We start from the raw sequence: 57,671 nt of genomic DNA on the forward strand, positions 1-57,671 counted from the left end.
TTAGTAGTAGCTTAAACTTGTTAACGCTATTTGACCTCGCCTTGATAGAAGGTTTTCACGTGATACCAAGATTGAAAGAGGTCTGAAAAATTTCAAGTTCATCCAATCAAAGGCTTCCCAAATAAGATCTTCCCAGGATCTAAACGCCATACGTAACGCCATACGTAACGCCATACGTAACGCCATACGTATTATTTCCATATGTAAATAATGCCTTTCCGCAAAAGCCGGAGAAGGCAAGCTGAATACCAATAATCATTAAAAAGGTGTTAAGAATGAAGATTCCAAAGAGGTTCAGAACTTACTGCCCGTTCTGTAAGACCCATCAAGAAGTAGTCGTTGAAAGGGTCAAGAAGGGTCAGGCTTCATCAATGGCCCACATTACGAGGCAGAAGAACAGACAGCAAGGCATAGGGAACAGCGGAAAGTTCTCCAAGGTACCTGGTGGCGACAAACCCACAAAACGTATCTGGCTCAGATACCGCTGCACAGTATGTAAGAAAGCTCACCAGAGACCCTGCTTCAGGGCAAAGAAGTTCGAGTTCAAGGAGTAAGATAAAATGGTAGACTATATCCAGAGGCCAAAAAGCAGGTTCCTGCGCGTAAAGTGCAACGACTGCGAAAACGAACAGATCATATTCGGAAGCGCTAGCCGTAAAATCACCTGCGTTGTCTGTGGACGGACCCTTGCCGAACCAACCGGTGGAAAATCGACAATTACTACTCATATTCTGGAAGTGCTTGAATAACCGAACAGGTAAAAGCACTTTACAGCATTAGAGTAACAAGTAACAAAGATATAAAACTAGAGAAGTGGTGCGAATGGGAAACGATAACTGGCCCGAAGTCGGAGAATTCGTTGTCTGTACTGTAAAGAATGTAACGGATTTCGGAGCCTATGTCGAGCTTGAGGAGTTCGGAGGAAGAGAAGGTTTTATTCATATCTCCGAAATTAAAGCAGGCTGGGTCAAGTACGTCAGGGACTACGTAAGGGAAGGGCAGAAGATAGTCTGCAAGGTTCTTAACGTGGACCCTTCCCGCGGCCACATAGACCTTTCATTGAAAGACGTAAACGAGCACCAGCGGCGCGCTAAAATCCAGGAATGGAAAAATGAGCAAAAAGCCGCTAAATGGCTCCAGTTCGTGGCTGAAGAGACGAAAACCGATGAAGGTACCCTGGAATCTTTGCACGAAAAACTCGTAGAAGAGTTCGGAAGTGCATATACAGCCTTTGAAGAAGCTGCCATCGAAGGGGAGAAAGCCTTCAAAGGAGTCAAAATTAATAAAAAATACTTAAAGAGCATAATCAAAATTGCAGGGGAAAACATCAAACTGCCTTTTGTAGACATTGCAGGCTATGTTGATCTGACTTGTGACCTTCCAAATGGCATAGAAATCATAAAGCAAGCCCTGAGTGCTGCAAATTCTATCAATGATGTTGATGGAAAAGACATAAGGCTTGAAATAAGTTACACAGGGGCTCCAAGATACCGAATCAAGGTAATTGCCCCGGATTACAAGAAAGCCGAATCAGTCCTTAAAAAGTCTGCCCAGACAGCAGTCGATACTATTGCCAAACTTGGCGGACATGGGACTTTCAAGCGGCACATCGAATCGGCAAAGGCGTGATATCCTTTGGGACAAAAGATCCGCAAATGCAAAAATTGCGGTAGGTACACTTTAAGGGAAATTTGTCCGGTTTGTGGGGGAAAAGTTTTTCCTGCACATCCGGCCCGCTTTTCTCCTCATGACCCTTATGGCAAGTACCGCAGAATGGCAAAGAAAGGATAAGGAATTGTTATGCAACAAAGTACACTTGTCCGCCTGAAAGAAAATCTTGAACTTAATAAACCAATCCTTGTAGTAGGACTTCCAGGAGTAGGACTCGTAGGTAAGCTAGTGGCAGAGCATTTGGTAGACGAACTAGGGGCTGAAAAAATTATTGAGGTTTATTCCCCACATTTTCCACCTCAGGTTCTGGTCAATAAAGACTGTACGGTCCGTCCTGTAAGCAATATTATATATTACGCAAAAGCGAAAGAGAATGATATCCTTTTCCTTGTAGGAGATCATCAGAGCACGACCTCGCAAGGGCATTACGAGCTCTGTTCGCTTTATCTTGACATTGCACAGGAATTTGGAGTGCCGAGAATTTACACACTCGGAGGGTATCCCACAGGCAAACTGACCTATGAGGAAACTGTCCTTGGGGTCGCCAATAACACGAAATTGATTGAAGAAATCAAAGAGTATGGGGTAGAGTTCAGGGAATCTGAACCCAGCGGAGGTATAGTTGGAGCATCGGGCCTGCTTGTAGCTTTCAGCAAGATGCGAGGTATTGATGCTGCCTGTCTTATGGGCATGACCCCAGGATATCTAATGGATCCTAAAAGCGCCCAGTCCCTTCTAAAGGTGCTCTGTAGGATATTCGGGATCGAGGTAAACACAGAGTCTCTTGAGAAAAAGGCAGAGGAAATGGAAAGCATCCTTGAAAAGCTAAAGGAAAAAGAAGAGCAACAGACCTTCCAGGAAGTCAAACCGACTGAAGAAGACCTGCGCTATATAGGGTGACAGGACCTTAGAAATAAAATAATCAGGAAATTAAAAATAATATCTAACTAAGGTTATTATTAAGGCAAGAGCTGAAAATTAGAGTTTTCCGGTAAAGGGAAAGGAATGAAAGTCAACACAGATCTCCATCTCCACTCAAAATACTCCATGGCATCTTCCAAAAAAATGGAACTGCCGACAATTGCAAGGGAGGCTTCAAAAAAAGGGATGGAGTTAATCGGTACTGCTGACTGCACTCATCCGAAGTGGCTTGAAGAGATCAAAAGAGTAGCCGTTTCGGATGAAGAAATCCGCATAGATGAGATTTATTTTATCCCTACTACCGAGGTAGAAGATAGCAAACGCGTGCACCATCTCCTTATTTTGCCTTCGATTTCAAAAGCTGAAGAGTTGGCCGAGCGCATTGCTCCTTTTGGCAACCTTGAATCCGATGGCCGCCCGAGTATCAGGCTGGATGGCAGTGAAATTGCCGAAATTGCAAAAGATATCGGAGCTCTTATTGGCCCCTGCCATGCCTTTACGCCCTGGACCGCTCTTTACGGCTACCATGACAGTCTGAGAAGCTGCTACGGGGACATGACAGATTATATTTCTTTTCTGGAGCTTGGCCTGAGTGCGGACAGCGATTATGCCGACCGAATAGAAGAGCTTCACCGCCTGACTTTTCTTTCGAATTCAGACGCTCATTCCCCTTCGACTAACAAACTGGCAAGGGAGTTTACACAGTTTGATATGCCTGAGCTTACCTTTGACGGCTTGAAAAAAGCTATTCTCAGAGAGCAGGGATATAAAGCTACTTTGAATGTAGGGTTCTTTCCCGAAGAGGGAAAATACAACCGATCAGCCTGCATTAAGTGTTTTACCCAGTATCCTCTGCCTGAAGCCGTAGAGAATAAGTGGCGCTGCCCGATCTGCGGAGGCGTCATAAAGAAAGGGGTTTTCGACCGAGTTAATGAACTTGCAGACTTTAAAGAGCCAAAACACCCTGATTACCGTCCTCCTTACCTACACCTAATTCCTCTTGCCGAGATTATCCAAATGGCTCTCGGCCATGCAAGCGTTCAGACAAAAGGCGTGCAAACAGCCTGGAATAAACTTATAGAGCGCTTTGGGAACGAAGTCAAAGCTCTTATTTACTCCGAGCCTGAAGACCTGAAAATCGTTGGTGACGACCGGATAGTAAATGCAATTCTGGCTTTTAGGAAAGGAAATGTAATAATCCATCCCGGTGGAGGTGGCCAGTACGGCTGGCTTGAGCTGCCTGAAAACCTGAAAAATGAGGAAATTCGGCACACAGGACAGCTTTCATTTGCAGACCTCGAAAAGGTAAATCCAGGGAAAATAACTAAGTCTAAGGAGAAGAAGGACAAGAAGACTCGGAAAGAGACTGAAGAAAGCGAAAAAGAAGGATCACGAGATAAAGAGTCGGATGAAAATGCAGGCCAGAGTTCACTTTTCGATTTTTGAGGTGTTAATTTCAGATTTTGAGGTATAGATCCTGCTTATGACAAAATATATAAGAAAGAAGGTATATTCACTAACCCTGCATCTGAAACATGTTAAATCAAAAACGTTGGGCAATGCCCGAGAATTTTCCTAATTTAAAAACAAAATGCCCAGGTAGTCTAGTGGTAAGGCGACGGTCTCGAAAACCGTTTCTTCTTTGGGAGAGCGCAGGTTCAAATCCTGCCCTGGGCGTGGATCTTTAAATTAAAAATTTAAATAAAAACTACTTGCTCTTAAATAGTAATTTTGCTCTTTTCCTTATATTCCTTTGTAAGTTCTACGTATTCCTCAGCATTTTTTGATATGGCCTCGATTTTTACTTCTTCGAGTTCTCTTTTGCTTGAAACCAGTAAGATTTTCAGAATTATTTTTCATTCTCAGAAACTTAGTTGACTATTTGAAATCTGAGATCTCGAAGAGAAATTTTGAATTTTAAGATCAGCATTATATGTAAAAGAAAAAATGCCAAATTGATTTTTTTCTCTTTTATTTTTTCAAAGAGCTGTTTTAAGGTATCTTCATTACTCTGAGTGAATTTAAATGGAGAATCAAGGAACGGTTCAAAGTAAATAGGCAAATCGTCAAATCTGTAGAACGTCCCGTCACATTCCATGGCGTCCATGACTCCTGGAAGCACAATGTCTGAGATCGACATAGTTGGACAAGGAACTGTATCCAGGCAGATCAAAGGAATTTCTGCAAGGTAAGCTGCACAGTCAGGTGGGATCTGACTCAAAAGATCAGCACATATTACAAAAGCTGCATCTACGTCCTTTTCTCTAAGTAAATCCACGGTTGTGAATTCTCCAGGGTTGTAACGTGGGTATCCACGCGTGAAGTCAAGCCCGAAGGGGTAACCGTACATGTAGGAAGCAACCTGGTTAAAGCCTGCCACGTTGCAGTGACTACGGATAACTCCAATGGTAAATTTGGAATAATTGTTCAGCTCTTTCACAAGGTTCATGGCAATTTCAATATTCCTGTACTTCCCAAGGGATGAAGAGAGTCCAACTCCTACTGAGATCGTCCCAAAGTTGCAGTTCTTCATCATATCGAGCATATCTTCCATAACAGGAATGGAAACTCCTGTAATCTCCTCTATGGAATGATGAGGAGTTTTTCTATGTAAAAGCGTCAAGAGTGCGCTTATTAGCTCATAGTCGGAGTCCGGGTTAAGCTGCACGTGCAGGTCAGAAGCTTTAGCAGTTAGAGTTTTTCTTGGGTCTACAGTAATGATTGTCCTGTCAAAACGCCCACGTTTTGTCCAGTAACCTCTGGGGAAAACCCCATATCTGGACATCTGCCTGGGCATGGATTCAAGTGGATTTGTTCCCCAGTAGACCATGAGATCTCCCCTGTTTTTCTTTTGTCCTTCAGTTGCACCTATTTTTCCGGCTTCCTGAGTTCCCATCACTGTGGCCCCATTGACGATTGTATCAACAGTTGCACCCAAATATTCTCCTATCATAAGCCCCACTTCATGTGCTTCACATGAAGTTTCACTGCCTATGAAAATCAGGGGGCGCTTCGCCGAAGCCAGGATGTCCGCAGCTATTTCAAGGGCTCCATCCCAAGAAACTGGTCTTGATTTCCCTCCGAACTTTAGAAGGGGCTGTTTAAGTCTTTGGGGACTTGTAATCTCCTTAAATCTGGAAATCCCCATCTTGCATACATTTTTAGCTTCAATCTTTTCATCCTTGATTTCAACCTGGATATCGTCGCAGGCAGCCCCACAGACAGGACAGACTATGTTTTTGAAAAACATAATCAATGCCCTCCAGCATAAAATTTTGGTATTGTATATTCGGTGCACATTTCAGAAAAAATCGATAGTAGCGTCTCATCTTGCATTTTACTTGCCTCTCAACATTGTTCTGTGCACTGCACAGCAGTTCATTTCCATGCTAATGAATAATGCACAGTAATTTCACAGCACTGTACCATTTTTATGAACTAGTACTTCAATGTCAACAGGTTTTCAGGAATACGCCTTTTTCCCTGCATCCTGGAAGACGGGTGGGGGAATTAAGGAGAGACCATAAACTTTCCAGATCCCAATAGAAAAAATCCGCGTTCAAATCTTTTGCTGTCGTTTACCAGTTAGTAGATTCCCAGACCTACGTTTGTTACCAGTAAACTAATTTCTCTTTCAAATTCATATAACTTATATAAAGAATTTGCATTAGGAAATAAATTTACAACTAAAATATAAACATACCGGTTCCTAGATTTCAAGTGGAAATTTTATGTTCCTTTTAAAAACCTGACTATACATAGGAAACTAACCACATAGGAAACTAACTTTATTAATTCTTAAGATTCACATGGAGATATATTTATATAGTGGTTGACGGAAGTTTAATTTCCGTGTTGAATGGAGGATCAAATATAAAATTAAGCGCAAGCAACGTTTTAAAAGGTAAGGTTAAAAGCATTGTCACCGGGATGGGAAGCTCTGAAATCATAACAGAATTGCCAGAAGCAACAGAAATCACTTCCATCATCACAAAAACATCAGCTGAAAATCTGAACTTAAAAATAGGAAACGAGATTTATGCATCATTCAAGGCCTTAAGTGTGATGATAGCCACGGATTAATTACTTATTTTTTTCATCAGTTGATGATGAAAAAGTATAATCAACATAAAAACATTAGTTCGTGCCGTAAACTATTTAATAGAGAACGGATATTTCAGTTCCTTGCGAAATATTCTATAAAGGGGCTGTGGCCTAGCCCGGCATGGCGATGGGCTCCAGCGGATAAATGATGAACAACGGGTCTACCGAGTCTTTCCCGACGGGGCAGGACAATGAGGAACCGTTGGAGCACTGATAGATGCTCACCAGAAAACTGTATAAGCAGTTGTTCGGAGATACCCGTCGATCGTGAGTTCGAATCTCACCAGCCCCACATTTTTCTTTAATTTTACTTTTCTACATCATTCTTTTAACATTTTCTCCCATATTTTCGGATCTCGTATCAATTTTGGTGAATTTAGAGGTTTAATTCTTTAATACTTAGGTATGTAGAGAATGATAAAAAGTAATACTTTCACGTAACTTCCCCAACGGTTAATAATCTGCAGATCCAATCTTCTTCTACCTGCTCAAACCTGCTCAACAGCAAGCGAGGTTCTATCTTGAGGCACGAAAAAGAAGAAGTAGCTGTCCTTGTCAGAGCCGTTCCCGAGAAAAGCAAAAAGGATGGGAATGGGCATGCCGTCGGGATAATCGGTATTAATAAGCATGGAGAACTGCTGAGGCTCTATCCTCTGGGATTCAGATACGGGGAAGGACTGGTTGATTTCAGGAAGAATGACCTGCTAGAATTTACGGTTACCAGACCTGAGCATGATGTCAGGTGGGAGAGCAGGAAAGTCCTCAGTCACGTGAACCTGGAAAAGCCCCTTAAAGAGAGGGAAATAAAAGAGCTTGTCCTGCCGCTCGTAACATCTATTGAAAAGCTAAATCTCAAGGGAGCGACCCTTGGAGTGGTAAAACCGAAAATCTTAGACCTCGAAATAAAGGTGAACAGCACTGAGGCTTATGACCGGCAGCAGTATTTTAATCTCATAGGAGATTTTCTGGAAAAAGGGGAAAAAGCTGCCCGAATGCCTGTCGAGATCAGGTATTTTTTCAAGTGTGAGGGAGAAAATGCCTGCAGGGGGCATAAAATAACCCTGCTCGACTGGGAATTTAACGAAGATGTGCGGAATATCATAAGGGACGAGCAGGAGCCGGCAGCCATAGAGAGTAAAATAAAAAAGCATTTCTCGGACCTCATGAAAGAAAGAGAACTTTATTTTATCATGGGGACGCATTTCACGTATGGAACCTGGATTATAACAGGACTTTTCTGGCTGGAAAAAAACGGAAAGCTTCAGAGCAGTCTTTCCGAATTTTAAAATAATAGAAAGAAAAAAATTGGTTAGAAAGTTAGAAATGATAAAGAAAAGAGTGGCCTAACTCAAGAATTAACCTAACTCAAGAATTAACCTAACTCAAGAATTAACCTAACTACATTATAGAATTTCTAATCCTTCAAGTTCCTTTTCCAAAAAGGCTTCCAGCCTATCCATACCTTCTTTTATATTTTCGATGCTATTGGCGTATGAAAAACGTAGATAACCTTCAGCCCCGTTACCGAAATCGATTCCAGGCGTGACTGCAACGCCAGCTTCGTTAAGGATACGGCGACTCAATTCCAAGGAGTCGCTGCCGTACTTGCGAGCATCGGCAAGGACATAAAAAGCTCCCGTTGGCTCCTTGCGGACATCAAGGCCCATTCCAATAAGTCTTTTTAACATATATTGGCGGCGTGTATTATAAGTCTGGATCATCTTGTCAACGTGTTCCTGCGGACCTTTGAGAGCCGCGATTCCTGCCTCCTGGACAAAGGAATTGGCGCAGATAAAAAAATTCTGGTGGATTTTCTGAATTGCACGGACGCACTCAGGAGGACAAATAATATAGCCGAGCCTCCAGCCGGTCATTGAATATAATTTGGAAAAGCCATTCAGGACAAAGGCGTTTTTCGTATACTCCAGAATAGTGTGCTCTTCTCCGCTATAGATCAGACCCTGGTAGATTTCGTCTGAGACAATAGGAATTCCTTTTTCATCTGCGATCTCGGCAAGGCCCTGCAAGCTTTCCGGAGACATGACATGACCTCCAGGATTTGAAGGACTGTTAATCAGGATGGCTTTAGTATTCGAGCTCAAGCACTGCCTTACTGTTTCGGGTTCCAGAGCAAACCCATTTGTCTCGCTCGTGTAAACAAAAACAGGAGTTCCACCCAGATATTTCACGAAATTTGGATAGCAAGCATAATGAGGGTTCGACATTATGACTTCATCCATTTTCTCAAGCAGGGCCATAAAAACAATCAAGAGAGCCGGACTTGTGCCGGATGTTACAATAACCTGATCCGGGCTAAGCTCGACTCCGAACTTCTGCTGGTAAGATTCGACTATTGCCTCTCTGAGCGAAAGAAGTCCTTGGCTGTGAGTGTATTTTGTGGATCCCTGGTAAATAGCAGCACAGGCGGCTTCACAGATATGGGGAGCCGTAGGAAAATCAGGTTCTCCTATCTCGAGATGAATTATTTGTTTTCCCTCAGCTTCCAGAGCCTGAGCACTTTCCAGCACTTCCATCACATAGAAAGGAGGGATATCTTCAGATTTTTTTGATAGGATGCATTCGGAGTTTATTGAAAACATAAAAGACCTTCTGAAAATCAATTGTTGTGAAAGGAGCTGAGGTAAAAGCAAGTAACACCGCTGAAGTTATACCTATATTTGAAACTGCGTATGCTTTCAAGATTTAAATATCCTGTGGGAAAAACAGAATCAGAAATAATAGGATAGGAAGAAAAAGGCCGAATCCTAAGAGGCCCGAAAGGAAAAAGGGTAATTCCTGAGAAAATTGGGAGAAAAAACTAGTTCCTTGTATGAAACCAGTATTTAAGAGCTTAATTTCTTGGCATGGTTTTTTCGAGAATTTTTACATCTGAACTGCTCCAGCCCTGGTCTTCAAGTATTTTCACAAAATCAAGCTGGAAAGCTTGGAATTTTTCAAGATTCTCAGGGATAATACTAAGGAAGTCATAGTCCCCATATGCTCCTGCAAAGAAGGAAGATACTGTTTCCTCAAACTTTTCTTCGATTCTCTGCGGGTACCAGAATCCGTTCTGTGAGAGTAAAACAATGTTAGGATCAGGAACAGGAATATCATCCGAGTAAATGTAAAGCCCTATGGAAACCTCTTCCCCGTACTTTGCAAGAACCAGTTTTTTCTCAAATCCTGATTTCTGGAGCTTAAGAAACCATTCGCCCTTTAAAAGATCAGCAGTTTCATTGAGAACTCCATGGGCTTTGAGTATCTTTTCTGCTACCTTTTGTATTTCCAAGATAGAATTTTTGCGCTGCTCCTCGGACATTTCAAGACAGGGCATACAGCTTTCACCGGCTGGAACCCCAGCATACTGAGCCTCCCCCTCACCGGGTTTTTTCGTTTCTTCGCCTTTTCCTTCAGATTCTTTTCCCGCCCCCCACTGAACATCAGGAACAGTCTGCCGCATATTATATTCTGGATATTTTACCATAACTTTGCACCCCTATATTATAATAGGAATACTCATAAATATTAGGTGTTCTGCAAGTCTTCTCGCAAACCTTTTCAAAAAGGTTTGATCGAAAACGTCGTGACGGTATGATAAAACGGCGCAACGGTTTGGTTGAAATTTCATGATCCGGGCTTTTTTCAGGCGCCAAATTTGTTTCTGCCTTAACCGAGTTGGTATTCCGGTTTTTCCCGGAGTCAGAACCCTTATTCTCATTTTCGGAAGCAAGCCACCTGACTCCAAGATATACAAATGGGGTATCAAGAAGAGCGAAAATCACTTTAAGAGTCCAGAGCGGCAAAACCATAGAGAATATCGCAACTGCATCCATCTCAGGAGCTGCATGATAGAAAGCAATAAACATAAAAACGATAGAATCAAACAGCTGGGAAACAATTGTTGAAAGGTTATTTCTAAGCCACAGGTATTTGCCCTTCGTTTTCTGCTTCCAGAAATTAAAAGCCCAGAGATCGTGGTACTGGCTTATAATAAAAGCGATCATACTTGCCAGAATAACTCGCAAGGAGTTTGAAAAAACGCAGTTATAAGCCTCATCGTGCGGATATAGAGGGGAAGGAGGGAGACCTGTACTTGCAAATACAAAAAGTACAGCAATGCAGAGTGAAAGAAAACCTGCGTGTACAAAAATCTTTGATACTTCTTTTCCCTTGACCTCTTCTACTATATCTGTAATAAGAAAGGTAATCGGATATCCGAAAATCCCTACTGAGGTTACGATTCCAAAGATCTCAATTAGCTTGCTGCCTAGAAGATTTCCAAGGAGCAGAGAGCTGACAAAAGCTGTCAGCAAAAGTTGGATTTTATAATCTATAGATTGTTTCATGAATTCTCAGGGTTTAAGTTGGGTTTGGCGGGTTGGAATGGAATTGGGGATTGAATATGGATTTAGGGATAAATTATAAGCGGAATATTATAATTTATAAAATACCGGTTCACCGGATTCAGGAAAGACGAGCTGTAAAGTAAGGGCTGCAGAAGCAAAAAGTTACTTGAAACGCTCTGCTCTTCTGAAAAGGTTTTGAGGTGACCGGTCTACCTCATCACATATGACCTTGTGAGGAATAGAAGAGGGCAGAATAGAACAGGCCTGGCTGTCCGTGCCTCGCAGCCCCCAGGTCTCGTCTGTGAGCAGGAAATAAGAGTTTTCAAGCCTGATACCTTTTGATTTCAGGGAAGAAAGAATCTCTGGATTTGAGAGGTCTTTTTGAATTTCTTCCGCAGCTTTTACCTGAGTGCCTGGTCCTCCTTTTTTTACAGGATAAAGTAGATCATCAGAAAGGATTTTTTCCATCGTTCGGACTACCAATCTGTAACAAGTTTTTTTATTGGTTGACATTTCCGGCACTTTCTCAAGATAAAAAACATTGCTCTTATTGCGGGCAATATCCAGGAGAATATCTTCACGTCTTGAAAAAGATTCTACATTACATGTAGATATACTTGATAAAAAAATAGGAAATTTTTTGGATAGGCTGTCTGCAGCTGCCTGATTCATCTTCTCACGGGGAATATACTCAAAGCTGATCCTGGACCCTGAAAACTCCTTATCTAATTCCTGCACCTTTCCCTGAAAAACTTTTACGGCTTCAGTAGAATCATTATAAATAATTATTTCCGTATCACCTTTGAAAAAAATCCTGACAAGGGATATGGCAAAATTAAGGGCTGCAAGCTCGCAATCAAGATTATTGTGAGGTTGATCCTGGACTTTAGTCGTTGACTGGTGAATCTGCCTGCTGTCCCGGAGTAGCACGCAGCCGATATAGGCGTCTTCGTTTTCATTGTAGGATGAGTCACAATAGACTTCAAGCATCTTTACTTTCACCTTTCTGGTAGAGAGAATCTACAGTAAAACAAAACTGGATGATTATAACAGAGAAACTATAGATTAACTGTTATTGATATTGATAATTATGCTCTTACAAAAGTATTACGCTAATTCTAGAAAAAGGCTTTCAGTCTTTACTGCTGAAAAGAAAAATAGGAAAAGAGAAAGAAGAGAAAAGCTGTAATCAGATAATTATCGTAGCTCCCCTTTCGTCCTTTTCTTCATTAAAGTCCGTGACAAGGGCTTCGGTTGTAAGTACCATTCCTGCAATCGAGGCCGCGTTCTGGAGGCCGCTTCTGACCACTTTCGTAGGGTCAATGACGCCTGCTTCGAAAAGATCTTCAAAGACATCTTTCTTTGCGTTGTACCCAAAGAGCTCGCTGGATTCAGCCCTGATGGTTGCAACGACCTCAGCACCTTCCTTGCCTGCATTTTCAGCGATCTGGCGTACCGGTTCCTCAATAGCTCTCTGGACTATCTTTACGCCTACCTCCCTGTCGCCTTCAAGTTTCAGGGAGTCCAGAATAGCAGTTGCACGGAAAAGACTTATTCCACCACCTATAACCACACCTTCTTCAATTGCGGCTTTTGTTGCATTGAGAGCATCATCAATTCTCATCTTTTTCTCTTTCAGCTCGGTTTCGGTTGCAGCTCCTACTTTGATTACTGCGACCCCGCCTCCTAACTTTGCCTGGCGCTTTTTGAGTTCAGTCTTCCTGTAGTCCGTATCTGCAATGTTAACCTGAGCTTCGATGAGGCTGACCCTTTCCTTAATCTTTGCTTTATCGCCCCTGCCTTCCACAATGATGGTCTTGTGGTTGTCAACTGTGATTTTCCTGGCACTTCCGAGCATATAGTCATCGAATTCCTCAAGCTTCATACCTTTGTCTTCGGTGATTACCTGCCCGCCTGTCAGTACGGCAATATCTTCAAGCATCTCCTTTCTCTCATTTCCAAATCCAGGAGCCTTGACAGCACAGACTCTCAGTGCCCCGCGAATAATATTCAGGATCAGAGCAGCCTGGGCATCCCCATCGACATCGTCGGCAATAATAAGGAGAGAACGACCTTCAGAAGCGACTTTTTCAAGTACGGGAACTATCTGCTTCATGCTGTTGATTTTCTTGTCCGTGATCAGGACATAAGGATCATCAAACTCACAGACCATCTTCTCGGTATCGGTTGCCATATAAGGAGATACAAAGCCCCTGTCGAACTGCATTCCTTCTACAACGTCCAGGCTGGTTTCCATTGTTTTGGAGTCCTCAACTGTGATTACTCCGTTGTAGCCGACTCTTTCCATGGCATCTGAGATTAAATTGCCTATTTCTTCATCGTTATTTGCAGAAACTGTAGCTACCTGTACGATTTTCTCCTTACCCTTTACCTCAACGCTCTTGCTCTTGAGATAGCCTACAACATTTTCTGTTGCAATCTCGATACCTTTCTTGACATCTATCGGGTTTGCTCCGGCACTGATATTTTTCAGGCCTTCTCGAATCATACTTTGGGCAAGAAGAGTTGCAGTAGTTGTTCCATCTCCGGTATTGTCCTGAGTTTTGGAAGCAACTTCTTTGACAAGCTTGGCCCCCATATTTTCAAACTTGTCATGAAGCTCGATTTCCTTTGCAATGGTTACCCCATCATTTGTGACCACAGGTTTTGTACTTTTATCCAGCACAACATAGCGTCCTTTCGGCCCGAGAGTTATCTTGACAGTATTTGCAACTTTGTCCACACCGTTTAAGAGTGCCTTTCTTGCATTCTCATCAAACATTATTTGCTTTGAAGCCATCTGTATTCACCTAGATTAAAACCAAGTCATTTCCAAATCAAGTTTGAATTATACTCTTGAATTTCGTGAATTTACTTTGAATATTATTCTTACCTATGTTCTTCAGAATCGGCCTCGTTCAACGTTATTCTTCAGCAATTGTTGCCAGAATGTCTTTGAAGTCGACAAACAGGTACTTTTCGTCGTCAATTTCAATTTCATCTGACTGATACCCCCCATAGATCACATGGTCACCTTTCTTCAGGGGAAGCTCCTTTCCATCTTCAAAAGTCCCTACAGCAATAACAATACCTTCCTTTTTCTCCTGCCGTGCAGACTCAGGAATATAGATCCCGCCTTTTGTCACTTCTTCTTTCTTCTGGTGCTTAAGCAAGACTCGTTCGCCAATAGGTCTGATAATCACTCTATTGTTCCTCCTTATACGTAAGTGACCCCATGTTAGCTGAACATTAACTTGTAGCTATGAGTTAATATGGGATTTGTCAATATATTGAACGCTCGTGCGCTCAACTATCTGCATATAATGCGGAACTCATATTTAAAAATTGCTGGAAAAATAAATAAGATTCTGAAAAAATCGAAATGATATCGACAAAATGAAAAGAAATTATATATATGAAATATTCTAAAATATACATAGATGGTTCAACAGATAATCCTCAGATACCTTGAAAAACCTCACGTCAAAAGCCTTGAAGACGATCTTCTGTGGTTATGTGATAGTTTTGGCTTTTCTTCGGGCAGGGATACAGAAAATACAGCGACCAGAATAGTTTTTAGTCTACTTGACAGACTCTCGAATGATGAAATAACTTCCTCAGAAGCCCTTGCTGAAGATCTTGAGATAAAAATATCCAGGGTAAACCATCATCTCAGGAATCTTAACGATTCAGGTCTCCTTTACAGAAAAAAACGCATGGTATATCTTCGCGGAGGAAGCCTGAAGGCTGCAGTAAAAGAAATGCGAAAAGACTCGGAAAGGATTTTTGATGAGCTCGAAAGCATAGCTGAAGAGATAGATTTAAGAGTAGGGATAAAAAACCGATAAGAAAAGGAAAATAAAACCGGTGAAAAATGAGGTAAAAATCGATAAAGGATAAGATAAGAGTTCAAGAGCAAATCAATTAATTATAACCGGAAAGAAATTCAATAATAAACCCATTTATTTTTCCAGCCGTGAACCGAGTATCCATAGTCCGCTGCCCTGATTATTCTTACACAAAAAGAGCTATAGCTGAAGCTCTGGAACTTCTCGGAGGCCTTGAGAATATAGTCCATCCCGGTGACCGCGTACTTCTTAAACCGAATATCCTTGCGGCTGCCTCTCCAGAAAGTGCAGTAACTACTCATCCATCAGTTGTAGCTTCAATGTGCGAGCTCGTAATTCAGGCCGGAGGGAAACCCATAGTTGGGGACGGAGCTGGAATTTCAAGGCCAGGAGCCACTTCAAAAGCCCTGAAAATTTCAGGTATAGAAGAAGCTGCCCGAAAGGCCGGAGCAAAGGTAGTAAATTTCGAAACCGCAGGCTTTACCCTGGTAGACGTCCCTGACCCTTTGCAGTTCCACAAACTATACATCGCAAACCCTGTCCTCGAAGCCGATGTAGTAATATCACTCCCAAAATTAAAAACTCATGAACTTACCTATTACACAGGTGCAGTCAAGAACTTTTTCGGAACTCTCCCTTTAAGATGCCGAAAAGAGGCGCATCTTCTTGGAAAAAGGGACCTTTTTGGCGAAGCTGTTGCTGATATATACTCAGTTGTCAGGCCAGGCTTTGCAGTTATGGACGGGGTTATCGGCATGGAAGGAAACGGACCTTCTCATGGGAAACCCGTAAACTCCGGGGTAATTCTGGCAAGTAAGGATTGTGTTTCCCTGGATATTGTTGCTGCAGAAATGATAGGTTTTGACCCCCTCAAAATTCCCACGACTGCAGGGACCATGAAAAAAGGTTTTGGAAACCAGTGTCCTGTTGTGGTCGGAATTCCATTAAAAGAAGTCAAAATGAAATTCAAACCGTCTAGCGGAGGAGTCAGTACAGCTCCTTCCTTTCTTACCCGCAATCTTGGCAAATATTATAAGATTTATCCCAGGATCAACCGGAGAAAATGCACTCACTGTGGAGCCTGTTATTTAAATTGCTCTCCACATGCTGTTGAGCGACTCGAAGATGGAAGTTACAGGATCAATGAGGAGAAGTGCATCCTGTGTTATTGCTGTCGCGAACTGTGCCCCAGTGATGCGGTAGAAATCAAAAAATCGCTGCTTGCAAGGCTTTTGACAGAAAAGATAATCTGAGAAAAGATAATCTGATATGTAAAACGTGACAATATATCAAAAACGTAAACAGAAAGGTAACAGAAAATTAACAGAAAGGTAACAGAAAGGTAACAGAAAGGTAACAGAAAATTAATAGGAAATTAATAGGAAATTAATCCTCTTAATTGATTTGAAGTCGTAAAATAAAGTTCAGACTTTTGCAATAAGCCGAACATAATCTAGCTAACATTTTTACTTTTGATATAATTTAGTTGAGGGAGACATGCTAATATGCCTCTCTCAGACGTTTATTTGTATTTCCACCTCTCTGCTATCACCCTTTCTCTTTCAGTGATATTTGCGTTCTCGCCTTTCTGCTACCGCTTTTTCTCTTTCCAGCCGCTCAAGCCTCTCTTCATCTGTTTCTGTCTTTTCCAGCTGTTCTATCCGCTCTTTTTCCTGCCGCGCTATTACTTCTTCTGCCGTTTCCAGGGGTCCCGCCCTCTCAGTGCGAGCTGTCCTCTGTGGTTGAGTGGTCTCCCTAGGCATTCCTGCAGCCACGCCTGTCTGCCAGTAAGGCTGGTATCCATAATAGATGTAGGTTCTGGAGAGCTCCTCACGAGTTAATGGCCAGTTGTCCTTGTCAAAGCCTTCTGCCCTTTCCAGGACATCCTTTGGAATATCAAGTAAGAAGGCATGCTCATGCGGCCTCAGTGTAAAAGCCTGCCAGGGAATTGCAAAGAATTTATCGGCCATGCCCAGGAATCCGCCAAAGGAAAGCACTGCATATGCTATTTTACCATTTTCGAGGTCAATCATTAGTTCTTCGATCCTTCCAAGGTCTTCTCCAGCAGCATTGACGACTCTATCTGTTTTTATCGTACTTGCTGACAAAAAGTCCGGCATTTCTCTACCTGCCATAACTTTCGTCTGGATCAGAGTCTCGGCTTCTGCCCGCTCTCTCTCCAGCTGTGCCAACCTTTCTCTCTCTTTCTCGGCCTGACTTTCTACTTCAACACGTTCTCTTTCCAGCTGTGCCAGTCTCTGCCTCTCGGTCTCAGCCTGTCTCTGGGCTTCTGTACACTCCCTTTCCAGTTGAGCCAGTCTATCTCGGCGGGTTCCCTCCTGTACCTGTACTGACCTCAACTCTTCTTCAAGACGGGTTACGGATTCCATTTTTTCCTGTCTTCTTGCTTCTTGTAACTCTTTCTCCAGCTGTGCTAACCTTTGTTTTTCAGCCTGTGCCTGCCTTTCAGTCTCAATCCGCTCTCTTTCCAGACGCGCCAGCCTTTCCCTTTCAGTCTCTACCTGTTTCTCAGATTCCATCCGCTGTTTTTCTAGCTGTGAGATTTTTTCTTCCTGCGTTCTCCTTAGCTCTTCAAGCCTTTCTCTTTCTTGCTGCGTCTTTCTCTCTTCTTCTGTTCCTACAAGTGGAGCCTGTCTTTCTCTTTCCATTCTGGCCATCCGTTCAGATTCGCTTTCAACTGGCATTGCTGCCGAAACTCCTGCCTGCGCTGCCATCCCTGTCTGCCAGTAAGGTTGATACCCATAGTAGCTGTAGGTTCTGGAGAGCTCTTCACGAGTTAAAGGCCAGTTGTCCTTGTCAAAGCCCTCTGCATTATCAAAAGTCTCTTTCGAAACATTAAGAACAAAAGCGTGCTCATGTATTTTTAGTGTAAAAGCCTGCCAAGGAATAGCAAACAATTTGTCGCCCAAACCGAGAATTCCACCATGGGAGACAACAACATACCCTACTTTTCCATCCTGGAGATCGATCATAAATTCTTCGATCTTCCCAATATCCTCTCCAGCTGTATTAACGACCTTATCCCCTTTTAGCGTGCCTGCGGACAAGAAATCTGGATTTTCCCTATCTGTAGACGTGCTTCCCATCCTAGCCATCCTTTCAGATTCTGTCTCTCCAGGCATTCCTATCTGCCAGTAAGGCTGGTATCCATAGTAGCCGTACACAGTGGAAAGCCACTCACGAGAAGTAATAGGCCAGTTATCTTTGTCAAAACCTTCTGCCTTTTCAAGATTTTCTTTAGGAATGTCAAAGACGAAGGCATGGTCATGAAGCCTTAGGGTAAGAGCCTGCCAGGGAATAGCAAATAATTTGTCGCCCAGACCTAGAAATCCACCGAAAGAAAGTACTGCAAATGCCAATCTTCCGTCACGGAGGTCAATCATTAATTCTTCAATCTTTCCAAGGTCCTCTCCGGCTGCATTGATGACCTTGTCCCCTTTTAACGTGCTTGCTGACAAAAAGTCTGGATTATTTCGATCTGCCATAGTTCCAACTCCCTATATTTTAGAAAATATGCGTTTAAACGCCTGTAACTGGAGCACAGTTTCGAATTTCTCCCCCGATTAAGTTTATTCTAGCATCTTTACTTGCCAGAAAATTAATGCCTATATCTCTATCCAATTAAGATTCAGAGATTACCTGGCCTATTTTCTATTCTCTGTGCCTGCCAGTATGGCTGGTATCCGTAGTAGCTGTACATTGTAGAAAGCCATTCACGGGTAGTTACAGGCCAGTGCTCCTTATCAAAACCTTCGGCTTTTTCCAGAACATCCTTGGGAATATCAAGCAGGATGGCATGATCGTGCAATTTCATTTGAAGAGCCTGCCAGGGAATAGCAAACAACTTACTGCCCAGGCCCAAAAATCCGCCAAAAGAGAGTGCGGCATATGCTACTCTTCCTTCCTCAAGATCGATCATTAATTCTTCAATCTTCCCAAGATTTTCTCCGGCTCTATTGACAACCTTATCTCCTTTTATCGTGCTTGCTGACAAAAAATCCGGATTGTCCCTGCTTGCCATAGTTTCCATCCGGGCCATCCTTTCAGATTCGACCTCTCCAGGCATTCCTGTTTGTCCAGCTACTGCTGCCTGCCAGAAAGGCTGGTATCCATAGTAAGCATAAGTTCCGGCGAGTTCTTCACGAGTTAGAGGCCAGTTGTCTTTTTCAAAGCCTTCTGCTTTTTCCAGGACATCCTTGGGAATGTCAAGTAAGAAGGAATGCTCGTGCGGCCTCAGAGTGAGAGCCTGCCAGGGAATAGCAAATAATTTGTCGCCCAGACCCATAAATCCCCCAAAAGACAATACGGCGTATGCTATCCTTCCACTTTGAAGGTCAACCATTAATTCTTCAATTTTCCCAAGGTCCTCTCCTGCCCTATTGACGACCTTATCCCCTTTTATCGTGCCTGCTGATAAAAAATCCGGATTATCCCTATCTGCCATAGTCCAACTCCCTACACTTTAGGAGATTCCCATTTCAAAGACTGCGCCCCCAGACACAGTTACAGAGCATCTCCTCTAATAAATATTATTTTTTTAATGTTACTTAAAACTACCGGAAACATTAGAAGTATTATTTAATGTTATTAAGTAGAAATATATGAATAAATATTAAGAAGAAAAAGTAATAAGATAGTATATTTTTAAAATATGTCTTGTTTTATATTAGGGAAAAATTATCTAGTAAATCGATTAAAATACCTGAAAGATAATCTCCTATGGAAAGCTGTAGTGTTGAAACTGGGAACTAAAAAATGTAAATTTAGGGAGAAAAATTTTCAGAGCATTTAGAGAATCGAGTTTTTGCAGCTTTTCAAAGCTCTTTTTAAGATATTTTATAGATAAGAGTTGTAAAGTCTATGGGTGCTGAAAGAAACGAAAAGCCGGTAATTAAGTTATAACCTTTTCCTTTTTATCTTTTTGAAAGATCTTTTAACCCAGAAAGCCGAAAATAGATATAAAAAAGATTTTTGAGATAATATTTCTGCAATCATACCTTTAAAGGTGATAAAATGCTTCATAACTATATAGATACCGAATACGCTCCGGAAAAATGCTCTCTTTGCAATGGAACCGGACATGCAAATGGCGGAATTTGTGAAGCTTGCGGGGGACAGGGGGATGTACTGGTTGCTCAGCCTGCAATAGTATGCCCTCTCTGTGGCGGGTCAGGAGGTCTTGATAATGGGACTTGCAGGGCATGCGGAGGAAGCGGCTGGGCTCTTTTGTAAAAATACTTTCAAAAAAATAATTGAATAGAAGAGGCTATTTAGAGGGAATCTCTGTGTATTCAGGAAGCCTATCGCTTTTGCCTTTCCCGAAACTCTTCTTTTCTTTCTTCAGGCAAGCAGTCAAAGCAGGTTTCATAGTTTACGGGTTTATACTTATTCCTGCATTTAGGGCAAAGATTCATACCCCTGAGACTTGAAAAATGACAACGTTTGCAGAGCACAATCGCATTTATCAGAGACTCGCATTCTTCTCTTACTTTTTTAGTTTCTTCTTCAATTAACTCTTTAATCCCGGTTTCTTCAAGCCATTCATGATAAAGCTTTTTGAAGTTGCCTTCTTCTGAATCCTCAAGGAGAACTTCAGTAAACTGTTCCTCAAGGTCAGTATGATCAGGTTCGAATTTATGTACAGTTGAGGCTTTATGCCACGTCGGATGGCTTTTATGACGGTGTTTCCCGGTGGGAATATAATCGAATTTCTGGTACCTCTGCCTGTAAATCTCCCTGAACCTGGTATACGCAGCACTGTAAATCTCAGAGCTAACCTTCGCCGGAGAAAAAGCCCTTGGAATGTGAACACACAGGGAATCGGAAGACCCGCACCACTCACAGATCTTGCCTTTGAGAAATTCAGCCCTTTTTCTTTCCATTCTTTTGTGTTGCGTTTCATAGAGTGACCTCAAGAAGATTAACTTAAAAATGGACTTTTTTACATAGCTAAGGCAAGAGAAAAAAGTTTCCCAAAAAGAAGAATATGGAATAAAGATATTTCGAAATTAGAAGTTTTTATTTTCCTTTATTGCTGAAGCAGATAATATATTTTGTTCCATGGTCTCTTTTAAGCTCTATACAACCATTGATTTGTTCGACAAGAATATTTACAAGCTGGAGCCCCAGGGAGTCGGTATTTTTAAAATCGATATCTTCAGGAATTCCTTTTCCATTATCGGCTACTGTAAGTATGTAATGGGAATTATCATTTATACAGTCCCCACAATCCTTATTCGGATCTGAAAGCCCATACTGTGCAGTAAAAGTTTCAGCTCTACAAAAATTTATGCTGATTTCGCCTTCTTTTCCCGCGGAAAAAGCATGCTTCAGGGAATTTGAAACAAGCTCATTTATAATAATTCCAAGAGGAATTGCAATATTCATGCCCAGACAAACCTGTTCAAGGTTCAATTTGAGGCTTATATTTTTGTTTCCTACATTATAGGAACTGAAAAGATCTGCTGTTAGCTTTCTCAAGTAGTCTGAAAAATCGAAGGAATCCGTACTTTCACTCTCATGGAGTTCTTCATGGATCATTGCGATGGATTCAACACGGTTCTGGCTCTCTCTGAATGCTTCGAGTACCTCTTTGTCTTCGAATTTCTCTGCCTGCAGGCTGAGGAGAGACGAAATTACCTGAAGATTGTTCTTTATCCGGTGATGAACCTCTTTTATTCGAATTTTGTCTATTTTTTCCAGAGCTTCTTCAGCCATTTTGCGTTCAGTGATATCATAAATCAGACCCTGAAGCTTTCCTGAACTTTCAGATTCACCCGAGATTCTCTGGATAATTTCCCTGAACCATTTTATCTCCCCGTCTTTCTTCTTTATTCGATACTCGCTTTCAACAATAAAACTCGTGTTTAACTTTAACTTTAATTTCTCCCTTCCATTAAAAACAATAGGACGATCTTCAGGTATGATTAATTCCTGCCAATCAACTTTGCCAGAAAGAAAATCCTTCTTTGGGTAACCTGTCATTTCCTCAACAGGACCATGTAGAAATATCAATCTAAAATCTTTGTTAAGCTGAAATCCAATTCCCTGGAGATTTTTCATGAAGGAATTATAATTTTCGGGATCATTTTCGGGATTGTCTTTTACCTCAACACTTCGATGCTCAGTCAAATACTTCTTGCCTATCATTCTGCAAATATGACTGTATTCGTCTCCAAGGAAAACGGCTTTCTGCCTGAAATCTTCTTCCCGGTATTTAAGCTCCCTGAAGAGCAAACTGCAAGGCTCTTCAAATCCGATATCTACAATTGCTTTATAAATCAGGTAAAAAGACAATAATTTAAGGAAGAGACCTATAACACCCAGAGATTCATCTATTTGACTGTAGAATGTAAAGCATAACTCCGCAAAGATTGTCAAGACTATAGATATTGTAAGTAAACTGAAAACTTTTTCTTCGAATCTATCCCTGACCATATAAAGAAGAAAAAGTGAGCAAAGAAGCATGAAAGAAATTAAGTATCCACTTGTAACTTTGAACTGAGTAAATTCTGAACTCTGTAGATAAAAATCCGGGAAATTTTGGAAGAAGAAAATTGAAACCAGACAGGTAACAGTAATTACTGTATATACAAGAAATACTTTCCAGGCAAAAATATCGCTTCCACGGGTTTTGACATCTCTCTCATGGTTCTCTCCAGTACGTGTTAAAAATAACGGGGCTACGAGAAAAGAAGTGCTTTCCAGGAAACTTGCAACTATCCTGAGCTGAACAGTAAGGTTTGTATCAAACCCTGGAAATACCCCCATGCCGTGGAATGCAAGTGTGCTTAGGAAGTTGAAACTCCCGGCAAAAAAAGAGCCAATCCCTAACACTATAAGATATCGATTCTCCAGGCGGCTTCTAGATTTCCATACAATAAGAAATATCACGTATGCAAAGTAGACGCTGAATAATTCTATTACTGTATGAAAGAGGAGATAATTGCTAAGGCTAATAAGATAAAGCAAAATAATAATGGTTATCCAGACCATCACTTCATTGAAGTCTACTTTTAGCGTTTTTTCCCTGACATCTGATATGTTCGATTACCCCCGTTGCGCCTCACGCCTGAAGAATTCAGAAGCTCCATATAAAACTGAATTTTAGACATACCAAGTGGCCTTAATGCCACCATCGAATGATACTAAAACTTGATTCAATTTAGACACGAAACAACTGCAATAACGGAATCGGAAGAGTAAAAAGCATTGCAGAAAAGAGATTAAGAAGAAGCCCGGAGGCATTATATTCCGTTTACTGTATCCCCAAATACAGCAGCACAGACGATATGCTTCCCTAAGTATACCGATCCGAGCAGGATTATCAATAACCTCCAGGCAATTTTTTACTTGTCCATACCCAACTCACTTCCTAACTCCAGAATATACTAATAACGTAAATTATTTTAAATTAATTATTCAAAAAATTGCCTATAAACAAAAAATATTTTGGCGTAAAAAGTTTCAAGCGCCTGACAAAATTCCTTGTTTAATTACAGTAGTGAGAGATAAATATTTTATAGCGTTTGATTAGTCAATTAGATTTCATACTTTCAGTTTCGCCAAACAGAATAGTGAGTTTCGTCCCTTTAGTTCTATCAAGCTTAATATATCCATCGATTTGTTCAACAAGGATAGTTACAAGCTGAAGCCCAAGAGAATCGGAATTTAGAAAATCTATTTCCTCAGGAATGCCCTTTCCGTTATCTGATACTGTCAACACGAAAGGCAGATTCTCATATTCCTCTGATCTCTCTTTTATGTCAGAATTTTCTGTTGAGATCAAGTATGCAGCATGATGAAGCTTTATACTTATTTCTCCTCCTTTTCCGGAAGGAAAAGCGTGCTTAAGAGAGTTTGAAACCAGTTCGTTGACAATTATCCCAAGTGGAATTGCAGTGTCCATTTCCAGATTAATCTCTTCAAGGTCCAGTTTAAGGCTAATATTTCTATTCTTTACTGTATATGAACTGAAAAGATCCGAAGTCAGCTTCTGAAGGTAAGCTGCAAAATTAATTGTATCAACACTTTTGCCCTCGTAAAGTTCTTCATGAATTAGAGCCATAGAAATGACCCTATTCTGGCTTTCCCTGAAAGCCTCAAGCGTTTTTTCATCAGTAAATTTCTCAGCTTCAAGACTGAGCAGTGAAGAGATTACTTGCAGGTTATTTTTGATTCTATGATGAATTTCTTTTATACGAGTTTCCTGCATTTTTAACAGAGTTTCTTCTGCAAGTTTACGTTTGGTAATGTCACGAACAAAACCCTGTACTCTTTTTGGTTTTCCGGATCGTTTCGGAGTTTTTTGAAGAATTTCCCGAACCCATTTTATTTCTCCATCTTTTCTCCGTATCCTATATTCAAGTTCTGAAGAAATGTCCAGATCAAACATCACTTTTCTCATATTCTTGAGAAATAAAGACTGATCTATGGGCATGACAATTCCAGTCCAAGTTATATTCCCAGAAAGAAAGTCTTCTTTAGTGTAACCTGTGATTTGTTCTACAGCTCCGTCCATTAATACAGGTACGAAGTTCTCATCAAGCAGAAAATTTATAGTACCTTCAATATTCTGCAAGAATGGACGGTAACCTTTTCCATAAATTTCCAGATTATCAGCTATGGGCTCACTTTCCAATTCATCCACTTTTACGCCAAGCATTCTGTAAATATGACCCTGGTCATCCTGAAGAAAAATTGTCTCCTGTCTCAAAGCCTCCTCACTCTGTTTAAGTTCCCTTAAAAGAAGGCTGAAAGGATCTTCAAATCCAGTCTCAACTATTGCCTTGTAGATCAGGTAAAATGATATCACTTTGAAATAGTGTCCTACAACATCTAAAAACCACAGATTCGAATAAGAGTTTAAGCTCAGCTCTCCCAGAATTGTAAGGATTATAGATATCGCAAGTAATCTGAATACGTGAATTTCAAATTGATCTTTTTTAGTATACAGTGCAATTAGCGAGCACAGAAGAATAAAACAAATCAAATACTCGCTCATAATTTTAAAAGGAGTGAACCCTGGGCCTTCAATATAGCAATCAGGAAAATTCCTGAAAACAAAAATAGAGAGCAGAAAAATTATAGTAATTCCTGCATACCCAATAAAGACTTTCCAGGCGAACCGAGTTCCCTCTGTGAATTTACTATTTGATTCCCTATTGGCTGTACTGTAATCTATTAAAAGCAGCGGAGCTAACAGGAAAGAAAAGCTTTCCATGTATCTTGCAGCGACCCAGAACTGCATATTCATATTTAAATCAATTCTAGGAAATACACCCATCCCGTGATAAGAAAGTGTATATAGAAGATCCAGAGTCCCGATAAAAAAATAGGCAATCCCCAAAAATACAAGGTATCTATTTTCAAGGCCAGCTTTTGATTTCCAAACTATAAGGAATATTACATACGCGACATATACACTGAAAAGTTCGACCAGGGTGTGAAAAAGAAGGTAGTTACTGAGACTGACTAAATAAAGGATACTAATTATAGCTGCCCAGAGTATGACCTCATATGGCTCGACTAATGCTCTCTTCTTCACGACTTTCAGCACATGCCCCCCAGTTAAAAGTCAGTTCTTGTAATATCTTAAAGAATATTGGATTCGTATAAAGATTATGTTAAACTACACATGAAACAAGATTGAATTTAAGATGTAAATGAAATTTAACTTAGGTACCATTTTCTACTACGTAACGGGTAAATAGCTAGAAAAATAAAATAAACGTTTTCAAATTATTCCTTATTTCGAGGATCTATTTTGAGAAAGAAAAATTGCATGTTATATTAAACTTAAATTTTTATACCATATATGTTTAAGGGTTTAAACATAGATATTATAAATTGATACTGATTATTGTTCAATAAATCCAGTTCGATGGGGGTCGAGAGGACAAATGGCACTTTATAAAGATCGAGTGGATGCCGGAAAAAGGCTGGCAAAAGAGCTTTCGAAATATGCGAACCGTTCAGATGTATTGATACTTGCGCTCCCGCGTGGTGGGGTTCCGGTGGCATTTGAAGTTGCAAAGGAACTAAATGTAAAAATGGATGTGTTTATAGTACGGAAACTGGGAGTGCCAGGAAATGAAGAACTGGCAATGGGAGCTATTTCTTCTGACAATATCCGTGTGCTAAATGAAGATGTTGTCAGATCTTTTCAGATACCTGAACGGGTAATTAATATGGTAGCTGAGAATGAGCTCAGGGAGCTTGAACGCAGGGAACGAGCTTACCGTGGAGATAGACCTAAGCCTGAAATCAGCGGTTCAACTGTGATTTTAATAGATGACGGGCTTGCCACAGGTGCGACAATGCGTGCAGCTGCAGCTGCCCTTAAGATTAAGAATCCGGAGAAAATAGTGGTTGCAGTGCCCACTGGTGCACCTGATACCTGTGAGCTTTTCAGAAGGGAAGTAGACGAAGTAATATGTGTGGCAACACCTGAACCTTTTTATGGGGTTGGAGCCTGGTACGGAAATTTCAGTCAAACCACTGACGAAGAAGTCTGCGACCTTCTTAATAAGGCAAGAGCTCTTCCAGCAAGATAATAAATCAGTTTAATATTTTCACATTTAGTCCTACAATGAATAGGAAAACCTTTGGGGGGTTAGCATGAGACAATTATCAAGTAAAGGTAAAAGCAGTAGTGAAATCCAGATTCCAATTAATTCTATTACACTTGAAGGAAACCTCACAATTCCTGAAGGAGCAAAAGGAATTGTTGTTTTTGCACACGGCAGTGGGAGTAGCCGTTTCAGCTCTCGGAATCGATATGTTGCACAAGAACTTCAAAAAGAAGGCCTAGGAACACTCTTATTCGATCTCTTGACAGCAGAGGAAGAGAGAATTGACATGGTAACGGCCCACCTCAGATTTGATATTGACCTGCTTGCAAAGCGGCTTGTTGACGTAACAAACTGGCTATTAAGCAATCCTGATACTAAAAAACTCAGTATCGGTTACTTTGGTGCCAGCACAGGAGCTGCAGCCGCACTCATAGCTGCAAAAGAACATGCGAATGTTATAAAGGCGGTTGTTTCCAGAGGAGGAAGGCCCGATCTGGCTGAAAAAGCCCTGCCGGATATAAAGGCACCAACACTGCTTATTGTAGGTGGAGAAGATTATCAAGTAATAGAAATGAATCAATGGGCATTAGACAGATTGAAGGCAGAACAGAAAGAACTTAAGATTGTTCCCGGAGCAACCCATCTTTTTGAAGAACCGGGCACGCTAGAAGAAGTAGCAAATCTGGCTGGAGAGTGGTTTAAAAAATATCTTATGGAAGAGAAATAATAAGCAAATACAGACTGTTAAGCATTATATTCAACAAAATTAGTTCTAAATTAGTTTTCAACAAATAGTTTTATTTTTTTACAATTTATAGAAAATGAAATTATAATCTATGAAATGAAAGCTTTCTCGTGATTCATCAGTTTAAAAAACCCGAGCGTTTTACCTTATTGAAAATGTGTTACATGAAAGATGTACTTTGTATTTGGAGCTGCATCTACAATACGTTCATAAGACGCGGTTGGCGGAGTATTTGAAGGATAACCAGTGTATATTCCTACCGATGTATAGCGACCAGCAAGTTCTCCATATTTTGCCATGAGTTTATCTTGAGTAGCTCTCTCGCCATCATATAGAATAACAAGATCTTTTTTATCATCAGGGAAATAGGTATAGTCTTCAAAACTGGTCAGGAAGAGTTTAAATTTAGGGTTATAGCTTTGAATCTGTGTTAACCAGAGATCACGTTCCTCGTTGCTGGCATGATTAGGGTTTCCTGTTAATTTCCACTCCATATCAATATTTACGCCTATGACACTTTTATGATGACCATATCTTGAGAGTACAATATCGATTAAATCAGCTACATCAGCCTCATTAGGTTGAATTGAAAGAATCACCTTCAGTCCATCTCTATCGAACCTATCCAGATAAGGCTCAACTTTGTCAGTCTGATTGTAACTGTAAATCTTTCCATTTTTTTCAAAAGGAAAAGGCACATATGTGAGTTTATTTTCATGTGCCTGAGCAACGACCAGATCAACTACTGCAGATTCACCTCCAAACTTTCTCGCAGCTTCAGACCAGTCTTCAGCAGGCTTCGAAAAATTGCAATTATTCCAGACTCCCTGAAAACATTCTGGTCGTGGAGGAGTAACTGACGCTAAATAAAACAGAATTATGAGAAAAATTAAGAGTATCGAGCCCAATAAAATGTATATCCTGATATCTCTCTTAATTATCTCACCTCAATAGTCCGTGGACCAAATTGTATTTTCAACCCTCTCCCTGTTAGATAGCACAGGTAAAGGTAACTGATCATTACAACTTTAATTGTTGAATAAACCAACACATAAGGAATCAGCATTGGCAGTAGTTTTTTATCTCTGGAAAAAAGTGAAGCAGTGAATACGATGAATAGCAGTACAGGAAAGATAGAGTATGAGAGCCCACGCAGAGATATCAGCAAGAGATTATCGTACTGAAGAAGCAAATAGGGTAGGAACATGATCAGAATAATGGAACAAATTCCAATTATATAACCCAAGTAATTGAGTACCATCCATGCGTTCCTCATTGCCCAGTGTCTATGAAGCCGCCATACCTGAAGATTACCATACCACCACCGTTTCCTTTGCTTATACCATGCTCGAAACGTTTCAGGTGCATTCGTGTAAACTTTGGCTTTTGGTTCTTGAATAATTTTCATGGATTTTTTAAGGGCTTTTATCGTAAAATCTGCATCCTCAACAATTGTCTCGTCACTGAAGTGAACAGATTCACATACCTCGCGCTTGACAGCAGTGAGCGGGCCAGGACAAACAAGAATACTGCCGCTCAAACCCTGAAGGTAACGGGTTATCTCCTGTTCTATAAGATATTCAATCATCTGGAAGTACTTTATAATTCGCTTTTTTCCCTGACTATTATGGATAAAAACATTTCCTGCTATCATCTGTGCGTCATTATTGGCTATGAGACATTCTACTAACGAACTTACTGCATTGGCTGACATGTAAGAGTCTGAGTCCGTAAAAATCAGAATATCTCCTTTTGTATCCTTAATTGCTCGATTGAGAGCATTTGCCTTTCCTATGTTTGCCTTAAGATTGATAAATTTTACAGGATATTTTAAAACGATCTCTGCAGTCCGATCAGTGGAACCATCATTTACAACTATTACTTCCATTTTACCTTTATAATCCTGATTAAGAATAGACTCAAGACATGAACCTATCGTTTTTTCCTCGTTATATGCTGGGACGACGATGGAAACAAGTCCATGATATTCAGGATTCTGAATATTCGCAGATCGATAGCGGTTTTGATTCCTTTTTATGCTCCATCCGGATAATGACTTCCATATGACAAAAAATGAAAGTGGTAACAATGAAGTTATGATAAAGAACCAGAAGTATATTCCAATAATTTTGTTGACTTCAATATTTTCGATAACAGGATCGCTACCTTTCCATGTTCCCACAGGAATAACTGCAAGTACAACCCTTCCCACAGATTTATATTGTGTCATCTGAGTTATGCCGTTGATTACTCCTTTTGGGGTGTTCACCTCGACATCATCCATTCTGACTGTTATGTTTGTATCGTTTGTAGATGACAGGTAGTTAATAAGAAACTGATTCACATATGGATTCCAATCCATTGCATGGAGAACAATAGTCTGAGGATGATCTTCCTTGATTTTTACAGATGCCACCTGGAATCTAGGATCATCAAAGCTTTGCATTGTACGCCAATTCCATGTATATTCATATATGTAAGTTCCATTTGTTTTCATGGGTGGCAGGCTTGTTGCAATTTGAGTGCTTTCTATTGCCTGTCTCACAGATGGGTCTGTCGGTACTCCGTAGATTTCAAAAGGGGAGATGAATACTCTAGGAATAAGTCCGGCTTTTTCAAAGACCAACTTCCCTTTCTGAACATCTTCTTTTGCCTGAGAAGGCGTAAGAATGGAATAGTTTTCATGTTCCCATCCGTGAATTCCCATAATAACTCCCTTATTCTGTGCGTCTCTCAGTGTATTGAGAAGTTCCGGCTCATCCAAAATAGTTATTTTTCCGAATGTAGCATCGTTTAAGTGATCAACTTCTGTACAAAGGAATACTCCAATAAGAAGGGTAATCAATATAGCCAAAAATAATGAGACAAGTGGTATTCTTTTTTTAAAAATTAATTTGTTAAATAAATCAGGGAACTTTTTCTCGCTCATCCATACCTCCTTTTGAGTAAACCTGACATTGGGTTGACTTACCAGGTAATTTTCTTGAGATTTTAAAATCTGCAAGCTGTTTCGTGCTCACCCCTGATCCCCTTAAGAAAAGCCCAATACTTGACTGAGTTATATAATCAAGCAAAACAAACGAAGTTGAATATATTTCTCTTTATATTAATCAAAAATATAAAATAAATAGGTTTTGAAGTATTTGTTCTGAAAAATTGTTCTGAAAAATAGTTTCTTAGAGCAATAAAAGGAGCGATTATACGGAAATCTGTTGGTGATTTCATCCTAGAAAGACTCTTGTTTATTGGTGGAATAAGATAGTAGAAGCCAAAACAATATTAAAAGATAGTAGAAAAACAATATTAATAAAAATTAGCGGGAGATATTCCGCAAAGGAAAAATGAGAGGTAAATCGGATTCTCACAAGAGTATACTTCGATCCACCTCATCAGTCATCTATTGCGTGCAGAATATACTTCGTATTTGGGGCTGCATCTATAATATTTTCGTGAGATGCTGTTCGTGGAGTGTTTGAGGAATATCCTGTATATATTCCGACCGAGGTGTAATGGCTCGCAAGATCTTTGTATTCTTTCAGGATTTCATTCTGATTACCCTCACCATCGTACAGGATAACAAGATCTTTTGTGTCATCAGGGAAATAAGTATAATCTTCAAAATTGGTCAGGAAAAGTTTATACTCAGGATTATAACCTTGAATCTTGGTCAACCAGAGATCACGTTCCTTGTTGCTTGCATGATTAGAGTTTCCTGTTAATTTCCACTCCATATCAATATTTACGCCTATGACACTTTTATGATGGCTATACCTTGAAAGTACAATATCGATCAAATCAGCTACGTCAGCCCCATTAGGCTGAATTGAAAGAATAACTTTCAAGCCTTCTTCGTCGAATCTATCGAGGTAAGGCTCCACTTTATCAGTCTGACCATCGCTGTAGATGTATCCTTTATTTTCAAAAGGAAATGGCAAATATGCGAGTTTATTTGCATGCGCTTGAGTAACTACCAGGTCAACCACACCATTTTCACCTCCAAATTCCTGGGCGGATTCAGACCAGTCTCCATAGGGCTTTGAAAAATCACAATTATTCCAGACACCTTTCAAAGGTTCATTCGCCAATGTCATGTCGTTTGTCGATGCTTCATTATTTGTAAATATTGCACTTTTTGCTTCGGCATTCTTTTGAGTGACATGACCAGTTGCTGTAGTCTTGTTAACGGAGGAACTTAACGCAGCCGGCACGGTTGTTAAAATAAGGCATGTCACCAGGAGTAGGGTTCCTAGTTGTCTTTTTAGCATCGTATCACCTTTGGGTTGGGTTTTTAGAATTTGAGTAAATTCAAAATATTGGGGAAGTTGTATGTTTTTCCCAAAGCTGATACGGTTGTTAAATAAGGTTTCCACTAGGAATAGGGATCCTAATTCTTGTTTTAGCATTGTATCATCTTTGGGTTGGATTTTTATAGGGATTTAAGTGAAATCAAAACATATACAGTAAAGGTACTTTTTCCCAAATATTTCTCAAAATTCCATATTACGTACTCATAATACTTACTTTTCCGAACTAATCTAATCAGGTAGGGATTTTAGAATTCTTCAACAGAACTCCCTGATCAGGTAGGTACTATACGGGTTTTAAGATTCCTATTACATCTGTGTAATATTTTTCGAACCTGTCCAATCGGTTCTCTGCAATTTAATGGGTGGACACGTTACACATAGAGTCTCCACTCTCCAATCACTATAGGGATTAGTCACTGGAGGTGTTCGGAAACTAGAAGTTTTGGCTTCTACAAATCAAAACTTATTACTGACCAAAGGATAACATCCTTCTGGTCAATACTTTCTATTAATTACGGCCTTTAGCCAGATCAACTCTCTTTTTTTAAAAGATTTCATTCATTATTGTTGAATTCCTGAGTTGACACTTCTGGTTAAGTGATCCTATTATAAAATATTTTTGGCACTTTGTTAAGTAAATTTGGACTGTTTGTGATTATTTTTGTTGCCACATATTATTGAGAGATAAGAATGCAGGATTTTGAAGGAACTAATGTGTGAATTGAAAGAGCTCAAATTTCAGAAAAAGATTTCAGCTACACTCCATGTTTAATTATATGAAAAAAGTTAATAATCTACATAAATAACTTCTTTGACTATAATTTATATCCTTATTGATAACTTGGATAATATTGATACTTTACCTACCTATTCGTTGGATCTAAGTACGTGGATTATCAGAAAAACGAGAAGAATAATTCAATAAGCTTTAATAAGTGTTAATAGGGCTCTCCCAAATCAAATTGCGTGCGGTCCACCCTAAAGGAGGAGGTATGCTTCGGGCCGCCCGCCCGGTTTATGGGGAATAATTAAGTATCCATTTACAAGATTCTCCTAATGCAGAGTTGCATTACTAGTGTCTGTAACCGTGAAACTAAGAAACTTCACTTTACAAAGAAGCAACGGTACATAGGTTTAAAAGAAACTAGGTTTAAAAGAAACCAAAAGGAGGCGAGAGTTCACTTCATTCCCGACCTAAAGGGCAGGGCTAAAGGACAGGGTATTCGTGATCCTTCGCCCTTCCAATGTAATAAAAAGGACAGTGTGAAAAATCATCAGAATAAGCCCGGAGGCATTACATCCATTTGCTGTATCTTCTGTTACAGCCCTTCGAATGTTATTGCTTTTACAAGCAACTGGTTCAAAGGAAGAGCACTAACCTCCAGGCGACTCTTTTAGGGAATTCTTCTGTTAATTTTGGTGGTACCAAACCTCATTTTCCAACTCCAATATATACAAAGAGCATAAATTATTTTAAATTAATTATACAAAAAATTCTTTTAAATCAAAAAGTACTTTGGCATGAAATTTTTTAAAGCTGATATACAATATATACGAAAAGAAAAATAAAGAATTTACTTTCTTTGTCGTAAGGTTATTGTTCCTTATAACTCATAACTGTACAATGAACTGGATATATTGTCGATATCATTCTTTACACATATTTGATCTGAGTCGTGGGATTTTCTTCCTTTCTTGTCCTAACCTCTCCACCGTTATTTTTGACCCTTTACCTTCTTCTCAAAAAGCCCATAAACTGCAGGACTCTTAATTACTTCTCCCTTTGCATTATAACGAGAACCATGACACGGACAGTCCCAAGTCTTTTCTGCATTATTCCAAGAAACGATACATCCCATGTGCCTGCAGGAAGGGTCAAGCGTGTGGAGCACCCCCGCTTTGTCTCTGTATGCTGCAACTTTTTCGCCTTCGATTTTGACAATTGCACCTTCTCCAGGTGAAATTTGCGAAGCTTTTTCGTGAACAGGGATGACTCGATCTCCCACAAGACCTTTAGTTGCTTCAGCCGCCTGCGAAAAGAAGGTTTTAGCCGATTCAAGAGGCTTGAATCGTGAAGGGTTATAGACTTCTCCCCAGGGGTTAGACTGTCCAAGAATCATATCTGTAAGAATCATCGCTGCAACCGTGCCTGTGGTCATTCCCCATTTCCTGAATCCTGTTGCAATAAACAGGTTTTCGTTGTCTGAGGTTAATAGGCCAATATAGGGAACGTGGTCAACAGTCATGACATCCTGGGTCGACCAATGGTAATCGATGGAATTGACCGAGTAGACTGACCGAACCCATTTCTCAAGATTTTTATAATGGTCAATTTCGTTCCCCTCTCCGGTCCTGTGTCCTTCTCCTGATACAAGTACGAGTTCACCTTCCTCGACAGGCTGGGAACGCAGGGATCTGACAGGTTTCTCGGCATTAATGAACATTCCCTGGGGAAAAGACTCTTCGATACGAACTCCAAGCACATATGAACGAGACTGATAAAGGCGCTGGAACAACATTCCTGGTTTATCGTGAATTGGGAAATGGGTTGCCTGGATAACTTTTTGTGCTTTAATAATTCCCTTATCTGTCGTTATAGTTATAGGTCCATCCCCTTCAAGCTTCAATGCCCTTGTTTTTTCAAAAATATGGCATCCATCTCCCTCGATCTCCCTTGCAAGGGCACAGAGATATTTTCTGGGATGAAACTGCGCCTGATTGCTGAAACGGACTGCACCGTAGGTATCAAAAGGCAGCGGCAGGTCAGCTTTAAACGAAGCCGGAAGCCCAAGGCTTTGAGCTGCATCGACCTCTTTTTGGATAATTTCAACCGAGTCTTCAGTGCCGGCATAAACGTAAGCTGGCTTACGGACAAAGTCACAGGCTATGTCTTTTGAACTTACGATAGAAGCTATCTTTTCTAGAGCTGCCTGATTGGATTCTGCGTACTGCTGCGCCTGATGTTTTCCGAATTTTGAAATCAGGCGATCATAGATCAGGCTGTGCTGGGAGGTAACTTTCGCGGTAGTACGACCTGTTACCCCTGTAATAATTCGATCCGCTTCAATAACGGCTACCGACGGTACCCCTGCTTCCTTTAAAAGATAGGCTGTTGTAATTCCTACCATCCCGCCCCCTAAAATTGCCACATCCACGCGAATGTCTCCGGAAAGAGGAGGATAGCTGGATTCAGGTGTAGTTGCCATCCAGTAAGATTCTGCCCTTCCAGGCAGGATATAATCGGTTTCCTTGTGGTTTGTCATATATTTCACCATAAAAATAAGGAGGAGACCCGCGTCCCTGAGTCTTTCTTACAGCCATGTCCGTTAAGCAGCAGACTCCGGGAGTTAGCTTGAATTCTTAACCCCTATCCACGATTCTCCCCTGGTTTTCCCTTTATTTCCCTATTTCCCTGTATCTGTTTGAGAATAGATTCCATAAAATTATCCAATTAAATATTATAAAAATTAATAGTAATATTAACTCAGGTACCATTAGTTGCAGGCAGAAATCAAAACAGGAACTAAAACCGGAAGATCAAAAATCAAATTCAAGAATCATGAATTAACCAGGAATAAGGAGTGGCAATTAATCAAGAGTCAAAACTGAAAACCTGAAAATATTTACTATAGGTACTTTGAGATATATATTTGGTATCGAGGTATGATATGAGGTATCTGGTATTTTTGAGAGGAATACCTGGCTCTGGCAAATCAACTTTTGTCAGGGAAAATAACCTTGAGCCTTACACCATTTCTTCAGATAGTGTCAGGCTGCTCCTCAAGCCGCCTGTACTCTCTGTTACCGGAAGACCTGCAATCTCTCAAGAAATCAATCGGCGTGTGTGGGGGCTCATATAATTCTATAATAAAATGCCGTATGGAAGATGGGGATTTCACAGTTATCGACGCGACAAATGCCGGAAATGCAGATATTGCGAAGTACAGGAAGCTTGTCAGAACTTACAGGTATACGGCTATCTGTATTGATTTTTCCGATATTCCCCTTGAGATTGCAAAGGAGAGAAACAGAAAAAGGCCTGAATACGAGATTGTGCCTGAAACTGTAATTGACGAATTGTACTCCATAATAAACAGGCAAAAAGTGCCGTCATTTGTTACGGTAATAAAGCCACAAAAATTTTATGAAAAACTTCGATACAAACCTGCTGACTTTTCCCACTACAGAAAAATTCATCACATCGGAGATATAGCTGGAAATTATACGGCTCTTATGCAATATTTTGCATGCGGGCTGAACGACAATGACCTATATATCTTCCTGGGAGATTATACAGGCAGAGAAGTTGAAAGGACTGAAAATATTGGAAATCCTGAGATTATTAAGTTTTTACTCTCCATTATGTGCAGGGAAAATGTGATCCTGCTCGAAGGAGACCATGAAAGAAATTTTTGCAGGCTGGAAGAAGGCGAAAAACAAACCCAGATCTCCGAGTTTGCAGATACTCGGTATTATTTGCCAGAAATAGAGCAGGCAGGCATTACAAAAAATTGTGTTCTCAATTTATATAAGAAATTAAAGCCATGTATTTATTATAAATTTGGTAACAGGTATGTGCTCGTAACTCACGGAGGCCTGAGCAGCCTTCCTGAAAATCTGATTTTTGTCGGGGCCGAGCAAATGATTAACGGTGTAGGCGAGCCCGAGGATGCATATATGGTTGCTGCAAATTTTAACAAAAACACAAATGAGAATACTTACCAAGTTCATGGCCATAGAAATCCTGAAAATCTTCCCATCGAAAACGGTAGAACATTCAATTTGTGTTCTGAAAAAGAAGATTTCCTGAGAATTGTCACACTTGACAGATACGGATTCCATAGTCAGGGAATCAAGATTCAAAAGCTTACTTTTTGAACAGATAGAAAAGTCAAAGATTTAAAGACTCATTGAAAATTTCAACAAAAAGATGAAACGTTGAAGTGATAAAAAGGTGAATGCCCCTGTAAGATTCCCTAAAGTGGGAAGAATACAGACTAAATTTTAATCAGAGAACTTTACAGGGCTTCTGTAAATGGAAAACTTAAATTGGAGATCAGAGAGTAAACGTAAGTTCTTGAAAGGCCTTATACCTTTCAGATTGTTTTTGAGTACGGTCAAATCTCCAGTGAAGAGTTTAAAGGCATATTATCTGTACTAACTCAGGCAGGAGCTTCCTTATTCATGATATAAGCAACCATTTCAGGATTGATTTTGCTCTCTCTTGAAATCTTTGCTTCAATATCTTCATTGGATTTGCCTTCGAGTTTCATTTCTTTTATTCTCTCAATAACTGAGGATGGAACAGTGTAATATTCGTTAATGTCCTTCCTGTGACCCCAGACATCGCCTTCGATAAGATGGATTTTTTGCATTTCAAGGAACATTTCTATGGATTTTGAGATTGTGCCCATATAGGATTTCGGTAACTGGATTACATCGATCTTCGGGCATGTTTCAACTAATCCAAAAACATCCTTGTTCGAAGGCCTGAAAGCTAGGTGAACAATGCGTTCATTAGGATTTAATGTAAATATTTCTTCTCTTGAGCTAACAACTCTAATTTTCATGTTTTTCCCCCACTATGAAATTTTTTACGTTTTTATATAGATATAAGCTACTTTCACTGACTATAAATATTTATCTTACAGTCCTGGTATTTTTTTGACAGTCTTCTGGTTCTCTTGCTCCCGGAATTTTCTGAAATTAAACGAAAGGATTAGACAACTGAAAGAATAGTTTAGATTTAAGGGTTGAAAGAAACGAGCTAAAAGATTGTTGAGATCCAAAGGCCAAAGATATAAAATAAGAACGTTTGTGACTAAATGAGCGTTTGAGGCCTTAGAAAACATAATGGTATTGTATTTAGATAGATAGGTAAAATTATATATAAATTAGAATCTTATAGGCTCTGGATATCATATAATTTGAAAAGCTTCAAACATTTATCTTCATATATAAATGTTGAGGCTTTGATAAGAACTTAATATAGTTTAAAAAAGGAGCTTTTGAAGAAGCTTTTGGTTATTAATTACTTGATAATAATTAACTCTTGATAGTTCTTATTTGAGAATCAATTAGTCTTGATGATAAAGTAAGTTCTTGACGGTTGTTAATTAAAGCGACTTAATCAAGTAATTTCCTTGATACCAAGGAGCTTTATAAAAAAGGAACTTTATCGGGGCTTTTATCTTGCTGAAAATAAAAAAAGTTATGTTGGTGGTATTAGCAGTATTGATTTCACTTCAAGCTATCACTGGCAGTGCTTCTGCTGGAACTATGTATGTTGAGCCTGGAGACTCAATTCAAACGGCAGTAGATAACTCGCATCGTGGGGATACGATAATTGTAAACCCAGGAACGTATGATGGAGACATAGATATTTCAACTGCAAATTTAACTATAATGTCAAGCAGTCCATGTAAAGCAATAATTGAAGCTGAAAACAATGCATTTAATATTTACGAAAGTAATGTTACAATAAAAAACTTTAATATAAGAGGGCCAGGGAAATCCTCAGGTACCTGTTTTTCATTTAGCCGTAATGAAGATACAAACGGCTCTTTTAACTGCAAAGTTGAAAATAATACAATATCTAATTTTAGTATTGGTGCAGATATTGGCTTTTATATGTATAGCGGAGGTGAATCTATTCTCAACAATGAGATTTCCAACTGCGAAACAGGAATATATGCCTTTGATCTCATGTTTGGAGCTCTGAATGTTAGTGGGAATAAGATTACAAGCTGTGACAATGGACTATATCTTATTGATGCTCCATGTGTCATTACTAATAATCATTTTAACAATACAGTAAACGTAAACGCCTCCGATATAACTGGAAATGTCTGCAACACTACGGAAACAGTTGGAGAAAATGTTGTAGGGGGCCCTTGTTTGGGTGGTAACTGCTGGGCAACACCCTCAGGCGACGGTTTCTCACAGACCCATTGCGATAATAACGGAGACGGTTTCGCAGATGAACCTTATAAGTTAGAAGGTTGTGATAATTATGTTGATTATCTGCCTCTTATACCGTCGAATACCTCGGTTGTTGCTTCTTCGGAATCTTCTGCCCAGGAAGAGCAGCCTTGAAAGCGTGATTTACCGATAAAAACATCAATAATCCAACTTTATGGAAAACTAAAGGGTATAAAAAGTAACTGTAAAACTACGTGAGTATATTACAGTTAAAAAGAAGTTATCACAGTTAAAAAGAAGTAAAATACTAAGCTAAAAACAAATATAGAAGGCTAAGTCTAAGGTAAGAGAGTAACATATTAAAAGGAGTACAGAAGACTCATTTTATCTAAAGCTTTCTTACCTATATTTATAATAAAGGTAAGATTTGTGACGTACCTTGCCTTATTTTTTGAGCAATTCTGTTTTATCCATTAAAATTACTATCATTTTGCAATTTTGACAAATTTAGATTTTATTTTCTTAAAATTAAGCAGAAGGATAGAAGAATACCTCAAACTTATTTTATCAGTCTCTCATTTCCATATCAAGAAAACTAAGCACATGAGTCATGTTTTAATATTATAACCCTGTCAGGACTCATAATCTATGAGTGCATAAATAGTTGCAAGCACTACAAGAGGTTTATTAATAAACAAAAATAAGCAGGAAGTGATGGTATGACGGAACGACAGACTGAAAGTGTACTTATCGAGATTCCGAAAGGAAGCCGGAACAAGTATGAATATGATAAAGAAAAGAAAGTGATTAAATTCGACAGAATGCTTTATTCTTCAATGGTATATCCCTGTGATTATGGTTTTTTCCCTGACACTCTAGCTCTTGATGGTGATCCTTTGGATGCCATGGTTTTAACATGGGAACCTACATTTCCGGGATGTATGATAGATGTGCATATTGTCGCATTATTTGATATGGAAGACGATAAAGGAAGAGATCAGAAAATCCTCTGTGTTCCAAAGAGTGACCCACTCTGGAATTATATAGTTGCAGTTGACCAGGTTCCGCCTCATCTATTCAGAGAAATTACTCACTTCTTCCAAACGTATAAGACTTTAGAGGGAAAACATGTGAATGTTTTTGGCTGGAAAGGCTTCGAAACGGCCATCACCATACTCCAGGAAGCAAAATCTCGATATATTGAACAAAAGAAATAATAGAACTAGGAGTAGATTTAAAGCTGCATCGTAAGAGTGGCTGCTCAATCTGCGAATCAGCTGATTGACATTGAAGATGAGCCTGCCCTAAATAAAAGGGCGATGTTCTGATAGAATGCCAACCCCGAATCTCAGGAAGATTCGTGAAAAAGTCACTGCCCTGTTGCTAAATTAATGATGAGAGCCGCCCCGGCAAGGGTCATGATTAACACGATCATCCATCCCAGGAAATTACTTGATCTCGAGTTGACGAACTGGCCCATGATATCTTTCCTGTTTGCGATCATTATTACCAGTGCCATCAGTGGCGGAGCAATCAAGCCGTTCAGCGCGGCCGTGTAATAGAGGGCTGTTATCGGGTCGATCCCGAACCAGTTAAGAGACATGCCGATCAGTGTAGATGTTGCAATTAATGCATAGAACCCAGGGGCTCTTCTGGGCTTTTTGCCGAGTCCCTCCATTATCCCGGCTGTCTCAGCGACGGCATATGCCGATGCTCCGGCCAGTACCGGAACCGCAAGAAGCCCCGTGCCAATAATCCCTGCCGCGAAGAGCAAATAGGCGAGGTCGCCAGCTAGTGGCCTCAGTGCTTCGGCTGCCTGTGATGCGGTCTGGATTGTGGTGATCCCGCTAGCATGCAGGGTGGCGGCCGTGGTGACAATAATGAAGAACATAATGATCTGGGAGAAGAACATACCGCCGACCGTGTCCCAATCCATCTCGACAACGCCTCGCCGAGTTACACAGGGTTTTCCTATGTTCGTGTCGGAGATCTGGCCGTTCACTTTTTTCTCCTCGACCTCCTGCGATGCCTGCCAGAAGAACAGGTACGGAGAAATTGTCGTGCCCAGAACCGCGACGATATTGAGCAGATAGTCAGCCGATAGCTCGAGATGCGGAACTAATGTGGCGTGAAAAACCATCCCCCAATCCAATCTGACGACAAGAGCTGCCAAGACATAAGAAAAGAGGGTTAATGCCAGATACTTAAGTATCTTCGAGTAAGTTCTGTAAGGGACGAAGACCTCAAGGATGATAATAGATCCCGTAATGAGGATCAACCAGAAAAGAAATGGCAGCCCAATCAGCATTTGCGCTGAGGAGGCCATAGCCACGAGATCCGCGCCGATGTTAATAGTGTTCGCGATTACGAGCAGCAAGACAGTTACATACAGCACCCGCCTCGAGTAATGCTCTAAGATAACGCCTTCAAGACCCTTTCCCGTGACCATCCCGATTCTGCCACACATCCTCTGAATGACAATCATGAATGGAGCGGTGAACCAGACAAGCCAGAGCTGCCCGTATCCGAAGATCGCACCTGTCTGCGAATAGGTTGCGATACCGGAGGGATCGTCGTCGGCCGCACCGGTAATGAATCCGGGGCCTATATTCCCGAGCAACCATTTCAGGGTCTTTAAAGGCCGTACGTCCATGCTCCCCTTATTTTGCCGTATTGGTGGCGATGCAGATTGTGTAAAGTTGATTATCATATTTTCCTGCGATGATGAAAACAGGCATAAGGACAATATGAGCGTTCAACCGATAGTATATTCTTAATAATATAATTAAAATAATATTATATTAAAGGTACTCTTTGGATGTTTTACTATACAGATTATATTCTAATTATACAGATTATATTCTAATTATACAGATTATATTCTAATCCTCCAAAGAATCCAAAGGAAAAAACTACAAGGTTTGCGTTCCTATCAGGGTAGCCCTAAAGCCATAGCCTATAAAATAGAAAAGTGGGCTCGCTGAGATTCGAACTCTGGTCCTCCCCGTGTGAAGGCTGAGGGCTACGCGATGTATAAACTGTAATTGACGAGCCAAATGCGCTAGACCTTTCTTTCTCACTAAATGAGGAATCAAATCATCAGAACAAGGTTCCACAAAAAGAAAAATCCAGAATGAGGCGCAGATAATTAATGTGCCTTTTAATGTGCCTTACGAGTTTTTGACAATATGAATCCTGCAATAATTAAGATTAAAACACAGAAATAACTCATATTAGACCCTACATCCGGTACATTACTACTTGGAAATGATACATTAACGCTTTCACATACAGTACCATAAGTTTGAGACTGCGCAGTAATTATCACAGTGTACGTTTTTCCAGGATAATTGGTGACTACAAAAGAGTCAGTTACTACTCCTATAGGGTTACTTACTTTGTCATTAGTACCTGAGATTCCACAGGGTACAAATGTTTTTCCATCACTCATGGTGCCCAATACAAAAATCAGGTTACTGGACTGTGATGAAGAATCATAATAGCTTGCATTAATATAAGCTGCTGTATTGTTTATCTGTTTATATGTGCAATTTGCACTGATCACAGTCTTCATTGCAGGTATTGAAGATGTAGAACTTGCAGGTGTTGAAGATGTTGAAGATGTATCACCTGCAGGTATTGTAATAGTATATTGATCCAGATTAGGTGTCAATTTGCTGGTGTACTTTTTTCCATCTAAAGTAATTGTTACAATTTTATATGTGACTCCTTTAGTCAAATGGAAACTTGCTCTCCCTTCCTTATTTGTCCAGGCACAAAAATTCGGTTTTTCATTACTTGGGTCATTATTTGGCGTATAAATCTGAACTTCACACCCAGGAACCCTCTCGTTTGAACTATTAGAAATATATAACTGTACATAGTGTGGTGCACAATAATCAGGTGCTTCAACCATTTTCAAATTTATTTCCGTGTTTATATCTGTCATATTTATTGGCAATTTAGGACTGTTAAGATAACCTGTTGCTGAAGCAGTTAAACAGTACGTGCCTTTTCCACTATTTACAGTGAATTGGTAAAGCCCATCAACATCAGTAATTTGAGTACAATCCCACGTGTTATTTGATAATGTTATTACAGCACTTTGAACAGGTTGACCTGTAGTTGCATCTGTTAGATATCCAAATACACCAGAACAAACTGTGGCTGATTTTTTACCACTTACTGTGAATAAAATTACAGGGTTGTTGTATACCCATGAATTATGAACATCATCATGTGCACCGATTTTTATAGCAAACGGCCCATTGTGGCTTATTGGTACATTTGCAGATGTTTGTGAAGTGATAAGGCTGTATATTAAGTGAGAAGAATCGAATTTTGATGTACTGTTATATACATTGATAGAATAGCTGGTTGCATTCAAATATGCCCAGCTTATACTTACATATCCGTTAACAGTTGAAATTGTACTGCAATGAGTCGGAAAAGTAACAGAAGGTACTACAGAACCATTGTAAACAGGTAAATTTCTTGTACCATTGTTTGCAACATACCCACAATCTTTTGTACCCTTGGAGCATGAGTAGGAGTTGGTTACAATATTGCCAGTTGGTTTAATATTCATACCATTAATTCCATCATATGCAGGACTGTTATAGAATATATTATTTGAAACAGTACCTCTGCCTGAACAGGCACCATCAGCTGGGTCTTGATAAATCGTATTTAATTGAAGTGTTGAAAACATATTATTACAAATATTAAGGCCTGTTACATTACCCCCCATTACTTCTACACCAGCATTACCAGAACCGGTATCAGTGTAGAAAGTATTCTTGCAAATTTGAACGTTTTTCGTATTATGAATTTTAATGCAAGAATTTATAAAAGTGCCCCAGCAATTATTAAATATTGAAATTCCATCACCGGCTGACCATGCATCAAAACTGTCATGACCAGGCTTGCACACCGTATTATAAACCTGGACGTTGCTGGTATTTTTTTTACAGACAATAAAGTCCCCCATACTATATTGCATTTTTAAGTCATGGATAACTACATTTGAACAGCCAGACAAAAGAACTCCTTTTTCATACTCCCTATACTTGTTTTTTGCTGCATGCATTTTACTTAAAGATCCCCAACCACCGTCAATTAAGAAATTTGAAATTTCAATACCGGAAATACCTTTACATTCAATAATATTTTGAGTTGCAAAATTAGAGCTAGGATTGTCACAATAGATTATTGTCTCACCAATTCCATTTCCGTTAAGAGTTACCCCTGATTTCATGATTATGGGTGAACTTATGTGAAACGTGGTTGATGCAAGCTGTACAGTGTCACCTGAATTCGCTGATTGTATGGCAGCGTTAATAACATTCTGGTCGTCTGAGCCTGTAGGGTGAAAGGAAGTTCCTGGGCCCACATTGATAATTGCACCTGAACAATTTGCGGAAGAAAAACATATAAAAAAAAGTAGAGAGATAAAAAGAATTTTAGTTTTCATACTTATCACTAATCTTTCTATAGTTCTACTCTCTTATATTTTTTATTTCCGCCGGCTTTTTATTATCAAAATTAAAAGACAAGTTTCAAAATAATTTACTATAGTAATTTACGCAAAGAATTACACTTTAAATTGAACTGGCCCATTTCCCAGTCCGAAATATTGTGTTTCTAGTGCATCGATTCCAAATTATGGAAATAAAACTGGAATTCGAAATCAACAATGATCAATGAGTTTCCCATAAAAACTACTGCTGCGATTCCAAAGTATGTTCATAAAACCTTGTTTCTTGATTTGTCTATTGTAGGACTTACGCACTTGAAGTACGAAATCAATAGGAGTAAACTCATAACTTTATAAAATTTAAATTTTAACTATGACAGTTACTGTACTTTATTTTACGTCATAAGTGCGTAAGTCCTATGTTGATTAACGAATTTCCCGCTAAACAAGGGACTTATTTTGGAATCGATGCATAACAGATGGATATGGATAAACACGAATCGAAAACCATCTGTGTTCATCTGTGTTTATCCGTGTTTTATTGAGGATGTATGGAACCGATGCACTAGTTCATGATGAGATTTTAAGTGTAAATAGTTACGTTCAAGACTATAATTCAAAATTGAACTATTACTATAAACGATTTATGATAAGTATACAAAATAAATTTTATTTAAATACAATTAAATACAAAATATTTAATATCATTTATCAGTGGTTCAATGACAGATGAAACTATTTTTTGCACTAAATGTGGTGAAGGAACTTTAGAATTCGAAGATATAAAAGAGTCTCCAAATGGTGGGTACATCAAAACCCGTTATTATTCATGTGGTCACAAGCATGGTAATAAACATGATGAAATTTACATCTCAGCAAAGATTGGAATTAAAGCTGGACTAAAAATGGAGTCCGCAGATAAAAAAGGAAAAGAAATTAAAAAAGAGCCACGGCATGAAATAGTAGACGTATATGATGAAACTTACAGTAAATCTTGCTATAAACACTTCATTAAATATGAATTTCAGATCGTTAAATATGAATCCGGTAAATTTAAACATGTTGATTGTAAAAATTGTAACCAGGTATGGCGACATGAATCTGGGCTTCCAATAAAGAGTTCTTTTTTATTTGAATATGATTCAGAAGCTAAGTATCTAAACAGGTTCAAAATTCAGTGCCCAAAGTGTGGAGCTAAATATGAGGCGAGCAGCGAAAGTGTAGATGGTACAAGTAATCGCAATAAAAAAGAACCTGGACAACATATTGAGTACAGGAGACAAGAAACTGATTACGATAATCCAGGAAAAGCAGTTTTTCAAATTTACTGTAGAAATTTTGTTAAATATGAGTTTCAGGTCACTAGAAATGAATTAGATGAATCTGAACAAGTTATTTGCAAGACATGTGGAAATGAATGGCAATATAATTCTGTGTCTCCTATAGAGAGTCATTTTGCATTCGAACACGATCCAGATGCTGGATATTTAGGTAGTTTAAAAATTGAGTGTCTCAATTGCAATGCAAAATATGAAAGATATAATAAGAACTATAATTAATAATAAGAACTATAATTAATTCAAATATATCAGACATTGTAAAAACAAATATTTCTCATTAATTTCTCATTACAAAAATTGTCATAATTTAACCGTTTTATACAGCACTACTTTGATTTAGCTTTTGTTCGTCAAATGCCCTTTTTGAAGAACATGACAACTGATATGGTACTTATTTCGAGGAAATTAATACTGATCTGTTTAATAATTATGGACTTGCCGGATATCTGGACAGAACAGAATCATGAACATCGTCAAAGACTGCATAAGAACCATTAAAGCCGACTGAAAACAAGATCCTAGCGCAGAACATCTTCAATATCTAATCATAATGCTCAAGCAAAGGAAACTGTCCGGGTTGTTACTTTGAATGCAGCGGATATGCAAAAGAGAATATTATTAATTTAATTTTGAGGCTCTCAAATTAGAATTTTGATTTAAAAACTTATCTCCTTTTTCACTATCCTTGGACGTATCTATTTTCTTAGATTAGATTGCTAATAGGATAGCATAGAACTGGTTGGAGATGAGAATACACATGGGAAATCTTCATAAAAAACGATTGTCAAATTAGATTTGGATTTTTTTAGAGCTAATTTGAGATCCTAATTTTAAAATGGGCTATGAGAAATTAGATTAAAGAATACGAAAAAAATAGTAAAATAATTTGAATTAATTCCCAAGGGAATGTGTATCTATATCTGTTTTTCCTGTTGACGAATAATAATTTCCTACACCCAATGGAGTTCCATATTTCAACGTTGCGACAACTGATACGTCAGCGTTTGTTATTCCTGATTCTTTTGCCACTGATTGAGAAAGTATCACTATGTTGGCTAAATCAGAATCAAGCTCATTTTTAGTGGGACTGACATCAAGGTAATAGTCAACCATTACTAAACCGTCTGACGATGACGATGGATTTGAGGACGGAATAAAACTGACTTCTACTTCATCCGAACTGGAATATTCTTTAATGTATCCAATTAATTCTTCTTTTTTACTTTCAGAAAGCTGCATTGATGTCCCGGATATTTGAGTTTCCTCAGATTCTGGAGTACTCTCTACTTCTGGAGTTTCCTCTTTCTGTTCTTCTAATCTAGCTTTATATTCATCAGAAAGATCAGTGTCTTCTGATTTCTTCGGAGTATTATCATCTTCCTGAACTTTAGCATCTTCAAGTTTCGTAGATTTCTCTTCAGGAGTCGCTTCAGGAGTTTCTACTTCAGCAGAAGTATTTCCAGCTTTGGAAACTGATACTTCAGTTTCGTTTATTGTAGTTGCTTCTACGTAAGTATTTTTGTTTTCAGCAGAATTGTCTCCAGAAAACACAGATATCAGTATGCTAAGCAGGAATAAGTACATGAAGGCTTTACCGACTTTTTTCAAATTTGAATCTTTTTTCATCTTTATCTCACCACAAGAATAATTTTTTTAAAAATAACCAAACTTATTTATATTTAAATTTATCAGATTTTTCTCATCTGACACTTGTATAGGGATTCGAGTCATCATAGGTACTAACGTATGAATTTCTACGTAATTACCTCACGAAATAATCTAAAAGTTATTGCAGTTAAACAACAGGTACTTCTGTAGGTTTTGCTAAGCTTACAATACGACCAGCTTATTCTTTCAAATTTTTCGTCTATTCGGTGAAATCGTCAAGGAATCCGACATTTAAAAAAATTTTATGAGATTTTGAGGGGGGTTCTGGCATTCAGTTTCCAAAAGTGATAAGCCTGGTTATGTGGTTTCTTTGGATGAAGAGATTAACTGTGAACTTGAAGTTATACAACTCGAAGAAAATCTGACCTTGAAGTAAGACTTGACAGCTGGAAAAAAGCTCTATATGCTCTTGAAATCAGAAAATAAGGAAAATAGCCACAATAGTAAAAGTGGGCCCACTGAGATCCAAACTCAAAACCTCAGCTGTATAAAGTCTATTTAGATCTGATGAAGAAAACAAGAATTTCTAAAAATATAAGCTTAAAGCATTTCTTTTTGGTATTAATTTTCATCTTTGTAGCTTTTAAGAACAAAATAAGTTTTAAGAGAGCTCAATGCAAGTTTCTAATATATCTGACGCATTAATATATTTATGAAACCCTCGCAATTTACTACCGTAATCTTCTGCCTGACCCTAATACTCATTGCAACCGGATGTACAGATCAAAAAGAAACTTCTCCAAAAGAAGCTCCTATTGAAACAGCTTCGGAACAAACAACTCCTACAACTACTCAAGATACCATTACTCTATCAGGCCAGAACCTTACCATTCATTTCCTGGACGTTGGTCAAGGAGATTCAATCCTCCTGGAGATTGATGGAAAATCCATGTTAATTGACTCAGGAGAAAGTGACCAGGGAAAAGTTGTCACAGCTTACTTGCAGGACCAGGGAATTTCAACACTGGACTATGTAGTTGCAACCCATCCACATTCTGATCATATCGGCGGGATGAACGAGATTCTTAACAACTTCCAGGTAGAGCATTTTGTTGACAGTGGATACCCTCATACCTCTAAGACTTACGAGAATATGCTGACCACTATTGATCAGAAAAGTATTCCCTTCCAAGTAGCTCAAGCTGGTCAAAAAATCGATTTTGATCCTGCTGTTGATATTGAAGTCTTAAATCCTGCAAAGACATATTCTGAAGATTTGAACGAAAACTCAGTAGTCCTCAAGGTGACTTACGGAACCACTTCATTCTTGCTCATGGGTGATGCAGGCCTTGAAACAGAGGAACGCATCATGAAAGCTGGATATAATGTAGATTCTGACATATTAAAAGTCGGACACCACGCCAGCAGATCTGGTAGTGGAACATCGTTCATTTCAGCTGTAAGTCCTAAAGTAAGTGTTATCGAAGTTGGAGCAGGAAACGACTATGGACATCCTCATGCTGAAATTCTTGAAAAATTACAGAAAGCTTCAAAAGTCTACAGAACAGACTTGGATGGAACAATTACTGTTACAACCGATGGGTCTACTTATACCGTAACAACTGAAAAAACCGGAACGATCTCCAGTAGAAATGAAGCTTACACTTCTACAGATTCAACAACTGAAGAGTCGGAAACTCCAGGTTCTGCAAAATTGACTGTTTATGTAAGCGACCTGAATCTTCAAGATGAATGGGTTCGGATATCGAACACAGGGTCTTCTCCAGTTTCCCTGAACGGCTGGAAAATTGAAGATGAAGGCAATAAACATACCTATACGTTTCAGCCTTACACCCTGAATGCAGGATCTACCGTAACTGTATTTACCGGAAAGGGCATAAACTCAGCTACTGAGTTTTACTGGCAATTAGACAACCCTGTATGGAACAACGATGGTGACGCAGCATATCTCTACGACAATAGTGGAAAGCTGATCTCAAAACTGGAGAGCTGAAGATGGAAAATTTCAAAGTTACTCTTGACCGCATAGAAGAAGGTAATGCAGTGCTGCTTATAAGGGATGACGAGTCAATAAAAATTGACATCCCTCTCTTTTTGTTGCCTGCATGCAGCAAGGAAGGCGATGTTCTGGATATTACCATCACTAAAAATGTGCAAGAGACAGAGAATGCGAAGGAAAGAGTATCAAGCCTGCTTGAGAAGCTTAAGAGTAAGAATCAAGGATGATTGAAGGCAGGAAAAGAATAAACATGACTTTTTTGCTTGTCACTTTAAGTAGCAATTCTATTTATTTTCCCCATCCTTTTTTGCAATGAGCTCATACCAAACCAATCTTGTTTCTCATTTCAGTAAGAATTTCAAGGCAATTTTCATAATCTGAAACCCAACTGGTATTAAAATTTGGGATTCAGAGGCTCAATTTGAGTTTTAGAATAGGCTCTATAACAACCATTTGAGATCAAATACTTTCAGTTAGCTCGGATATTCCTTTTAAATATTGCATGAGTGATGATTTCTGAGGATGGTTAAGTGGATACATCAGAGAAATACATCAAAATGTGCGAATCAGCAAAGGAAATTCAAAGAAAATGGGTTTTCCAATCCGGGGATTTTGTTTATAATCCTGCTTCTGAAGAAGTTGAGGTTTTACTCTATCCCGGAAATAATTCAATTAATTATTTCTGGCTACCGAGACAAGACCAACTGCAAAAAATATGCATTGAATTCTTTATGCAGGAACTGAGGGTATCGGAATTCGAAGCATTTTTAAAATTTTTAGAATGGTATTCTGGACGCCTTAGATATACTTTCGAACATGGACTCAAGAATGTGAACGGTTTCATCGACTCGGGCGAAGAACTTCTCTTAAATCGTGCAATGATAATGATGCATCGTAAAAAATGGGATGGGAAGTCGTGGGTTAAGGCAATTTAAGGATATATTAGCAAGAGTGCAAAATTATGTGATTTTAACAGCTATAATTTAGCTTTAAAAGTTTCTCATGGCGGTATTATAGAGCTGATCCCAAAACTCAAAAACTACTTCTTTGAATCTTGTTTTGAAAGGAACAGTCGAACTATTGATTAGGAAAATAGTTATGGACACCTCACAATATGGGAGTAAAATGGTTCTTGGGATAGGTTCGTTAGGAATTTTCATTAATTTAGAATTAGTCCAAGAATATATCAAAAAAGAAAACATATAATCCATTGAAACGGGGAATGGGACGGGGGTAAAGCTATATTTAACAAAATACCATGTAAATTAATAAAAAAACCGAAAGTCATTTTTGAAGATATAATACATAATGTTGAGCCTTATGCTTGGATTTACGTAGAGTTAATTATACTCATTGGCTCCATTCCAGTTTTCACAACGATTTTTGATCACGATAATTTTAAGTATGTAGGAATAGGTTCAGGAATTTTGACGATATTTGTGCTTATTCCCTATTTTAGTCTACTAGCATTAAAATATATATTAGATTTTATAGGATTGTATAACAAAATAATTAACATGAAAATTGCAGAATGTCCAGAGAATAGTGGGATAATAAAGACAAGTAAGAGTTTGATTGAAAATATTAGAGATGCTATTGCTTTTATTCTAGGAGTTATGATTTGTATATCGATGCTTGTTCTTTTTGCAGAGATGATATATTTTGATGTGCCTTATGAACCAGCATAATCACAATTACAAGATTTTGTAAAATAGCTAATCCCTACCAATTTAAAAATATTCAATAACTAATGTCAAAAAAATTATTTTCCAAAAATCTCTTTTATTACGAGCCTATCCCAAAACTCAAAATTACTTATCTGAATTTGAGTTCGTAAAATTAATGAATTTTCCGATCATGAAAAATAGTTCTGAAATTCTTATCGGTTCGAAGATAATTTTGAGTTTTGGGATAGGCTCATACACAAAACCCATCGAAAACTTAACTGCAAAATTTTTATGCTCGATGAATTCAGTTATTCCGGAATTCACAAATCAGATAAAGAAAGATGAACACGGTATAAATTATATGGGAGCAGAAATCCTTCTTAATCAAAGGATTTTGCACTTTTTGGCAATAGAGTGAATGATCCTTAACTATAAGATTCGAACTCAGAACCCTCGCCGCGTTAAGGCTTTATAGAGACAGAAAGGAAAATATTCTGTATATTACTATTGTCAGAAATATAAAGGAAACAAAGCCAGATTCACAAAAACAAGGATTAGAACTTCTTATCTCCATCAATAATCTCACGAATAACTCTGCAAGGATTCCCAAAGGCAACAACGCCAGGCGGAATATCTTTTGTCACAACACTTCCAGCGCCGATAACAGCATTATCTCCGATAGTTATTCCAGGCAGTACAACAACATTACCGCCTATCCATACATTGCTCCCGACTTTAATTGGATAAGCATACTCCAGTCCTGTGTTGCGGCGTTCTGCATCAAGTGGATGTCCGGCTGTATAGAAGCCGCAGTTTGGAGCGATCATCACATTATCACCAAAAACAACCTTTGCTGCGTCAAGGATGATACAGTTGTGATTTGCATAGAAATTGCTGCCTATCTCGATGTTGTAACCGTAGTCGCACATAAATGGCGGCTCAATAAGAAAAGAGCCTCTGGTTTTACCAAAAAGTTTCTGAATTAAAGCTGTCCTTTCCCCAATTTTTGTTGGATGAAGCTGATTATATTCGTAGCAAAGTGCTTTACAATAAGCTCGCTCATCGATCAGCTCTTTATCATAGTATGCATTATATAATAAACCTCGAGATGCTTTTTCTTTTTCAGTCATTTCAGTCATTGCTGTTTTCCTCCCTAGTAAGATAGTAAACCTGTTTATTTAATTGCTCTTGAAGAAGGGATTAACTGTGAACTTAAAGTTACACAATTTGAAGAAAAAGCTGATCTTGAAGAATGAATTGAAGCATTAGAAAAGAGGCTCTCTACACTCTTGGGATCTGAAAATAAGAATATAAAAGAGAGTGGGCCCGCTGAGATTCGAACTCAGGACCTCCGCCGTGTGAAGGCGACGTCATAACCGTCTAGACCACGAGCCCTGGATTGAAATTGAAAATTAAAAGGATTAAGCACCATAAAATAGAACTTCTTATGTATAAGCTTATCGCTCGTTAACGATGGTAGTGGCTGCTCCGACGCGTAATGAAATTCTTATTATATTTACTTGGAACTGGATTTCAGTTTTTTCTGCCTTTTTATCAATTCTGTTCATACCTTTTTCATTCTACTAAGATTATCATAGGGAGCGAAGTAATCAGTTGTTCTGCAGAAGATTTTCAACTACATAATCAATAAAGTAGATAAGTAATAAATTTATATAACTGTAAAACTAGTTTCGTTGCAGAGTTGAAATGATAGAAATCCTCAAAATCCTGTTCAGCATGCCCTTTTTATTGTACTCTTGTTATTCGGACCTTAATTCCCGCAGGGTCTCAAACAAGGTCTGGAAATACATGCTTGCAGCCGGGTCTGTGTTCATTTCTTACGGAGTGTTTACCGACGGGACTTACTATCTTAAACCTCTCCTGTTTTCAGGAGTTCTTGTTTTCGCTGTAGTTTATATCCTTTTTCAGCTCGGAGCTTTCGGGGGTGGAGATGCAAAAGGACTGATAGCGCTTTCCATCCTTTTTCCTTCTTATCCAGTCTTTAGCTTTTCAGGAAAAATATATCCCCTGCTTGGGATTCCGCCTGTAGGACTTTTTACATTTACGGTACTGGGAAATGCTCTTCTCTTGACAACGCTTGTTCCTCTAGGGATGTTCTGCTATAACGTTCTACATTTTTCGCCTGAAATGACCAAAAATCCACTTTACATGTTCATAGGATACAGAACTAATGTTTCTTCCCTGAAATATAAAAAACACCTTGGCCTGCTTGAAAAATTTGAGCTTGATGAAAGTGGAAGACTCAAAAAGAAATTTTCCCTTATAGGCCTCAACTTCGATGCAGATCAAAAACCGGAGCTTGATGAGTATCTGAAAAAAGGTTTGATTGAGAAAGATATATGGGTTACTCTCGGATTACCATTCATGCTTTCAATTACAGCAGGATTTATTACTGCCGTCGTTTTTGGGGATTTGATCTTTTATGTAGTCATGCGCCTCATGGTAAGTTAAATCAAGAACTGAACTTCAATGCTTTCATTGTTCCAGCCCGCACGTTAGAAATTACAGGCTCTGCCAAAACTAACGGTTTTACTAGATTTAGCCTACCTATCGGCGACACTCTGTTTGCTTTTCAGAGAATTACCTTTTTTGTACGACAAGCAGCCCATAAAGAATTGTTTCCGGAACTGGCGGGTTTTCAGGCGTGCCTTTTGCAATCCTTTCTTCAGGATAACCGAGGTTTTCGCAGGTATAAAGTTCAGCTTCAATACCCATTTCTTTCAGGATTTCTGCGACCTCAAACGAGCCAAAGGCCTCTTCCGGCAGCAGGAAGATATTTCTTCCGTTATTTAACTCTCGGACTAACTCAGCTCTTGCAGGTTCCGAGTCCCTGCCATGGGCTGTGATTGCGCAGAGGTTGGTCAGGTTTACTTTAGTACGTGCACACGCCACCTGCATTGAGGAAATCCCCGGAATGATTGTGTCCTTCTCCCCTGCGAATTTTCCTAACCCTGAAAACATGGGATCACCTGTGGACAGGACGACTGCATCTGGTGGCAGAAGGTGAAGAGACTTATAGTCTTTAATCGGTTTAGCTTCACATGTTATATATCCCTGGGCAATTTCAAGGGCTCTTTTTGCACCATAAACCACAGAGGCTTTCCTTATAGCCTTTATTCCTTCTTCCGTAAGCATTCCAGGCCCAACTCCAACTCCTACCACAATCATTTTTCTTCCCCTTTATCTGACTAGTTTTCAAGTATAATATTTCATATTCCAGCTTAATTATCTGATTTTCAGCTTAATTACCTGGTATTCAGCTTTTAATTATATGATTTTCAGATTAATTATCCGATTTTTAGTATAATTATCTATTCTTATTAGCTCAAATCTCACTTTTGCTGTCCATCAGGACCGAACCATCTCTGTCGATCACTATGATTCTTGCACCTTTTCCTTTCTCGACTGCCATCTCGAAAGCTTCTTTAAGGCGTACGTGTTCAGGCGCTTTTTTAAGCATTTCAACAACAGTTGCATACCCGCTGCCTTCAAGCATTTCAGGGTTTCCCCATTTAAGGACAAGGCCGGGAAGCCCACAGATAATTATATCGCCTGAGGCGTAATCAAGCCCTTCCGAGATCCTGCTTCCAACCATAACGACTGTATAATCAGGGAAAAGCATATGGGAGTAGCGCATTCCGACCCTGCCTGTAGTCAGAACTACCTTATCTGTGCAGCGGATCAGATCTCCTTTCATCTCTCCCAGATGGTCGTTCCAGGGCTCAACAAATCCCGTGCTTCCAAGTACCGAAATTCCGCCTTCAACGCCGATCCTGCTATTCAGAGTCTCTTTTCCGATTCTCTCCCCTTCCGGAATTGAGATTGTAACCTCAGCTCCTTTCAGGCCCAGTTCTTCTACGGCTTCCTGCACTGCGGCCTTTATCTGTTCCATTGGTTTCGGGTTAATTGCCGGCTGATTTTTCGGAACCTGCAGCCCATCCCTTCTGACAATTCCTATGCCTTTTCCTCCGAGAATTCGGATTCCCTCAGCTTCCCTTGCTTCTCCTACAAATTCAAGCCCCCGGGTAATATCGGATTCATGGTCATTTAGAATCTTTTTCACAACTGCACGCCCCTGTGAAGCTTCGCTGACCTCAAGCTGGGCTCTCAATCCCACAGGAGTCGGGACGGACACGCTATCAACCGTTTTCTTAAGAGAAAGGACTGCGGCTTTTGCAGCTGCACTTGCTGTGGTTCCTGTAGTGTACCCTCGTTTGAGGACAGATCCGTCACTCAGAACCACAATCATCCCGGATGCTACTTTTGTTTCAAGTTCTTCCCTGGGCAGCCCGGTGCGGGCAATCCATTCATCAGGAATCTTGAAATTGTTAACAGGATCTATCATGGAAGAATACTCGGAGGTTTTTTATTATAAATGTATTGACGTGAAAATCTAAAAAGTATCCAATTGATTCTCGGGATACCCCTTGCCATATTTCCTGGTTTTTCTTACTTTATGATGAAAATAACTGACGCCAAAAGAACAGATAGAATAGAAAAGGGGTAATAGAAAAGAGGTGGCATCATTCCAGGAGTGGGGGTTTGTTTTTCGGAAATGGGGTTTTATCCTGGATTATGGAACGATTGGGGAGTCGTTCCTTATTGGGGGTTTGGGTTGGTGTGTGAAAAATAGCCTTGGGAATGATGCCTTTTTCAAATGCCAGCACTCGCCTGGCACACTACTACATCTTAAGTTATATTATATAAATGTATAGGAAACTAAGAATGATCCTTAATGGAGAAACGTTAATTGACTATGGACATGTTAGCTATATCTCCATAATATCTCAATAGAATCTTCATATTTAGATCTCCCTACTATGTTTTTTAACCTCATTGAAACAAGTTTGGAGTACAATTCGTTTTACTCTAAAATAATTGGGAGAAATAAGGAAGGCAGTAATGAACCCTATTTAGGAAATCCGAGTAAAAATAAATATTAAGAGAAAAAGGGGAAAAAATTGGATAGAATTTTTCCCAGACTGTAGCCCTTTTTACTGGATTCTTGCAAACATGCGGTCCAGTTCTCCTTTTGTAAATGTGATCACTGTGGGCCTGCCATGAGGACAGGAGTAGGGATTTTCAGCCTTTTTAAGCTGCTCTATTAGATCTTCCATCTGTCTGGGGCTGCAAGCTGCTCCTCCTTTAATCGCAGCCCTGCATGCAAGAGTCTTGCAGACCTTTTCCGAAATTCCGGTATCTTTTTTAACTTTTCCTGAAGCTAAAAGATCCGAAACTACATCATGGATAACCTCGGGATCCTCAAGCCGCCCGAAAACCTCAGGCACGAAGGTGACTACGTATGTATTATTCCCGAATTCGGAAATTCCGAAACCACAATCTTCCAGATAAGGAATGTATTCTTCCATAAGCACTTTCTCTTTAGGAGTAAGGTCTATGGTTACAGGTGTGATCAGCTCCTGCACCCTGGATTTTTTCATTTTCAAAACCTGCTCGTAAAGAATTCTCTCGTGGGCAGCGTGCTGGTCGATAAGCACAAGGTCTTCTCCTCTTTCGGCAAGGATGTACAGCTTCGAGACCTGCCCTATAATCCGCAGGTTTTCAAAAGGATCAGTATTCGGTTTTTGTTTTATCCTTTGCCTCTTTTCGGCATCGATATCCTCAGATTCCTTCTCCTCTGAACCTGCTTTTTGAATTTCAGTCTCTTGAATACCTGTTATTTTCTTTTTACCTTCTCCTTCTTTCTCCCTTTCCTGCTTGATTTTATTATCCAGTTTTTTATCATCTGAAATTTCCTGCGCTCCTCCCTCTGCGGTAAAGTCCAGAAGACGCTCTGACCTTTTTAGCCTTCTCTCAGTGTCTTTTACCGGATAAACGTATGTCTCGGCCTTATCCCTAAGAACCTTGCCACTTTCAGGAAGGAAGGTTTTCTCCAGGATCCTGGTTTCCTTTCCAGCCTCCGTGCTTCTAAAAGTTTCCGCAGCTTCGGAGACCTGCAATCTACCTGAAGAACCTGAAACTGAAGGATCTGAAACCTCAAAGGTTTTCTGAAAAGCTCGGTCTCTTTTTTCCCGGATTTCAGGGGCCAGAGCATTCTCGGAGAGTACTTTTTCTATCGCAAATGTGACCGCATCTCCAAGCTCTTTCTCCCGGCTGAAACGCACTTCGGCTTTGCGGGGGTGCACATTAACGTCCACTTCCCCGGGATCAACAATAAGAGAAAGCACTGCCACAGGATAACGTTCTTTTGGAATTTTTGTATAATATCCTTCGCGAATAGCTTTATTGATGGCTCTTGAAACTACCGGACGAGTATTTACAAACAGGAAAAGCTGGTCGCTTTCTCTTCGTGTGATTTCAGGCTTTGAGATGTATCCCCAGATTTCAAAATCTTCTGTCCTGTATTCCAGGGGAAGCATTGAACGAGCCGTATCTGGTCCCAGAAGATTTACAATGCTTTTAAAAGGTTCACTTGAGCCTGCGTTTCTTATGACTGGCTTTCCTTCACTGAGCAGAGTAAAGGAAATCTCCGGATTTGCCAGGGCAAGATGCATTACCGTATCAGTAATATGGGCAAGCTCGGTACGGTCGCTTTTAAGGTATTTCTGCCTTGCCGGGGTATTGTAAAACAAATCTTTTACGTGTACAGATGTGCCTGGAGCCGTGCCTGCATCCGAAGTTTCGAGAACTTTTCCCCCATGGATCACTATCCTAGTGCCTGTGATTTCTTCTGGAGGCCGGGTAAGGATCTCAACCTTTGAAACAGCTGTGATAGACGAAAGAGCCTCTCCCCTGAACCCCATTGTAGAAATAGTATTGAGATCTTCAATTCGAGTGAGCTTGCTCGTTGCATGCTTTTTGTATGCAAGCAGGACATCCTCTCTGCCCATCCCGCATCCATTGTCCCGGACAAGAATTGAACGTTTTCCGCCTTTTTCGACTTCAATTCGGATATCCGTAGCTCCTGAATCGATTGAGTTGTCTATCAGCTCTTTTACTACGGACGCAGGGCGCTCGATTACCTCTCCTGCTGCGATTTTGTTTATCGTATCCTTATCAAGAATCCGAATTTTATTTCCCTTAGCTTTTTCTTTCGCTTCAAGATGTTCTTCCATCATTCC

The 57,671-nt window shown here is 39.6% G+C and carries 47 protein-coding genes and 3 tRNA genes; 25 read left to right on the forward strand and 25 right to left on the reverse strand.

Annotated features, from left to right (window positions below; all coding sequences use genetic code 11):
* Positions 1 to 275: 275 nt before the first annotated feature.
* The 7 genes from BP549_RS15465 (at position 276) to BP549_RS15495 (ending at position 4,269) form a co-directional block, all read left to right on the forward strand.
* Positions 276 to 554 carry a 50S ribosomal protein L44e gene (locus BP549_RS15465; RefSeq protein WP_292371957.1) on the forward strand — a complete coding sequence of 93 codons (279 nt, stop codon included), beginning with the start codon at positions 276 to 278 and terminating at the stop codon, positions 552 to 554.
* 6 nt (positions 555 to 560) lie between these two features.
* Positions 561 to 749, forward strand: a complete 189-nt coding sequence (locus BP549_RS15470; protein ID WP_011306561.1) for a 30S ribosomal protein S27e — start codon at positions 561 to 563, stop codon at positions 747 to 749.
* A gap of 73 nt (positions 750 to 822) precedes the next feature.
* Positions 823 to 1,629, forward strand: coding sequence for a translation initiation factor IF-2 subunit alpha (locus tag BP549_RS15475; RefSeq protein WP_292371962.1), 807 nt, complete (start codon positions 823 to 825; stop codon positions 1,627 to 1,629).
* Between the two features lie 6 nt (positions 1,630 to 1,635).
* On the forward strand, positions 1,636 to 1,791 hold the full coding sequence (locus BP549_RS15480) for an RNA-protein complex protein Nop10 (protein WP_292371964.1): 156 nt from the start codon (positions 1,636 to 1,638) through the stop codon (positions 1,789 to 1,791).
* A 9-nt stretch (positions 1,792 to 1,800) separates the two neighbouring features.
* The gene (locus BP549_RS15485) at positions 1,801 to 2,571 is read left to right on the forward strand and encodes a proteasome assembly chaperone family protein (RefSeq protein WP_292371966.1); all 771 of its coding nucleotides are present in this window, start codon (positions 1,801 to 1,803) and stop codon (positions 2,569 to 2,571) included.
* A 105-nt stretch (positions 2,572 to 2,676) separates the two neighbouring features.
* Positions 2,677 to 4,038: a TIGR00375 family protein gene (locus tag BP549_RS15490; protein ID WP_292382100.1), complete on the forward strand. Its 1,362-nt coding sequence runs from the start codon at positions 2,677 to 2,679 to the stop codon at positions 4,036 to 4,038.
* Positions 4,039 to 4,185: 147 nt separating this feature from the next.
* Positions 4,186 to 4,269 (forward strand) — tRNA-Ser (locus BP549_RS15495).
* A gap of 193 nt (positions 4,270 to 4,462) precedes the next feature.
* On the opposite strand, the gene BP549_RS15500 is transcribed toward BP549_RS15495, so the two are convergent.
* Positions 4,463 to 5,842 (reverse strand): formylmethanofuran dehydrogenase subunit B, encoded by a 1,380-nt coding sequence (locus tag BP549_RS15500; protein WP_292382102.1) that lies wholly within the window; start codon positions 5,840 to 5,842, stop codon positions 4,463 to 4,465.
* Positions 5,843 to 6,420: 578 nt separating this feature from the next.
* Between BP549_RS15500 and BP549_RS15505 the strand changes: the two genes are divergently transcribed.
* The 3 genes from BP549_RS15505 to BP549_RS15515 all read left to right on the forward strand — a co-directional run bounded on the left by BP549_RS15505 (position 6,421) and on the right by BP549_RS15515 (position 7,982).
* Positions 6,421 to 6,675, forward strand: coding sequence for a TOBE domain-containing protein (locus tag BP549_RS15505; RefSeq protein ID WP_292382104.1), 255 nt, complete (start codon positions 6,421 to 6,423; stop codon positions 6,673 to 6,675).
* Between the two features lie 121 nt (positions 6,676 to 6,796).
* Positions 6,797 to 6,988: transfer RNA gene (locus tag BP549_RS15510), tRNA-Trp, on the forward strand.
* A gap of 229 nt (positions 6,989 to 7,217) precedes the next feature.
* Entirely contained in the window at positions 7,218 to 7,982 is a 765-nt protein-coding gene (locus tag BP549_RS15515) for a hypothetical protein (RefSeq protein ID WP_292382106.1), read from the forward strand.
* 117 nt (positions 7,983 to 8,099) lie between these two features.
* On the opposite strand, the gene BP549_RS15520 is transcribed toward BP549_RS15515, so the two are convergent.
* The 6 genes from BP549_RS15520 to groES form a co-directional block, all read right to left on the reverse strand.
* Complete coding sequence (locus tag BP549_RS15520; protein ID WP_292382107.1) at positions 8,100 to 9,296, reverse strand: pyridoxal phosphate-dependent aminotransferase; 1,197 nt, start codon at positions 9,294 to 9,296, stop codon at positions 8,100 to 8,102.
* 251 nt (positions 9,297 to 9,547) lie between these two features.
* On the reverse strand, positions 9,548 to 10,180 hold the full coding sequence (locus tag BP549_RS15525) for a hypothetical protein (RefSeq protein WP_292382109.1): 633 nt from the start codon (positions 10,178 to 10,180) through the stop codon (positions 9,548 to 9,550).
* A complete protein-coding gene (locus BP549_RS15530) occupies positions 10,158 to 11,042 on the reverse strand; it encodes a queuosine precursor transporter (RefSeq protein ID WP_292382110.1) in 885 nt (294 codons plus the stop codon). Before BP549_RS15530 ends, BP549_RS15525 begins: the two co-directional genes overlap by 23 nt.
* 162 nt (positions 11,043 to 11,204) lie before the next feature.
* Positions 11,205 to 12,032: a hypothetical protein gene (locus BP549_RS15535; protein WP_292382112.1), complete on the reverse strand. Its 828-nt coding sequence runs from the start codon at positions 12,030 to 12,032 to the stop codon at positions 11,205 to 11,207.
* Between the two features lie 199 nt (positions 12,033 to 12,231).
* Positions 12,232 to 13,842 (reverse strand): chaperonin GroEL, encoded by a 1,611-nt coding sequence (gene groL / locus BP549_RS15540; protein ID WP_292382113.1) that lies wholly within the window; start codon positions 13,840 to 13,842, stop codon positions 12,232 to 12,234.
* A gap of 124 nt (positions 13,843 to 13,966) precedes the next feature.
* Positions 13,967 to 14,245, reverse strand: a complete 279-nt coding sequence (groES, locus tag BP549_RS15545; RefSeq protein WP_292382114.1) for a co-chaperone GroES — start codon at positions 14,243 to 14,245, stop codon at positions 13,967 to 13,969.
* A gap of 237 nt (positions 14,246 to 14,482) precedes the next feature.
* Between groES and BP549_RS15550 the strand changes: the two genes are divergently transcribed.
* Both BP549_RS15550 and BP549_RS15555 read left to right on the forward strand, forming a co-directional pair.
* Positions 14,483 to 14,890, forward strand: a complete 408-nt coding sequence (locus BP549_RS15550) for a helix-turn-helix domain-containing protein (RefSeq protein WP_292371985.1) — start codon at positions 14,483 to 14,485, stop codon at positions 14,888 to 14,890.
* A 128-nt stretch (positions 14,891 to 15,018) separates the two neighbouring features.
* Positions 15,019 to 16,143 carry a DUF362 domain-containing protein gene (locus tag BP549_RS15555; RefSeq protein WP_292382116.1) on the forward strand — a complete coding sequence of 375 codons (1,125 nt, stop codon included), beginning with the start codon at positions 15,019 to 15,021 and terminating at the stop codon, positions 16,141 to 16,143.
* Positions 16,144 to 16,452: 309 nt separating this feature from the next.
* Here BP549_RS15555 and BP549_RS15560 read toward each other — a convergent pair whose 3' ends face one another.
* Positions 16,453 to 18,396: a PRC-barrel domain-containing protein gene (locus BP549_RS15560; protein ID WP_292382118.1), complete on the reverse strand. Its 1,944-nt coding sequence runs from the start codon at positions 18,394 to 18,396 to the stop codon at positions 16,453 to 16,455.
* A 143-nt stretch (positions 18,397 to 18,539) separates the two neighbouring features.
* Complete coding sequence (locus tag BP549_RS15565; protein WP_292382119.1) at positions 18,540 to 19,355, reverse strand: PRC-barrel domain-containing protein; 816 nt, start codon at positions 19,353 to 19,355, stop codon at positions 18,540 to 18,542.
* Positions 19,356 to 19,924: 569 nt separating this feature from the next.
* Between BP549_RS15565 and BP549_RS15570 the strand changes: the two genes are divergently transcribed.
* Positions 19,925 to 20,143 (forward strand): transcriptional regulator, encoded by a 219-nt coding sequence (locus BP549_RS15570; protein WP_292371992.1) that lies wholly within the window; start codon positions 19,925 to 19,927, stop codon positions 20,141 to 20,143.
* Between the two features lie 68 nt (positions 20,144 to 20,211).
* Here BP549_RS15570 and BP549_RS15575 read toward each other — a convergent pair whose 3' ends face one another.
* From BP549_RS15575 to BP549_RS15585, 3 genes are all read right to left on the reverse strand, one after another.
* Positions 20,212 to 20,793: a hypothetical protein gene (locus BP549_RS15575; RefSeq protein WP_292382120.1), complete on the reverse strand. Its 582-nt coding sequence runs from the start codon at positions 20,791 to 20,793 to the stop codon at positions 20,212 to 20,214.
* Positions 20,794 to 20,929: 136 nt separating this feature from the next.
* A complete protein-coding gene (locus BP549_RS15580; RefSeq protein ID WP_292382121.1) occupies positions 20,930 to 22,906 on the reverse strand; it encodes an MASE3 domain-containing protein in 1,977 nt (658 codons plus the stop codon).
* A 541-nt stretch (positions 22,907 to 23,447) separates the two neighbouring features.
* A complete protein-coding gene (locus BP549_RS15585; RefSeq protein WP_292382122.1) occupies positions 23,448 to 25,469 on the reverse strand; it encodes an MASE3 domain-containing protein in 2,022 nt (673 codons plus the stop codon).
* A 343-nt stretch (positions 25,470 to 25,812) separates the two neighbouring features.
* Here BP549_RS15585 and BP549_RS15590 point away from each other — a divergent pair, with 343 nt between their 5' ends.
* Entirely contained in the window at positions 25,813 to 26,466 is a 654-nt protein-coding gene (locus BP549_RS15590) for a phosphoribosyltransferase (protein ID WP_292382125.1), read from the forward strand.
* A gap of 64 nt (positions 26,467 to 26,530) precedes the next feature.
* Positions 26,531 to 27,211 carry a dienelactone hydrolase family protein gene (locus BP549_RS15595; RefSeq protein ID WP_292382126.1) on the forward strand — a complete coding sequence of 227 codons (681 nt, stop codon included), beginning with the start codon at positions 26,531 to 26,533 and terminating at the stop codon, positions 27,209 to 27,211.
* Positions 27,212 to 27,375: 164 nt separating this feature from the next.
* Here BP549_RS15595 and BP549_RS15600 read toward each other — a convergent pair whose 3' ends face one another.
* The 4 genes from BP549_RS15600 to BP549_RS15615 form a co-directional block, all read right to left on the reverse strand.
* Positions 27,376 to 28,137, reverse strand: coding sequence for a hypothetical protein (locus BP549_RS15600; protein WP_292372004.1), 762 nt, complete (start codon positions 28,135 to 28,137; stop codon positions 27,376 to 27,378).
* A gap of 29 nt (positions 28,138 to 28,166) precedes the next feature.
* Positions 28,167 to 30,083, reverse strand: a complete 1,917-nt coding sequence (locus BP549_RS15605) for a glycosyltransferase (RefSeq protein ID WP_292382128.1) — start codon at positions 30,081 to 30,083, stop codon at positions 28,167 to 28,169.
* A 535-nt stretch (positions 30,084 to 30,618) separates the two neighbouring features.
* Positions 30,619 to 31,494, reverse strand: coding sequence for a hypothetical protein (locus BP549_RS15610; RefSeq protein WP_292382129.1), 876 nt, complete (start codon positions 31,492 to 31,494; stop codon positions 30,619 to 30,621).
* A 1,757-nt stretch (positions 31,495 to 33,251) separates the two neighbouring features.
* Entirely contained in the window at positions 33,252 to 34,799 is a 1,548-nt protein-coding gene (locus BP549_RS15615; protein ID WP_292382130.1) for an FAD-dependent oxidoreductase, read from the reverse strand.
* A gap of 405 nt (positions 34,800 to 35,204) precedes the next feature.
* Here BP549_RS15615 and BP549_RS15620 point away from each other — a divergent pair, with 405 nt between their 5' ends.
* Both BP549_RS15620 and BP549_RS15625 read left to right on the forward strand, forming a co-directional pair.
* Complete coding sequence (locus BP549_RS15620) at positions 35,205 to 35,396, forward strand: AAA family ATPase (RefSeq protein WP_292382132.1); 192 nt, start codon at positions 35,205 to 35,207, stop codon at positions 35,394 to 35,396.
* Positions 35,397 to 35,415: 19 nt separating this feature from the next.
* Positions 35,416 to 36,414, forward strand: coding sequence for a metallophosphoesterase (locus BP549_RS15625; protein ID WP_292382133.1), 999 nt, complete (start codon positions 35,416 to 35,418; stop codon positions 36,412 to 36,414).
* Positions 36,415 to 36,698: 284 nt separating this feature from the next.
* Here BP549_RS15625 and BP549_RS15630 read toward each other — a convergent pair whose 3' ends face one another.
* Positions 36,699 to 37,106 carry a DUF1699 family protein gene (locus BP549_RS15630; protein ID WP_292382135.1) on the reverse strand — a complete coding sequence of 136 codons (408 nt, stop codon included), beginning with the start codon at positions 37,104 to 37,106 and terminating at the stop codon, positions 36,699 to 36,701.
* A gap of 649 nt (positions 37,107 to 37,755) precedes the next feature.
* Here BP549_RS15630 and BP549_RS15635 point away from each other — a divergent pair.
* Positions 37,756 to 38,631, forward strand: coding sequence for a NosD domain-containing protein (locus BP549_RS15635; protein ID WP_292382137.1), 876 nt, complete (start codon positions 37,756 to 37,758; stop codon positions 38,629 to 38,631).
* 545 nt (positions 38,632 to 39,176) lie between these two features.
* On the forward strand, positions 39,177 to 39,674 hold the full coding sequence (locus BP549_RS15640; RefSeq protein WP_292372017.1) for an inorganic diphosphatase: 498 nt from the start codon (positions 39,177 to 39,179) through the stop codon (positions 39,672 to 39,674).
* A 152-nt stretch (positions 39,675 to 39,826) separates the two neighbouring features.
* Here BP549_RS15640 and BP549_RS15645 read toward each other — a convergent pair whose 3' ends face one another.
* Both BP549_RS15645 and BP549_RS15650 read right to left on the reverse strand, forming a co-directional pair.
* Positions 39,827 to 41,110: an NRAMP family divalent metal transporter gene (locus tag BP549_RS15645; protein WP_292382139.1), complete on the reverse strand. Its 1,284-nt coding sequence runs from the start codon at positions 41,108 to 41,110 to the stop codon at positions 39,827 to 39,829.
* Between the two features lie 507 nt (positions 41,111 to 41,617).
* A complete protein-coding gene (locus BP549_RS15650) occupies positions 41,618 to 43,930 on the reverse strand; it encodes a hypothetical protein (RefSeq protein WP_292382140.1) in 2,313 nt (770 codons plus the stop codon).
* A 725-nt stretch (positions 43,931 to 44,655) separates the two neighbouring features.
* Here BP549_RS15650 and BP549_RS15655 point away from each other — a divergent pair.
* Positions 44,656 to 45,492: a hypothetical protein gene (locus BP549_RS15655; RefSeq protein ID WP_292382142.1), complete on the forward strand. Its 837-nt coding sequence runs from the start codon at positions 44,656 to 44,658 to the stop codon at positions 45,490 to 45,492.
* Positions 45,493 to 46,164: 672 nt separating this feature from the next.
* On the opposite strand, the gene BP549_RS15660 is transcribed toward BP549_RS15655, so the two are convergent.
* On the reverse strand, positions 46,165 to 46,899 hold the full coding sequence (locus tag BP549_RS15660) for a hypothetical protein (protein WP_292382143.1): 735 nt from the start codon (positions 46,897 to 46,899) through the stop codon (positions 46,165 to 46,167).
* 694 nt (positions 46,900 to 47,593) lie between these two features.
* Between BP549_RS15660 and BP549_RS15665 the strand changes: the two genes are divergently transcribed.
* The 4 genes from BP549_RS15665 (at position 47,594) to BP549_RS15680 (ending at position 50,589) form a co-directional block, all read left to right on the forward strand.
* Positions 47,594 to 48,895, forward strand: a complete 1,302-nt coding sequence (locus tag BP549_RS15665; RefSeq protein WP_292382144.1) for a lamin tail domain-containing protein — start codon at positions 47,594 to 47,596, stop codon at positions 48,893 to 48,895.
* A 2-nt stretch (positions 48,896 to 48,897) separates the two neighbouring features.
* Positions 48,898 to 49,128, forward strand: coding sequence for a DUF3006 domain-containing protein (locus BP549_RS15670; protein WP_292382145.1), 231 nt, complete (start codon positions 48,898 to 48,900; stop codon positions 49,126 to 49,128).
* 303 nt (positions 49,129 to 49,431) lie between these two features.
* Complete coding sequence (locus BP549_RS15675; protein WP_292372040.1) at positions 49,432 to 49,836, forward strand: hypothetical protein; 405 nt, start codon at positions 49,432 to 49,434, stop codon at positions 49,834 to 49,836.
* 582 nt (positions 49,837 to 50,418) lie between these two features.
* A complete protein-coding gene (locus BP549_RS15680; protein ID WP_292372042.1) occupies positions 50,419 to 50,589 on the forward strand; it encodes a hypothetical protein in 171 nt (56 codons plus the stop codon).
* A 533-nt stretch (positions 50,590 to 51,122) separates the two neighbouring features.
* Here BP549_RS15680 and BP549_RS15685 read toward each other — a convergent pair.
* Together BP549_RS15685 and BP549_RS15690 are read right to left on the reverse strand one after the other, a co-directional pair.
* Complete coding sequence (locus tag BP549_RS15685) at positions 51,123 to 51,707, reverse strand: sugar O-acetyltransferase (RefSeq protein ID WP_292382147.1); 585 nt, start codon at positions 51,705 to 51,707, stop codon at positions 51,123 to 51,125.
* A gap of 182 nt (positions 51,708 to 51,889) precedes the next feature.
* Positions 51,890 to 51,963 (reverse strand) — tRNA-Val (locus BP549_RS15690).
* A gap of 312 nt (positions 51,964 to 52,275) precedes the next feature.
* On the opposite strand from BP549_RS15690, the gene BP549_RS15695 reads away from it, so the two are divergent.
* Positions 52,276 to 53,040 carry an A24 family peptidase C-terminal domain-containing protein gene (locus BP549_RS15695; RefSeq protein WP_292382149.1) on the forward strand — a complete coding sequence of 255 codons (765 nt, stop codon included), beginning with the start codon at positions 52,276 to 52,278 and terminating at the stop codon, positions 53,038 to 53,040.
* A gap of 129 nt (positions 53,041 to 53,169) precedes the next feature.
* Here BP549_RS15695 and BP549_RS15700 read toward each other — a convergent pair whose 3' ends face one another.
* From BP549_RS15700 to mutL, 3 genes are all read right to left on the reverse strand, one after another.
* Positions 53,170 to 53,757 carry a cobalt-precorrin-7 (C(5))-methyltransferase gene (locus tag BP549_RS15700; protein ID WP_292372048.1) on the reverse strand — a complete coding sequence of 196 codons (588 nt, stop codon included), beginning with the start codon at positions 53,755 to 53,757 and terminating at the stop codon, positions 53,170 to 53,172.
* Positions 53,758 to 53,914: 157 nt separating this feature from the next.
* Positions 53,915 to 54,934, reverse strand: a complete 1,020-nt coding sequence (locus BP549_RS15705) for a cobalt-precorrin-5B (C(1))-methyltransferase (RefSeq protein WP_292382150.1) — start codon at positions 54,932 to 54,934, stop codon at positions 53,915 to 53,917.
* A 649-nt stretch (positions 54,935 to 55,583) separates the two neighbouring features.
* Positions 55,584 to 57,668, reverse strand: coding sequence for a DNA mismatch repair endonuclease MutL (gene mutL, locus BP549_RS15710; protein WP_292382152.1), 2,085 nt, complete (start codon positions 57,666 to 57,668; stop codon positions 55,584 to 55,586).
* Between the last annotated feature and the right edge of the window lie 3 nt (positions 57,669 to 57,671).

Origin of the sequence: Methanosarcina sp. UBA289 (assembly GCA_002496565.1) — an archaeon.
Taxonomy (GTDB): domain Archaea; phylum Halobacteriota; class Methanosarcinia; order Methanosarcinales; family Methanosarcinaceae; genus Methanosarcina.

Coding starts and splice junctions, on each gene's coding strand:
- BP549_RS15565 (WP_292382119.1), bottom strand. CDS start 19,355: ATGGCAGATAGGGATAATCCGGATTTTTTATCAGCAGGCACGATAAAA.
- BP549_RS15580 (WP_292382121.1), bottom strand. CDS start 22,906: ATGGTCTGGATAACCATTATTATTTTGCTTTATCTTATTAGCCTTAGC.
- BP549_RS15700 (WP_292372048.1), bottom strand. CDS start 53,757: ATGATTGTGGTAGGAGTTGGAGTTGGGCCTGGAATGCTTACGGAAGAA.
- BP549_RS15485 (WP_292371966.1), top strand. CDS start 1,801: ATGCAACAAAGTACACTTGTCCGCCTGAAAGAAAATCTTGAACTTAAT.
- BP549_RS15530 (WP_292382110.1), bottom strand. CDS start 11,042: ATGAAACAATCTATAGATTATAAAATCCAACTTTTGCTGACAGCTTTT.
- BP549_RS15665 (WP_292382144.1), top strand. CDS start 47,594: ATGAAACCCTCGCAATTTACTACCGTAATCTTCTGCCTGACCCTAATA.
- BP549_RS15625 (WP_292382133.1), top strand. CDS start 35,416: ATGGAAGATGGGGATTTCACAGTTATCGACGCGACAAATGCCGGAAAT.
- BP549_RS15615 (WP_292382130.1), bottom strand. CDS start 34,799: ATGACAAACCACAAGGAAACCGATTATATCCTGCCTGGAAGGGCAGAA.
- BP549_RS15575 (WP_292382120.1), bottom strand. CDS start 20,793: ATGGAAAGAAAAAGGGCTGAATTTCTCAAAGGCAAGATCTGTGAGTGG.
- BP549_RS15650 (WP_292382140.1), bottom strand. CDS start 43,930: ATGAAAACTAAAATTCTTTTTATCTCTCTACTTTTTTTTATATGTTTT.
- BP549_RS15695 (WP_292382149.1), top strand. CDS start 52,276: ATGATAGAAATCCTCAAAATCCTGTTCAGCATGCCCTTTTTATTGTAC.
- BP549_RS15490 (WP_292382100.1), top strand. CDS start 2,677: ATGAAAGTCAACACAGATCTCCATCTCCACTCAAAATACTCCATGGCA.
- BP549_RS15620 (WP_292382132.1), top strand. CDS start 35,205: ATGAGGTATCTGGTATTTTTGAGAGGAATACCTGGCTCTGGCAAATCA.
- BP549_RS15655 (WP_292382142.1), top strand. CDS start 44,656: ATGACAGATGAAACTATTTTTTGCACTAAATGTGGTGAAGGAACTTTA.
- BP549_RS15535 (WP_292382112.1), bottom strand. CDS start 12,032: ATGCTTGAAGTCTATTGTGACTCATCCTACAATGAAAACGAAGACGCC.
- BP549_RS15640 (WP_292372017.1), top strand. CDS start 39,177: ATGACGGAACGACAGACTGAAAGTGTACTTATCGAGATTCCGAAAGGA.
- BP549_RS15465 (WP_292371957.1), top strand. CDS start 276: ATGAAGATTCCAAAGAGGTTCAGAACTTACTGCCCGTTCTGTAAGACC.
- BP549_RS15500 (WP_292382102.1), bottom strand. CDS start 5,842: ATGTTTTTCAAAAACATAGTCTGTCCTGTCTGTGGGGCTGCCTGCGAC.
- BP549_RS15670 (WP_292382145.1), top strand. CDS start 48,898: ATGGAAAATTTCAAAGTTACTCTTGACCGCATAGAAGAAGGTAATGCA.
- BP549_RS15660 (WP_292382143.1), bottom strand. CDS start 46,899: ATGAAAAAAGATTCAAATTTGAAAAAAGTCGGTAAAGCCTTCATGTAC.
- BP549_RS15705 (WP_292382150.1), bottom strand. CDS start 54,934: ATGATAGATCCTGTTAACAATTTCAAGATTCCTGATGAATGGATTGCC.
- BP549_RS15645 (WP_292382139.1), bottom strand. CDS start 41,110: ATGGACGTACGGCCTTTAAAGACCCTGAAATGGTTGCTCGGGAATATA.
- BP549_RS15525 (WP_292382109.1), bottom strand. CDS start 10,180: ATGGTAAAATATCCAGAATATAATATGCGGCAGACTGTTCCTGATGTT.
- BP549_RS15570 (WP_292371992.1), top strand. CDS start 19,925: ATGCTTCATAACTATATAGATACCGAATACGCTCCGGAAAAATGCTCT.
- BP549_RS15680 (WP_292372042.1), top strand. CDS start 50,419: ATGAAAATTGCAGAATGTCCAGAGAATAGTGGGATAATAAAGACAAGT.
- BP549_RS15470 (WP_011306561.1), top strand. CDS start 561: ATGGTAGACTATATCCAGAGGCCAAAAAGCAGGTTCCTGCGCGTAAAG.
- BP549_RS15590 (WP_292382125.1), top strand. CDS start 25,813: ATGGCACTTTATAAAGATCGAGTGGATGCCGGAAAAAGGCTGGCAAAA.
- BP549_RS15630 (WP_292382135.1), bottom strand. CDS start 37,106: ATGAAAATTAGAGTTGTTAGCTCAAGAGAAGAAATATTTACATTAAAT.
- BP549_RS15550 (WP_292371985.1), top strand. CDS start 14,483: ATGGTTCAACAGATAATCCTCAGATACCTTGAAAAACCTCACGTCAAA.
- BP549_RS15610 (WP_292382129.1), bottom strand. CDS start 31,494: ATGCTAAAAAGACAACTAGGAACCCTACTCCTGGTGACATGCCTTATT.
- BP549_RS15685 (WP_292382147.1), bottom strand. CDS start 51,707: ATGACTGAAATGACTGAAAAAGAAAAAGCATCTCGAGGTTTATTATAT.
- BP549_RS15520 (WP_292382107.1), bottom strand. CDS start 9,296: ATGTTTTCAATAAACTCCGAATGCATCCTATCAAAAAAATCTGAAGAT.
- BP549_RS15475 (WP_292371962.1), top strand. CDS start 823: ATGGGAAACGATAACTGGCCCGAAGTCGGAGAATTCGTTGTCTGTACT.
- groL (WP_292382113.1), bottom strand. CDS start 13,842: ATGGCTTCAAAGCAAATAATGTTTGATGAGAATGCAAGAAAGGCACTC.
- BP549_RS15560 (WP_292382118.1), bottom strand. CDS start 18,396: ATGGCAGATCGAAATAATCCAGACTTTTTGTCAGCAAGCACGTTAAAA.
- mutL (WP_292382152.1), bottom strand. CDS start 57,668: ATGATGGAAGAACATCTTGAAGCGAAAGAAAAAGCTAAGGGAAATAAA.
- BP549_RS15595 (WP_292382126.1), top strand. CDS start 26,531: ATGAGACAATTATCAAGTAAAGGTAAAAGCAGTAGTGAAATCCAGATT.